The sequence below is a fragment of the Paracoccus sp. KR1-242 genome (genome assembly GCF_049446195.1).
Taxonomy (GTDB): Bacteria; Pseudomonadota; Alphaproteobacteria; order Rhodobacterales; family Rhodobacteraceae; genus Paracoccus; species Paracoccus broussonetiae.
Map to the genome: position 1 here is coordinate 1 of NZ_JBMSED010000015.1, position 53888 is coordinate 53888.

The 53888-nt window shown below is 62.4% G+C and carries 62 protein-coding genes and 2 tRNA genes (1 of these 64 running past the window's edge); 28 read left to right on the plus strand and 36 right to left on the minus strand.

What is annotated here, in order from left to right; all coding sequences use genetic code 11:
- From ACO2Q4_RS20250 to ACO2Q4_RS20275, 6 genes are all read left to right on the plus strand, one after another.
- Positions 1-1571, plus strand: a 1571-nt coding sequence (locus tag ACO2Q4_RS20250) for a sulfatase-like hydrolase/transferase (protein ID WP_423321512.1), incomplete at its 5' end; no start/stop codon positions are given.
- On the plus strand, positions 1568-1747 hold the full coding sequence (locus ACO2Q4_RS20255; protein WP_423321514.1) for a hypothetical protein: 180 nt from the start codon (positions 1568-1570) through the stop codon (positions 1745-1747). The genes ACO2Q4_RS20250 and ACO2Q4_RS20255, both read left to right, overlap by 4 nt.
- Positions 1744-2346 carry a hypothetical protein gene (locus ACO2Q4_RS20260; protein ID WP_423321516.1) on the plus strand — a complete coding sequence of 201 codons (603 nt, stop codon included), beginning with the start codon at positions 1744-1746 and terminating at the stop codon, positions 2344-2346. Before ACO2Q4_RS20255 ends, ACO2Q4_RS20260 begins: the two co-directional genes overlap by 4 nt.
- A 206-nt stretch (positions 2347-2552) precedes the next feature.
- Complete coding sequence (locus ACO2Q4_RS20265) at positions 2553-3371, plus strand: N-acetylmuramidase domain-containing protein (RefSeq protein WP_423321518.1); 819 nt, start codon at positions 2553-2555, stop codon at positions 3369-3371.
- Positions 3372-3476: 105 nt separating this feature from the next.
- Positions 3477-3881 (plus strand): hypothetical protein, encoded by a 405-nt coding sequence (locus ACO2Q4_RS20270; protein WP_423321520.1) that lies wholly within the window; start codon positions 3477-3479, stop codon positions 3879-3881.
- Between the two features lie 155 nt (positions 3882-4036).
- Positions 4037-4171, plus strand: a complete 135-nt coding sequence (locus ACO2Q4_RS20275) for a DNA adenine methylase (protein ID WP_423321522.1) — start codon at positions 4037-4039, stop codon at positions 4169-4171.
- 34 nt (positions 4172-4205) lie between these two features.
- Here ACO2Q4_RS20275 and ACO2Q4_RS20280 read toward each other — a convergent pair whose 3' ends face one another.
- From ACO2Q4_RS20280 to ACO2Q4_RS20295, 4 genes are all read right to left on the minus strand, one after another.
- Complete coding sequence (locus ACO2Q4_RS20280) at positions 4206-4547, minus strand: hypothetical protein (RefSeq protein WP_423321524.1); 342 nt, start codon at positions 4545-4547, stop codon at positions 4206-4208.
- A 180-nt stretch (positions 4548-4727) separates the two neighbouring features.
- Positions 4728-4880, minus strand: a complete 153-nt coding sequence (locus ACO2Q4_RS20285) for a hypothetical protein (RefSeq protein ID WP_423321526.1) — start codon at positions 4878-4880, stop codon at positions 4728-4730.
- 48 nt (positions 4881-4928) lie between these two features.
- Entirely contained in the window at positions 4929-5411 is a 483-nt protein-coding gene (locus tag ACO2Q4_RS20290) for a type II toxin-antitoxin system HicB family antitoxin (protein WP_423321528.1), read from the minus strand.
- Positions 5412-5505: 94 nt separating this feature from the next.
- On the minus strand, positions 5506-5727 hold the full coding sequence (locus tag ACO2Q4_RS20295) for a sigma factor (protein WP_423321530.1): 222 nt from the start codon (positions 5725-5727) through the stop codon (positions 5506-5508).
- A 206-nt stretch (positions 5728-5933) separates the two neighbouring features.
- Between ACO2Q4_RS20295 and ACO2Q4_RS20300 the strand changes: the two genes are divergently transcribed.
- From ACO2Q4_RS20300 to ACO2Q4_RS20315, 4 genes are read left to right on the plus strand one after another with little or no spacing between them, the layout of a single operon-like run.
- A complete protein-coding gene (locus ACO2Q4_RS20300; protein WP_423321532.1) occupies positions 5934-6182 on the plus strand; it encodes a hypothetical protein in 249 nt (82 codons plus the stop codon).
- Positions 6183-6186: 4 nt separating this feature from the next.
- On the plus strand, positions 6187-6807 hold the full coding sequence (locus tag ACO2Q4_RS20305) for an SOS response-associated peptidase (protein ID WP_423321534.1): 621 nt from the start codon (positions 6187-6189) through the stop codon (positions 6805-6807).
- A gap of 44 nt (positions 6808-6851) precedes the next feature.
- Positions 6852-7082 carry a hypothetical protein gene (locus ACO2Q4_RS20310; RefSeq protein WP_423321536.1) on the plus strand — a complete coding sequence of 77 codons (231 nt, stop codon included), beginning with the start codon at positions 6852-6854 and terminating at the stop codon, positions 7080-7082.
- A gap of 47 nt (positions 7083-7129) precedes the next feature.
- A complete protein-coding gene (locus tag ACO2Q4_RS20315) occupies positions 7130-7351 on the plus strand; it encodes a hypothetical protein (protein WP_423321537.1) in 222 nt (73 codons plus the stop codon).
- A gap of 151 nt (positions 7352-7502) precedes the next feature.
- Here the strand turns inward: ACO2Q4_RS20315 and ACO2Q4_RS20320 are convergent, their stop codons facing one another.
- From ACO2Q4_RS20320 to ACO2Q4_RS20335, 4 genes are all read right to left on the minus strand, one after another.
- Positions 7503-7751, minus strand: coding sequence for a hypothetical protein (locus ACO2Q4_RS20320; protein WP_423321539.1), 249 nt, complete (start codon positions 7749-7751; stop codon positions 7503-7505).
- Positions 7752-7827: 76 nt separating this feature from the next.
- Positions 7828-9294, minus strand: a complete 1467-nt coding sequence (locus tag ACO2Q4_RS20325) for a DUF1254 domain-containing protein (RefSeq protein ID WP_423321541.1) — start codon at positions 9292-9294, stop codon at positions 7828-7830.
- Positions 9295-9337: 43 nt separating this feature from the next.
- Positions 9338-10783 carry a DUF1254 domain-containing protein gene (locus ACO2Q4_RS20330; protein ID WP_423321543.1) on the minus strand — a complete coding sequence of 482 codons (1446 nt, stop codon included), beginning with the start codon at positions 10781-10783 and terminating at the stop codon, positions 9338-9340.
- 181 nt (positions 10784-10964) lie between these two features.
- Positions 10965-11936, minus strand: a complete 972-nt coding sequence (locus tag ACO2Q4_RS20335) for a helix-turn-helix domain-containing protein (protein WP_423321545.1) — start codon at positions 11934-11936, stop codon at positions 10965-10967.
- Positions 11937-12172: 236 nt separating this feature from the next.
- Here ACO2Q4_RS20335 and ACO2Q4_RS20340 point away from each other — a divergent pair, with 236 nt between their 5' ends.
- Both ACO2Q4_RS20340 and ACO2Q4_RS20345 read left to right on the plus strand, forming a co-directional pair.
- The gene (locus ACO2Q4_RS20340; RefSeq protein WP_423321547.1) at positions 12173-12880 is read left to right on the plus strand and encodes a type II CAAX prenyl endopeptidase Rce1 family protein; all 708 of its coding nucleotides are present in this window, start codon (positions 12173-12175) and stop codon (positions 12878-12880) included.
- 36 nt (positions 12881-12916) lie between these two features.
- Entirely contained in the window at positions 12917-13459 is a 543-nt protein-coding gene (locus ACO2Q4_RS20345; RefSeq protein ID WP_423321549.1) for a hypothetical protein, read from the plus strand.
- Between the two features lie 508 nt (positions 13460-13967).
- On the opposite strand, the gene ACO2Q4_RS20350 is transcribed toward ACO2Q4_RS20345, so the two are convergent.
- The 9 genes from ACO2Q4_RS20350 to ACO2Q4_RS20390 form a co-directional block, all read right to left on the minus strand.
- A complete protein-coding gene (locus ACO2Q4_RS20350; protein WP_423321551.1) occupies positions 13968-14765 on the minus strand; it encodes a glycosyltransferase in 798 nt (265 codons plus the stop codon).
- A gap of 220 nt (positions 14766-14985) precedes the next feature.
- Entirely contained in the window at positions 14986-15762 is a 777-nt protein-coding gene (locus tag ACO2Q4_RS20355; protein ID WP_423321553.1) for a hypothetical protein, read from the minus strand.
- A 63-nt stretch (positions 15763-15825) separates the two neighbouring features.
- Positions 15826-16380, minus strand: coding sequence for a tyrosine-protein phosphatase (locus ACO2Q4_RS20360; RefSeq protein WP_423321555.1), 555 nt, complete (start codon positions 16378-16380; stop codon positions 15826-15828).
- Between the two features lie 106 nt (positions 16381-16486).
- On the minus strand, positions 16487-17329 hold the full coding sequence (locus ACO2Q4_RS20365; protein ID WP_423321557.1) for a phosphatase PAP2 family protein: 843 nt from the start codon (positions 17327-17329) through the stop codon (positions 16487-16489).
- Complete coding sequence (locus tag ACO2Q4_RS20370; protein WP_423321559.1) at positions 17322-18818, minus strand: ArnT family glycosyltransferase; 1497 nt, start codon at positions 18816-18818, stop codon at positions 17322-17324. The genes ACO2Q4_RS20365 and ACO2Q4_RS20370 overlap by 8 nt, the downstream gene beginning before the upstream one ends.
- Before the next feature lie 41 nt (positions 18819-18859).
- Positions 18860-19690: a glycosyltransferase family 2 protein gene (locus tag ACO2Q4_RS20375; protein WP_423321561.1), complete on the minus strand. Its 831-nt coding sequence runs from the start codon at positions 19688-19690 to the stop codon at positions 18860-18862.
- Entirely contained in the window at positions 19681-21276 is a 1596-nt protein-coding gene (locus ACO2Q4_RS20380; RefSeq protein WP_423321563.1) for an ArnT family glycosyltransferase, read from the minus strand. Before ACO2Q4_RS20380 ends, ACO2Q4_RS20375 begins: the two co-directional genes overlap by 10 nt.
- Positions 21273-21548, minus strand: a complete 276-nt coding sequence (locus ACO2Q4_RS20385) for a lipid-A-disaccharide synthase N-terminal domain-containing protein (RefSeq protein ID WP_311760463.1) — start codon at positions 21546-21548, stop codon at positions 21273-21275. Before ACO2Q4_RS20385 ends, ACO2Q4_RS20380 begins: the two co-directional genes overlap by 4 nt.
- A 147-nt stretch (positions 21549-21695) precedes the next feature.
- Positions 21696-22895, minus strand: a complete 1200-nt coding sequence (locus ACO2Q4_RS20390; protein ID WP_423321565.1) for an NnrS family protein — start codon at positions 22893-22895, stop codon at positions 21696-21698.
- 283 nt (positions 22896-23178) lie between these two features.
- Here ACO2Q4_RS20390 and ACO2Q4_RS20395 point away from each other — a divergent pair, with 283 nt between their 5' ends.
- Both ACO2Q4_RS20395 and ACO2Q4_RS20400 read left to right on the plus strand, forming a co-directional pair.
- Positions 23179-23604: a DUF883 family protein gene (locus ACO2Q4_RS20395; protein WP_311760461.1), complete on the plus strand. Its 426-nt coding sequence runs from the start codon at positions 23179-23181 to the stop codon at positions 23602-23604.
- A 6-nt stretch (positions 23605-23610) separates the two neighbouring features.
- Entirely contained in the window at positions 23611-24261 is a 651-nt protein-coding gene (locus ACO2Q4_RS20400) for a phage holin family protein (protein ID WP_423321568.1), read from the plus strand.
- Positions 24262-24346: 85 nt separating this feature from the next.
- Here ACO2Q4_RS20400 and grxD read toward each other — a convergent pair whose 3' ends face one another.
- The 4 genes from grxD to ACO2Q4_RS20420 form a co-directional block, all read right to left on the minus strand.
- Positions 24347-24709 carry a Grx4 family monothiol glutaredoxin gene (grxD, locus tag ACO2Q4_RS20405; RefSeq protein WP_311760459.1) on the minus strand — a complete coding sequence of 121 codons (363 nt, stop codon included), beginning with the start codon at positions 24707-24709 and terminating at the stop codon, positions 24347-24349.
- A gap of 59 nt (positions 24710-24768) precedes the next feature.
- Positions 24769-25011: a BolA/IbaG family iron-sulfur metabolism protein gene (locus ACO2Q4_RS20410; RefSeq protein WP_311760458.1), complete on the minus strand. Its 243-nt coding sequence runs from the start codon at positions 25009-25011 to the stop codon at positions 24769-24771.
- 89 nt (positions 25012-25100) lie between these two features.
- Positions 25101-26222 (minus strand): glycosyltransferase, encoded by a 1122-nt coding sequence (locus tag ACO2Q4_RS20415; RefSeq protein ID WP_423321570.1) that lies wholly within the window; start codon positions 26220-26222, stop codon positions 25101-25103.
- Between the two features lie 132 nt (positions 26223-26354).
- On the minus strand, positions 26355-26666 hold the full coding sequence (locus tag ACO2Q4_RS20420) for a DUF1127 domain-containing protein (protein ID WP_423321572.1): 312 nt from the start codon (positions 26664-26666) through the stop codon (positions 26355-26357).
- 390 nt (positions 26667-27056) lie between these two features.
- Here ACO2Q4_RS20420 and ACO2Q4_RS20425 point away from each other — a divergent pair, with 390 nt between their 5' ends.
- The 5 genes from ACO2Q4_RS20425 to ACO2Q4_RS20445 all read left to right on the plus strand — a co-directional run bounded on the left by ACO2Q4_RS20425 (position 27057) and on the right by ACO2Q4_RS20445 (position 31460).
- Positions 27057-27608 carry a thioredoxin family protein gene (locus tag ACO2Q4_RS20425; RefSeq protein ID WP_311760455.1) on the plus strand — a complete coding sequence of 184 codons (552 nt, stop codon included), beginning with the start codon at positions 27057-27059 and terminating at the stop codon, positions 27606-27608.
- Positions 27608-28291 carry a phosphoglycolate phosphatase gene (gene gph, locus ACO2Q4_RS20430; RefSeq protein ID WP_311760454.1) on the plus strand — a complete coding sequence of 228 codons (684 nt, stop codon included), beginning with the start codon at positions 27608-27610 and terminating at the stop codon, positions 28289-28291. Before ACO2Q4_RS20425 ends, gph begins: the two co-directional genes overlap by 1 nt.
- 89 nt (positions 28292-28380) lie before the next feature.
- Positions 28381-28809 (plus strand): TIGR01244 family sulfur transferase, encoded by a 429-nt coding sequence (locus ACO2Q4_RS20435; protein WP_311760453.1) that lies wholly within the window; start codon positions 28381-28383, stop codon positions 28807-28809.
- 83 nt (positions 28810-28892) lie between these two features.
- Complete coding sequence (gene typA, locus ACO2Q4_RS20440) at positions 28893-30713, plus strand: translational GTPase TypA (RefSeq protein ID WP_311760452.1); 1821 nt, start codon at positions 28893-28895, stop codon at positions 30711-30713.
- A gap of 123 nt (positions 30714-30836) precedes the next feature.
- Complete coding sequence (locus ACO2Q4_RS20445) at positions 30837-31460, plus strand: TetR/AcrR family transcriptional regulator (RefSeq protein ID WP_311760451.1); 624 nt, start codon at positions 30837-30839, stop codon at positions 31458-31460.
- A gap of 15 nt (positions 31461-31475) precedes the next feature.
- On the opposite strand, the gene ACO2Q4_RS20450 is transcribed toward ACO2Q4_RS20445, so the two are convergent.
- The 6 genes from ACO2Q4_RS20450 to ACO2Q4_RS20475 form a co-directional block, all read right to left on the minus strand.
- Complete coding sequence (locus ACO2Q4_RS20450; protein WP_311760450.1) at positions 31476-31799, minus strand: 2Fe-2S iron-sulfur cluster-binding protein; 324 nt, start codon at positions 31797-31799, stop codon at positions 31476-31478.
- A 66-nt stretch (positions 31800-31865) separates the two neighbouring features.
- Positions 31866-32759, minus strand: coding sequence for a DMT family transporter (locus tag ACO2Q4_RS20455; protein ID WP_423321576.1), 894 nt, complete (start codon positions 32757-32759; stop codon positions 31866-31868).
- 70 nt (positions 32760-32829) lie between these two features.
- Complete coding sequence (locus ACO2Q4_RS20460) at positions 32830-34059, minus strand: beta-ketoacyl-[acyl-carrier-protein] synthase family protein (RefSeq protein ID WP_423321697.1); 1230 nt, start codon at positions 34057-34059, stop codon at positions 32830-32832.
- Positions 34060-34175: 116 nt separating this feature from the next.
- On the minus strand, positions 34176-34436 hold the full coding sequence (locus ACO2Q4_RS20465) for an acyl carrier protein (protein WP_423321578.1): 261 nt from the start codon (positions 34434-34436) through the stop codon (positions 34176-34178).
- Positions 34437-34448: 12 nt separating this feature from the next.
- Complete coding sequence (lpxD, locus tag ACO2Q4_RS20470; protein WP_395133458.1) at positions 34449-35579, minus strand: UDP-3-O-(3-hydroxymyristoyl)glucosamine N-acyltransferase; 1131 nt, start codon at positions 35577-35579, stop codon at positions 34449-34451.
- A gap of 26 nt (positions 35580-35605) precedes the next feature.
- Positions 35606-37201 carry a L,D-transpeptidase family protein gene (locus tag ACO2Q4_RS20475; RefSeq protein WP_423321580.1) on the minus strand — a complete coding sequence of 532 codons (1596 nt, stop codon included), beginning with the start codon at positions 37199-37201 and terminating at the stop codon, positions 35606-35608.
- Positions 37202-37570: 369 nt separating this feature from the next.
- On the opposite strand from ACO2Q4_RS20475, the gene ACO2Q4_RS20480 reads away from it, so the two are divergent.
- Positions 37571-38131, plus strand: a complete 561-nt coding sequence (locus ACO2Q4_RS20480) for a YcbK family protein (RefSeq protein WP_395133454.1) — start codon at positions 37571-37573, stop codon at positions 38129-38131.
- Positions 38132-38209: 78 nt separating this feature from the next.
- Here ACO2Q4_RS20480 and ACO2Q4_RS20485 read toward each other — a convergent pair whose 3' ends face one another.
- The gene (locus ACO2Q4_RS20485) at positions 38210-38962 is read right to left on the minus strand and encodes an SseB family protein (protein ID WP_423321583.1); all 753 of its coding nucleotides are present in this window, start codon (positions 38960-38962) and stop codon (positions 38210-38212) included.
- Positions 38922-39551: a uracil-DNA glycosylase family protein gene (locus tag ACO2Q4_RS20490; protein WP_423321585.1), complete on the minus strand. Its 630-nt coding sequence runs from the start codon at positions 39549-39551 to the stop codon at positions 38922-38924. The genes ACO2Q4_RS20485 and ACO2Q4_RS20490 overlap by 41 nt, the downstream gene beginning before the upstream one ends.
- 208 nt (positions 39552-39759) lie before the next feature.
- On the opposite strand from ACO2Q4_RS20490, the gene ACO2Q4_RS20495 reads away from it, so the two are divergent.
- Genes ACO2Q4_RS20495 through kdsA form a run of 3 tightly spaced genes read left to right on the plus strand, consistent with a single transcriptional unit; the run spans position 39760 to position 42960 of the window.
- Positions 39760-40413: an ABC transporter ATP-binding protein gene (locus ACO2Q4_RS20495; protein WP_311760441.1), complete on the plus strand. Its 654-nt coding sequence runs from the start codon at positions 39760-39762 to the stop codon at positions 40411-40413.
- Entirely contained in the window at positions 40397-42130 is a 1734-nt protein-coding gene (locus ACO2Q4_RS20500; protein WP_423321587.1) for a capsule biosynthesis protein, read from the plus strand. The genes ACO2Q4_RS20495 and ACO2Q4_RS20500 overlap by 17 nt, the downstream gene beginning before the upstream one ends.
- Positions 42127-42960: a 3-deoxy-8-phosphooctulonate synthase gene (kdsA, locus tag ACO2Q4_RS20505; protein WP_395133446.1), complete on the plus strand. Its 834-nt coding sequence runs from the start codon at positions 42127-42129 to the stop codon at positions 42958-42960. The genes ACO2Q4_RS20500 and kdsA overlap by 4 nt, the downstream gene beginning before the upstream one ends.
- Before the next feature lie 4 nt (positions 42961-42964).
- Here kdsA and ACO2Q4_RS20510 read toward each other — a convergent pair whose 3' ends face one another.
- The gene (locus ACO2Q4_RS20510) at positions 42965-44200 is read right to left on the minus strand and encodes an NAD(P)/FAD-dependent oxidoreductase (RefSeq protein ID WP_423321590.1); all 1236 of its coding nucleotides are present in this window, start codon (positions 44198-44200) and stop codon (positions 42965-42967) included.
- Positions 44201-44298: 98 nt separating this feature from the next.
- Here ACO2Q4_RS20510 and ACO2Q4_RS20515 point away from each other — a divergent pair.
- The 3 genes from ACO2Q4_RS20515 to ACO2Q4_RS20525 all read left to right on the plus strand — a co-directional run bounded on the left by ACO2Q4_RS20515 (position 44299) and on the right by ACO2Q4_RS20525 (position 46713).
- Positions 44299-44373: transfer RNA gene (locus ACO2Q4_RS20515), tRNA-Gln, on the plus strand.
- A 308-nt stretch (positions 44374-44681) separates the two neighbouring features.
- Complete coding sequence (locus ACO2Q4_RS20520; protein ID WP_423321592.1) at positions 44682-45611, plus strand: transferrin-binding protein-like solute binding protein; 930 nt, start codon at positions 44682-44684, stop codon at positions 45609-45611.
- A gap of 34 nt (positions 45612-45645) precedes the next feature.
- Positions 45646-46713, plus strand: a complete 1068-nt coding sequence (locus ACO2Q4_RS20525) for a lipocalin (RefSeq protein ID WP_423321594.1) — start codon at positions 45646-45648, stop codon at positions 46711-46713.
- 79 nt (positions 46714-46792) lie between these two features.
- On the opposite strand, the gene ACO2Q4_RS20530 is transcribed toward ACO2Q4_RS20525, so the two are convergent.
- The 6 genes from ACO2Q4_RS20530 to ACO2Q4_RS20555 form a co-directional block, all read right to left on the minus strand.
- Entirely contained in the window at positions 46793-47164 is a 372-nt protein-coding gene (locus ACO2Q4_RS20530; protein WP_423321596.1) for a YgiW/YdeI family stress tolerance OB fold protein, read from the minus strand.
- Between the two features lie 138 nt (positions 47165-47302).
- Entirely contained in the window at positions 47303-47605 is a 303-nt protein-coding gene (locus tag ACO2Q4_RS20535) for a hypothetical protein (protein ID WP_423321598.1), read from the minus strand.
- Positions 47606-47743: 138 nt separating this feature from the next.
- A tRNA-Ile gene (locus ACO2Q4_RS20540) sits at positions 47744-47819 on the minus strand.
- 66 nt (positions 47820-47885) lie between these two features.
- Positions 47886-48863 carry a diguanylate cyclase domain-containing protein gene (locus ACO2Q4_RS20545; protein ID WP_423321600.1) on the minus strand — a complete coding sequence of 326 codons (978 nt, stop codon included), beginning with the start codon at positions 48861-48863 and terminating at the stop codon, positions 47886-47888.
- On the minus strand, positions 48860-49426 hold the full coding sequence (locus ACO2Q4_RS20550; protein WP_423321601.1) for a heme NO-binding domain-containing protein: 567 nt from the start codon (positions 49424-49426) through the stop codon (positions 48860-48862). The genes ACO2Q4_RS20545 and ACO2Q4_RS20550 overlap by 4 nt, the downstream gene beginning before the upstream one ends.
- Before the next feature lie 3 nt (positions 49427-49429).
- Entirely contained in the window at positions 49430-51673 is a 2244-nt protein-coding gene (locus ACO2Q4_RS20555) for a ComEC/Rec2 family competence protein (RefSeq protein WP_423321602.1), read from the minus strand.
- Positions 51674-51740: 67 nt separating this feature from the next.
- Between ACO2Q4_RS20555 and gltX the strand changes: the two genes are divergently transcribed.
- Positions 51741-53147, plus strand: coding sequence for a glutamate--tRNA ligase (gltX, locus tag ACO2Q4_RS20560; protein WP_423321604.1), 1407 nt, complete (start codon positions 51741-51743; stop codon positions 53145-53147).
- Between the two features lie 53 nt (positions 53148-53200).
- Positions 53201-53888, plus strand: the 5' portion of a protein-coding gene (gltA, locus tag ACO2Q4_RS20565; RefSeq protein WP_311760429.1) for a citrate synthase. The gene runs 605 nt beyond the window's last position; 688 of the gene's 1293 nt are visible here — the first part of the coding sequence; it begins with the start codon at positions 53201-53203; the stop codon falls past the right edge of the window.

A 53888-nucleotide genomic window follows, 5' to 3' on the forward strand; every position in this document is an offset into this window, starting at 1 on the left:
CCGACTGGCCGCTGGCCTGGGACCTGCTGCCCTTCCCGCGCGACTTCGTCGGCATGGGCCAGCAGATCGGCACGCCCAGCCCCGGCACCTGGACGTCCGAGGAAATCGACTATTGGCGGCGCTCGGTCCGCAATTACATCGCTGCCGTCGTCTGGGCAGATGAGAAGCTGGGCGTCGTCCTCGATGCGCTGGAGGCCAGCCCCTTCAACGATGACACCCTGATCACCTGCTGGTCGGATCACGGCTATCACCTGGGCGACAAGGACCGCTGGCACAAGTTCACGCTCTGGGAGGAATCCTGCAACGCCCCCTTCATGGTCTCGCTGCCGGGCCAGGCCGTCGCGCGTGAGGTCTGGGACCCGGTGTCGCTGATCGATATCGGCAAGACCGTCTGCGACATCCTCGGCGTCGATCTGCCGTCGCATTACCGCGGCGTCTCCCTGAAGCCCTTCTGCGAGGGCCACCCCATGCCCGAGCGGATGGTGCCGAGCTTCAACTATGGCTCTGCTTCCGGCGCCATCGGGCCGTGGCGGGTCTCGGTCTATCAGGACGAGACCTTCGAGTTCTACAACGTCATGACCGACCCCTGGCTCAAGGACAATATCGCGCTGAGGGAGCCGACCAATCCGCTGTTCCTGCAATATCGCGATATGCTCTATGAGACCTGCCGCGAATGGGGCCTGGACCTGGTGACGGATGGCGCGATCCTGCAGCCGGGAACGCCCTTCACCTCCTTTCTCGGCTGGGAGCCGCCGGCGAAGGCGATCACCAACAGCATCTTCCTGATGGGCGATGTCGAGGAGATGGCGCGGACGCCCAACTACCTGCGCATGTACCAGGCCGCCACGCCCTGGCGCGGGGTGGCACAGCAGCGGATCACCATGCCGACCGGCGTCGGCTTCCTGAACCTCACCGACAATTCCGAGGGCATGTCGATCATCGGCAATGCCGACAGCAATGTCATTGTCCTCAGCGCTGGAAAGAACCGCAGGGTCGAGCTGGGCGACGGCGACGACATCCTGACCGGTGTCGCCAATTCCAGAAGCGCATCGCTGGGCGGCCGGGTTCTGGCCTATGGCGGGCGCGGCAATGACTGGATCGGCGGCAGCGATGGAGCCAACTGGGAGCAACCGCATGACACGCTTTATGGCGGCGCCGGCAACGACACCCTGATGGGCTATGCCGGCAACGATTATCTCGACGGCGGCGCGGGCGATGACTCGCTCGATGGAGGATCCGGCAATGACACCCTGATCGCGGGTGCGGGCAATGACACGCTGCTCGGCGGGACCGGCAACGACACCCTGATCATCACCGGCGGTTCGCATCGCCTGACCGGCGGAAGCGATGCCGATACCTTCCGGATCATGCGCACCGGCCAGCTGCAGACCATCACCGACCTGACCTCGGCCGACACGCTCGACCTCTCGGACTGGGCGGGGATCCAGCCCGTCACCGTCACCCAGGTCGGCGCGACGGTCGAAGTCACCGCCGCGCTGGAGCGGATCGTCTGCCTTGCCGCAACCCGCGCCACCGTCGTGGCCCGCATCACGGGGGCATCGGTCGCATGAGCTATCGCGATGAATCCGGCCGCGAGGTCGCCCCGGGCGAATGGATCGCCATCCAGCACGGCTGCAGCTGCACGGTCCGGGATGGGGAGGCGGTCGACAACGAGCGCTGGCCGGACTGGCTGGTCAGGGGATGCCCGTTGCACGATCCGGGCGGGGAAGGAGACGCCGATCAATGACCCAGACCATCGAGAGCAAGGGACCGCGACTGGTGCCCACTCGGCAATTCTTCCTCGATCGTCTCTGGATCTGGCTGACCGGAATCGCATTCTGGGTCGTTGGAGCCATCCTGCTGGCGATCTTCACGCCGTTCTGGGCGACGATGCAAATGATCTGGGACAGCCCGCGCGTTCTGGCCGCCCTGCAGCAAGAGGTCGCGGCATTGCGCGCGGATCTGACCGACGCCACCGGGGACAATCGCGTCATCCGCCAGACGCCTGGTCTCAGCTATGTCACCGAACCGGTCCATGTCGGCGAGGCCGTGATCCTGAACCTGGTCCTGGAGCGGACCGAGCTCGGCGCGAAATGCGTCCTGATTGGCGGGCAGAGCCTGTTTACCGAGGCAGGTGGCGTTACCACGCCCGGCTCGGCTGTGATGCCGTCCCGCCAGATCGGTGAGGAAACTGCCCGGCTGCGCATCAAACTGGTGCCGCCGGACACATTGCGGCCCGGCAGGATCGAGTTGTTCGTCGCGCTGGAGTACGACTGCGACGACCGACGGGTCTTTGACCGAACCGACGTGGTCACGTATTCGCTGCTGCCGCGGCCGGGTCAATGAAGCTGATCTCGCAAGCGAGATTTTTCAGCGCTTCGACCATGCTGTCGTGGGGCGGCCGGGCGGAGTTCCTACCCTCACGCCCGACCTGACCACGACCAGCATTCGGACACACAGCTCGCGGCTGGCACACAGCCTAAGCGGCTGATCGCACAATTCAACCAAATCCGGCCCGCCATCGCGCGGGCTTTTTTCATTTGGAGAACCGCATGTACCCAGCCGGGTTCAAGGGCGCTGCAAGGCCGCTCACCGATATCGACGTGGCGCGCGTCGGCCGGGTGATCGGTGTCGGCGAAGACGAAATCCGCGCCGTGATCGAGGTCGAGACATCGGGCGGCGGATTCGACAAGCAAGGTCGGCCGAAGATGCTGTTCGAGCCGCATGTTTTCTATCGCGAGCTGGGGGCAGGGCCCAAGCGCGTCACGGCCGAGGCGCAGGGGCTGGCCTATCCGAAATGGCGCGCGGGCGCCTATCCGTCGGACAGCTATCCGCGGCTGGCGACGGCCATCAATATCGATGCCGCCGCGGCACTGCGCTCGGCCAGTTGGGGCCTTGGCCAGATCATGGGCTTCAATCACCGCGCCGCTGGCTACGCCAGCGCCGGGGACATGGTCGAGGCCTTCTGCGAACGCGAGGTCGCGGGCCTGGAGGCGATGGTAAGCTTCATCAGCTCCGAGGCATTGGATGATGATCTGCGCCGCCATGACTGGTCAGGATTCGCGCGCGGCTACAATGGCGCGGGCTATGCCGCCAACGGCTACCACACCCGCCTGGAGGCCGCCTACAAGCGCTGGCAGGCGATCCCGGACACATTGGCACCCGTCTATCCCAAGATCGGTCTGGGCAGCCGCAGCGCGGCCGTGCGCAAAGCACAGGAGCTGCTACTCCTTCTAGGCTTCGATCCCAACGGAATCGACGGGATCTTCGGCCAGGACACCTACAGGGCCGTAATCGCTTTCCAGAAATCCCGTGGGCTCGTCGCCGACGGGATCATCGGCCCCAAGACATGGGCCGCGCTCAACGCCTGATTTTTCCGCCCGTGCTGTCACCGGTCCTGCCGCGCGCGGTCGATGACGAGACGGCGCGACAGCGGGCACGGGCAATCCTTCAGAAATCGAAAGAGGACTTCGAACATGGATTCGATCAAGACCATCGTTCCGATCTGGATCGGAAAGACCCGTAGCTTCTGGCTGGGGATCGTGCCGACGGCGCTGACCACCGTGGATCTGGCTTTCACCCATCTGACCGGAGAAGGCAGTGAGCCGGTTGCCAATGCGGTCGCTGCGATCGCGCAGCAGGTCGGAGTGGATTGGACCGGGGAGCAGATCGCGAGCTTCATGCGGACGCTCTATCCCCTTTATCTGATTATCTTCGCCCAGCAGCGCGGGACCTTCAGCGGTGCAATCCCGCGCCCCTATACCCTCGATCCTAAGAAGGAGGGCCAGATCATCGAGATGGTCGAGAACGGCAAGTCGGCCTTCGATGCGGGCGTGCAGATCGGGGAAGCGCTCAGCCGCAACCTGCCGCTCGATCGCTAGAAAATACGTCCTGCCGCGTGCGGCAGGGGATCGGTCTGTGCCAACAGCTCGATCCAGGCGGCAACCATTGGAGTGAGAGCCGCCCCGACCAAACTGCACTTATGGTCGCCTGCACCCCTCGCGAGGGCAGGGGCCGGGTAAGTGAGAATCATATCTTGGAGCAAGTAAAACCTGCCGCGCCGGTCGCCCCTTGGCTCGGCGGCAAGAAGCAGTTGCATGGCCGCATCATCCAGAGGATCGAGGCCTTGGATCACCGCACCTATGTGGAGCCGTTCGTCGGCATCTGCTGATTAGCAATTTCGAGCAGATCGCTCGCCTCCTCGGCTACCGCGGCAGGTCGAATGCCTGTCCGGCTGCGCGCAGTTCATCCAAACTCTTTTCGCGGCAGGAACCGACCCGGTCACCATCGATATGTTCTGCATGCCCATGGGTCGAAATCACGCCCGCTTGGCGATCCGGCGAAAGGTAGATCGCTTTGCCATCGGGCCCAAGCTGAGAAAAATAATAGGCGCTGGTGATGTTTTCATATTCGCAATAGATAACTACAGGAAAGTCGAGGAATGTGGGCTGGGCTTGGGCCGAACTTCTGCTAATTGCCGGGATCGTCAGATATGACGCGATAGAGATCGCGGCGACGGAACGGAGTGCAAAACTTCTCCAGAGCAATTTCTTCTCCTCTCGGGCAAACGGGACTTCTAACTTGGGATCACATCTTCGAGCCGTGATTCGGGCGGATGTCGCAGGGGCAAGGCACGAGTGTAACTCAACTAGAAAAACTGGACTGGATTAAGTCAGCCGTTGAAGTCTCCCGCCTCTGTCTTCCCGTGGCGGGGGCCTTTTTGCGTTTCAGGTTTCGGACGTCTGTTGCTCTGCGTCGATCTGCGCAACCAGATCTTCGAACACCGCTTCGACCTCCTCGTCGCTGAGGTCGGCTACCGGTGGAGCCTCAATTTGATCCGGCTTTTCGCCCGAGCGGATCGCCTTTTCAGTGCCCGACATGACACCCTCCTTTGAGTTGGACGGTTCCAGCAAGATACCGCAAAACGGTCAGGACTTCGACTGCTGCAGCGATGGGGTCGGCAATAGCTCTTCCGTGGCTTGAGGGCGGAACTGCGGGACAGACTCCAGCCGCAATATTACGGTCTTGTTCAGAGCCGCAAAGGCATCCTCGAAATGCGCAAGCTTGGCCTGGTGGTGAGGATAGAACAGGCGGTCGACCTTCGTGCGCGGCCATCCCGTCAGTCTCGCCAGATCGGCGCGGGTCAGCCCAGCCTGTTTCACCGTCCAAAGAAGTTGAACTTTGATGTCCAGTGCCAAGGGAACAATTACGCAGGGCCCATTCGCCTTCTTGGGCACTGGGATATCCGCGAAGGCCTGAAGCCGTTCGGCTATGATATCCGCGACGGCAAGTTCCACACGCGCCAACGCCTGCTCGAAGGTGTGCGCGGTCGCCCTGATTTCGTCGAAGTCGGGACAGGTTACGGTAATCGTGCCGTCGCCTTCCTCAACGATAGAGAGCGGATATTTCATGGCTGCACCTTTCCACAGCATTGCTTGTCATGCTGCAAATGTGCGCGATGCGCGCCAAAAGTCGAGATATCAGACCAATCACAGGAGCAGCCATTCAGGGAGCAGGCGTCGGTTTGCCCAGAACTTCGCAAGCCAACATGTCAGTGATGAAGACGAGCCAGTTCTCAATGCCGAACCGAGGATCGAACTGATCCACATGATCGATTGCCCAGGTCAAGGTTGTCGCGACGAGGTCCTCGGCCCTTTCCTCGTCAAGCTGAAACCCCCTCGCGTGGTTCAGCAGTCCGGGCACGCATGCCAAAACACTCTCGTCCATCGGGCACCCCTCCATACCATCGACGACCTGACGGCCCGAAAACGCAACATCTTAGTCCCGGTTCCCGTCTCTAGGCAGCATCGACTCTTCTTCCTCGACGGTCTAGTTTGTTCTCGTCTTGTTCTCAACCAACATCTATGCCCCCGAAACGTTTTTCCTCGAACCCCTTCCGTAACCCGATGCTCTATCAGCAGGCGGAGAAAGGGATGTTGCTCACCGTCCGATGCACGATGTGCAAGCGCACGGCGCGGTACTGGGCGACGGACCTGATGAAGGTGGTCGGGCCGTATCATCAGGCCCACCTTCCTCCCTTCAAGTGCGGCCAGTGTAAGACCTCGGAATATCTGGACATCCAATGGAGCTTGCCGAGCGCGCGCGAGCTGGCCGAAGGCTTGACCGTCCGGCGGCCGGTTCGGCAGATTACGAAATGGATCTGGCAAAACGAGAAGACCTGACCGCATGTGCAATCTCTACCACAGCAGCACCCCGCAGGAGCTGATGCGACGACTGTTCTCGCGCCTGTCGGATCGTGCCGTGAACCTGGAGCCGGGGGATATCTATCCTGACCGCCTGGGGCCCATCATCCGGCACGGTGAGGGCGAAGGCTGGGATCTGGTCAAGGCGCGTTGGGGAATGCCCAGTCCGCCGCAATTCCACAGCAAGAGTGGCCGGGACGCGGGCGTAACCAATATCCGCAACGTCGCCAGCACTCACTGGCGCCGCTGGCTGGGGCCAGAGCACCGCTGCCTGGTGCCGGTCGATCGGTTCAGCGAGCCGGGCGCTGACAAGCGGCCAGCCTGGTTTGCACCTGTCGACGGAGCGCCGATGTTTTTCGCGGGTATCGAAACGCGCGGCTGGACCAGCATCCGCAAGGTCAAGGATGGCGAAACCGTCGATAATCTGTTCGGCTTCCTAACCTGCGCTCCCAATGCCGAGGTTGGCGCGGTCCATCCCAAAGCCATGCCGGTGATCCTGCGGACGCCGGGCGAATGGGATGCCTGGATGCATGCGCCCTGGGATATCGCGAAGCACCTCCAGCGCCCTCTTCCAGACGGCGCGCTACAGTTGGTGGACGTGTGATGAGTAATGCTCGGACCATCCGCCCCGTGAGTTATGAGGAGACTGTGGGCAACTTCCGCATCGTCAACGATGCTTTAGGGATGGGGACAGCACTGATGAGGCATTGCCAGCCAGAACAACCCACATTTCAGACCGCCGCCTTGGCAGTGCTGCAGTTGAGCAAGGGTGAAATCGATCCCGAGGAGGCGCGGGATGCCTTCTTCGATGCGCTGGAAGCTGTAGGGGTGTTCGTAAGAGGCGTGGCTCGAAACGGCTTTGGCGGCAGGACCTCATGACCAGACGATCAAGTTCCAGAGCCAAGAGAGACGCAAGGTCCTTTCCCGTGCGCCTTCTCATCTATGTCCCCGGGTCGGGTTTCGGGAAAATGCTGGACGAGATGCATGCCTGGCTGTCGCAGCACGCGGGTCAGGAAGGCTACGCGATCCACGGTGCAGGTATGGCAGCGATCCGGGACGTCATGGCGGTCTACCTCATGCAGCCCAGCCTTGCGGCCGAGTTTTACGAGCAGTTCCCGTCGCTGGAACTTCTCGGAGAACCGTGCTGAGGCAGGTTTGACTGGTCGTTCAGAGCCCTTCTGCGACATTCAGGCGGGCCGCAACAATTCCCGCGCGCTCGCACTTGCAGCATGGAGTGCCACTCAAAAGCAGTCGATCAGCCCGCATCATGCCGAGATGCGGCTTCCTGAAAGCCGCCCTTCAGCCTGTTCTGGAAGCGGTGAGCAAAAGCCTGATTTCGTCTTCGATTTCCATCGCGATACACCAGAATTGATGGGCGACCTCTGGTTTGTCGCACCAGATCTCGCTTGCTTCCAGTGCAGCCGCGTAGTCTTGGCACAGGGATTTGAACTCGGGGCGCGGTGCCAAGGATCGGATGGCCGCTTCATTCTCGGTCAGTCTATTCAGAAACGCCCGAATGGAAGGGTCGAGACTTTCCTCATTGGTCAACGTCGATGTCCTCCTCGACGCCATCTGATTTGGGGGTCCGGAGCGCCGCGAGGAACACCGGACCTTGGTAACGTGTTTACTCGACGACCTTGATCACCGGCGGCTGCCAACTGCCGTCGATGATCGGCTCTTTGCCCCAATAGGCGCGGATATAGAGCGAGAAGGGCTCCGCGGGCGCCGGCAGCCAGTTGCTTTCCTTGTCCGCGCCGGGAGATTTTGATCCCGCATAGATGGTCAGCGAACCGTCCTCGTTGCGCTTGAGCGTCGTGTTCTTGGTCCCCAACGAATAGCGGTTCAGTTCGTTGGCATGAAAGAAATGCTCCTTGTTGTAGAGCGTCATCGACCAGAAACCCTCGACCGGAGGCTCCTGCCCGGCGGCGAAGGTCACGGAATAGGTCTTGCTGCCATCGAGCGCCGCGCCGGATGCTTCATTGTCGGTGTAGAAATACTGCGTTTCATTCGGGCGGTTCTCGAACATGTTCGATCGCGCGGTTGCCGTCCGGTTGAAATAGTCCACCCCGAACTCGGCATTGTTCAGTGACCTGTTCCAGCCGTTCCCGGCCGGCGCGCCATTGTGCTGCCATTGCAGGAAGGGAGAAATGATCTCCTCCTCCGCCTTGGCCGCCTCATCGACGATCGCGGCCTTCAGATCCGGATCCTTGGCGGCCAGATCCATAAGCCAGCGGTATTGGGCATACATGGATTCCTCGCCGGGAAGCGGCGGGACCATGGCAAGGATCTCGGGTAGCTGGTCGAAATATTTCTCGGGCACCACCCAGCGCGTTTCGGCGCCAGAGCCGCTATCGGGCGTCGGAATGTCTTCCGCGGTTGCCCATTCGATGGTCTTCATCTCGCCGGTGAATTCCGACAGCGGATAGGCGACGACCTGATTGATCAGCGGCTGGATCGCGGCGCGGTCCTCGTCGGTATCGTTCTGGAAGATGCGCGGAATGGCATTGGCAAGCGAGGTCGAGGACTGGACCACGCCGGTGATGCCCTTGGGCACCTCTCCGTTCCATTTCGGTCCGGCAAGCAGGTAGAAGCCGGGCTTGGTGCCATAGGGCTTGCCGATCTCGCCGAACTGGTCGGTGCGCTGGTCGTAAAGCGCATAGACGAAGAAGCGATCGCCGAAATCTGGAACTTGGATCACCACCGGCTCGGCATCGAGATCGAAGAAGCCAAGACCGTAGACGACATCCTGGTTCGGGCAGGCGATGAAGCGCTGGCTGGGCTCGATATAGTCATGCAGCATGCCGATCTGTCCGCGCGGGGCCGCTGGCAGCACGCCGCCCAGCAGGCCCGGATGCGGTGCCTGGGTGATCCGCTCGCGGCGGTTTAGCATGTTGGCCATCGGCCAGCCCCAGAGATAGGCGCTGCGGGCGACGGCACGGACATAGGCCTCCTGCGGGGTCACGTCAGCCGATGGCAGGGTCATTTCGGTTGAAGAAGGCGTAGTCGCCGCCTGCTGTGCGTGGGCGAGCGATCCAAAGGACAGGGTCGTGGTCAGCAGGACCGCTGTGAAAGCGGAGATAGGTCTGTTCATCTTACTGCTCCGACATGGGTTTTGTTCGATGAGATTCCCGGCATCATTCGACCTTCACGATGTCATCCGGTTTCCACGTCTGATCGTAGAACTCGGTCTTGGCACCATAAAGGCGCAGCGCGGCGATGAAGTTGCGATCCGGAACGGTCTGGATGAAGGCCGCATCCGCGACACCCTCGGGCTGCGAGGGGCCGAACCAGATGTCGATCGAACCATCGTCATTCTTCGGGATGTCGTAGAAGCCGTTGGTGGAGGGCAGGAGTTGCTCGGTCTCGGGCATGGTCCCGTCGGTGACGTTATAGGCGGTCACCGCCCAGAACAGCGCGGCGGGCGGATTCGCTGGCAGGTGCATCCGGTAAGTGTTCGAGCCGTTCAGGAAATCGCCGTCCGCGTCCCGCGCAGTGAAAGGATATTTCGAGCCTGCGTTGATCGTGTGCATCACCATCGCCGGGGCCGAGGAATAGACATACTGGAAATAGCCGGCGCGCTGGTTGATGTCGGTGTAGCTGTCTTGGGCGAAATCGGCGGTCGCGCCGGCCCAAGCCGTCTCATACTGCCGATCGGCGTAGTAGAGGTTGCGCTTGTCGTCACGGCCCAACTGCCGCAGCGCCAGCGCCATCTTCGGCGCGGTTTCCACGGCCTTCTGCAAAAGCTCCTGCTGCTTCGGCGTCGGCTCGAATGGCTGGCCTTTGATGATGCCGATTCCGGCCAGCACGCCGCGCAACTCCATGTCGATGGCGCCGACGGGCTCGTAATCCACGAATTCCTTGAGCTTGGTGAAATAGCTCGCATCCGTCGGATACATCATGTTGATGCGCTGGCCGCTGGCATTCGGGAACTCCATCGGCTTGGCGTCCTTCTCCATCGCGGAGAGCGGATAGATGCGTGTTTGTTCGGCCAGTGCCACGGCGGGCGCGGGGTCGGGCTTGCCGTCGCCCTGTGCCATCACCGTGCGGAAGAAGAGGAAGACGTTGTAGGTCGGGGATTTCACCGGGAAGTAGCCGCCCGGCACCGGCCCGGTATAGTCCGGCGGCAAGAGCAGATAGAGCCCGCCCCGCGCCCGGTCGGGACCAATCGCGCCCACATCGGTCAGAGTGCGCTGGAAGAAGTCGGTGAACATGCCGATCACATTCGGGGGCGCGGCCACGACCAGCGGACCGGTCTCTTTCAGGTCGAGGTAGTTCATCGAATAGACCACATCGGCATTCGGTGTCGGCACCCAGGTGCGGCTGTCCATCCGGTCCTTCCAGATCGGCAGGATATTGTAGCCCTCGCCGAACAGCGCCTCGGACCCGTCGCGCATGCCGATGACGTTCAGTGCCGGCAGCATGGCCATATAGGCTTGGATCGCCTGCTGGTAGTATAGCTCATCGCGCAGCGCCCGGGCTTCCTCCTGGGGTAGCCAGTTGCCGTTGTTGATCTGCTGGACGAGCGGTGGAGTCGATTGTGCGCCGGCCTCCTGGGCGTAGCTGCTGGCAGGAGCAAGCATCAACAGGCCTAGGGCAGTCGTAGAAAGGACTTTTGTCAACGAGAGGGTCATCTGAGTCTCCCTTTGCGACCGGGACGGATTCCGTCGGGATAAGGTCGCGGTTGCATCTCAGATGGTAGGCAGGGCGATTGCAGTCGGTCTAGGCGGATCGTGCCAAAACGATAGGCGGAAAGTGCCGAAATCACCCGCCGGCAAGCTTTTGCCTTGCCACGGTCTGCGAGGGTAATTCTCCGAAAAGTTCACGATACCAGCTCGCGAGACGGCTTGGTTCCTCGATGCCCCATTGGCTGCCGATGAGGGCGATGGTGCAAAGCGCCTCGCGCTCCGAGGCGAGGTCGTGCCGGATGCGATGCAGGCGCAGCCGCCGGACATAATTCTGCGGCGGCTCTCCTAGGATCTCATCAAAGGCCCGGAACAGCGTCCGGCGGGACGTCAGCGACGCGCGGACCAGATCGTCAATCCTGATCGGGGCCTGAAGGTTGGCGTGGATATAGGCGCGGGCACGGCCGACAATGACGGCATGTTTCTCGGAAGGTCGGCCTCCCGTGACCTGCCGCGCAGCTCGCGCAAAATGCGCAACCAGCGACCGAAGCAGGAGGTCGACCAGAGCCTCTCCGTCTGCTGTCGCAACTCCAGTCTCGTGAATTCGCGCAAAGCGATTGCCAAGAACTCGCAGGGCCGTCGCTTCCATGTAGCGTTCATGCAGCCGGCTTCCTCCGAGCGTCTCATTATCGAGAACCTGCTCCGATTCCGCGGCAAACTCTTCCAGCTTCTCAAGATCGAGCGTCGCCGCCACATAGGTCGATCCCGACCCGTAGAACGAGTCGTGCAGATCGCCCGCGCGAAAGACCCCGACGCTGCCCGTGCGTATTTCCTTCAGCCAATGCCAAGAACCGGGAGCCGCGTTCAGGACCACGCCAACTGTGATCTTGTTTTCCGACAGCGCACCCCGAAGCGAGACCGTGCCTTCGACTCTCCCGCTGCTGAGGACAATGCCGCCGCCTTCGTGGAACACCAGGCTGCCGCGGAACGGGCCGTTGTTCATCTGAACGGCGTCGAGACCCGCACCCTTCACAGCATCGGAGAGTTGGTCAATCCGCTCAATTGCGAGATGCTGCCACTGACCGGCCGCTGCAGGAGCGGCATCGCTCATTCGAGTCGGTGGTAAGACTAAGGGCAACGACGATACTCCGAGCCATTTCGGGGCGTGGATGTCCAGGACGTTACGCATTGGGATCGACTATTCCAATTGATTTGGCGATCAGAGCGGTGCGCGCATGCGGATTTCCAGAGCGACCCTTTGCGTGATCGGAACCACACGCGGTTGACCGTTCCGCGTTCCGGGTTACTGTCGCCGCATGCGTCACCCACTCCAGTGCGTTGGATCCCATGATCGATGTTGATAACCTCCCGCTGCAAAACGACGCAATCGCACCGGCTGGCTGGGGACTGATCCTTGCCGGGCTTGCCTTGGGGCTTGCTTTGTTGATTGGCGGTCCGGTGGCGCTGGGAGTTCCCGCTCTCATAACCGGCATCCTTTTTCCTGCCCTGCCCCTCTTCGCGCTGGCCGTTTCTGCTGGCCGGGGACGAACCGGATTGTTCCGTCCACTTCGATTGAAGGATGCTTTCCTGATCCCGGCTTTTGCCGCGCTGGCAATCATTCTCACGCTGCTGGCCGCCTTAGCTATCAGCGACATTGCTCCGACCGCGACAAATCCCATCTTCGCTCAGATCCAATCCCAAGACGGGTTCGATTTCATTCTCCAACTGCTCTCGACACTCCCGTCGCTGCTTGGCGAGGAGTTGCTGGCCATACTTCCCATGCTCGCGGTGACGTCGTTCCTGCGCAGCCGCACGGGTATGGATGACGGCACGTCGCTTGCGTTCGGCATCTTTACGGGATGGCTGATTTTCTGCCTTGCACATCTGCCCACCTACGATTGGAACGTGGCGCAATGTTTCGGGATAATCGGGACAGCGCGGCTGGTCTTCACGCTTGCGTTTCTTGTTACGCGCAATCTTTGGGTGTCATTTGGGGCGCATGTTGCAACGGATTGGACCGAGCTCATATTCGCGCGACACTTTGACCAGCCATGAACTTGAAAATCAAATACGTTTGCACAGGAGATCAAGATGACGAAACGCTTGATGACGGCAGTTTTGCTCGCGCTTGGGATCGCGACCCCGGCCCTCGCCGACGTTCCCTTTTTCAATGCAACCTGCCCGAGTCACATCGAGGTGCATTCGGACGCGGGCGGTCCCGTGTTCCTGAACGGCAATGAGGCCAAGCTTCACCGGTTCAACGCGAATTACTACGAGGCGGTCAGAGACCACATCACCGTGTCGATCAGCGTGAATCCCGACCACAGCCTTGCCGTCTCATATACCAAGGGCGGCGCAAGCGGCATCTGCCAAGTGAATGCGCATCAGCGGCAGGGCCGCAAGGTGCAGGAGCCTGTGGCGCCCAAGCTCGCCATGACCACGTCGGAAATGTCGCGTTTCTGCAGGGGCGAGGCGGCGTCGCATTTCAACGTCCGGCCGGCCGATCTGACGGTGAACCCGTCCTTCAAGGTGGGCAATCGCTACGTGGCACAGGGTTGGTTCGACGGCGCGCGCGGCTCGACCTTCTTCAATTGCTTCTTCGACGGTCAAGGCCATTTCCAGAGCCTCAACTAAGCCAGTCAGGAGCGCGGTTGCACCAAATTTCTGTCATCGGTTTTACCTCGCCGACGCAGCGAATGACCGGTTTGTCCGCATCGCCGCCGGTTGACCGCGCACCCTGACCATTTGGACAGGTTGGCCAAATTCCGCCTGAAGCGCATGCTGGTCTTGCTGAGGTAGCCCACAATGAAAGCTTGCATCGAGAGGGTCGGTCCTGGAGGGGGCCGACCCTTTTTCGTCAGGGTGCCCCAAGATGACGCAACCGGGTATGAACGCTCTACAAATCACTGATATTGTGGATCTGGGGGTCTCCCGTTCGAACCGGGAAGGCGGTACCATTAAATCAATGACTTGGATGACCGCGCCTCAACCAGCCCCGTGCTGATTGCTTGGCCGCCGATCCGCAGATGTGATCCGACTTTCTGCCAGATACTGCAAACAAAAGTGCACGGCATCTCTGGACTGAGCGGGCAGGGGCGGTGCCCTGGATGGGTCTGTCCCACTACTGCCTGTCGCTTCCGGTTTACGCGTGGCCAAGCAGCCGCAATCCTTCGCCATCAAGGAAGGGGTAATTCTGGTCCAGATACTCTCGCATCTTTTGGACTGTCATCCTGGACCGCGGCGGCGGTCGCTCGACTGTGCTGTCATTCGTGTCGTGTTTCAGGATCAGCGAGTGGCAGGAAGGGACGCTAACGGCCGGAAAGCGCTTTCGCAGACCGAAATGTCCGAAGGCGAAGATCGTCCGGCGATGGTGCAGTACGGCGGTGCCCGCGCTCATGAAGGGAAGATCCTTGGCGAACCCGGTTCCGTCCGCCGTATTTACAAAAGCAACCCGGTGGAAGCTGGCGGAAAACTGCATTCTTGAACGGGCCAAGGGCGTGCAATAAGTCCGCATCTTTCCGACATAGTTCGCGGATAGCGCATCGTCGTCATCCAGCCGGAACTGCAGAGTCTGGCGATAGGACAGCCCCAGACCCGACATCACCTGCATCTGCGCGGCCCCGGCGCCGGTCACCGGAAAGAACCGCAGTGAGACCTGCGGCACACCGGCGCAAATCCTGCTGAGGCGGTCACGGTAGATTTCCGGCATCAACTCTGACGCAAGCACCAGGAAATGGAAGTCCTGATCGCTCTGCGCCTTCATTGAAGCAAGGGTGATATGTTCGAATGTCGCCAGCCGCTGCTCGACCCGCGCCGGCGCGAAAAGCGATGCGACCTGCTTTGCGGCAATGGCTTCATGTTGGTCTTTCGAAGCGCCGCGATAGACCCGCCAATCCCCCGGCCCGACAAGCGAAAATCGACATATTCCTGCGATATGCATAACAACCCACTGATAATCCACCCTCGCGCAAAGATGACAAGTTCTGGCGATCACGGCAACGTGAATTTGGAAATACCTTCAGGCAGAGTGTGCTTTGACGCAGTCAATCGTTGCACGAGGTATCCGACGCGTCATCATCATTTGATGGGCATGGTTAACGGTGATCACCCCGCCATTCAGCGCGGCCAAACACGGATTGGCAAAACAGGAGAAAATAACCCTATCCCTCCCATGCCGTTCGCAGCCAGTCGATCCGGCCGATACGGCGATACCATTTATGCCCGCCGCCGGAAAAGACCTCGGACATCTTGGGGTTGCCCGCGAAAAGGACGATCCCGGCATCCTCGGGCAGGGAGGGATCCCTGAAAAAGCTGCGGAAGTTGCGCGGAACGCAGTCATTCTTGAAACTGACACACCAGCCCTTGGGCCAGTAGTTCAGATCTCCGTGCTTCGCCAGTTGGGCCGACTGGAACTGTTGGCTGATCTCGTAACCTGACGTCGCGGCGACGGGATCCGACAGGTAGGCATCCAGGATATAGTCGTGCGCGCCGATCTCATATCGAAAGACTGACGAATTGCCGACGCTGTGCAGGAAGCGGTCACGGGCGGGATTGATCTTGCGCAACGGCTTGGGGCGGAAAAGATCATCGTCGCGGATGATGAGGAACCTTCCCGGCTGATCGAAAAACCTTGCAAGATCGCCGACAATCACAAGGTCAAGGTCCAGAAACAGCGCCGTGCCCCGCAGGCCGAACAGATCCTTGCGAAACAGCGCCAGCTTCTGCCAGCGGCTGTCCTTGTGCCCCTTGGGCAAACCAAGCGGGGGCAGCGGAAAAGCCTCGACTCCTGGAGCAAGGCCTTTGGCATCATCGGTGAAGCAGATGAAGCGATAGCGCCTGTTCAGGTGATTTCTGACGCCCATCGCCAGCCGATTGACATCATCGGCGCTGTAAAGCGTGCCCCATTTCATGCAGAGGACAAGCAGGGTTTCCGACATGACGTTACCTCGATTGTTTAGGGGAGATTTCATGGGTCTCTGCGCAACGGCGCGGGGCAAGGATCAGGATTCATATCCGAACCTGCCTTCCATCGCTTCCCAGCTTTCGTTCATGGGCCAGGCGTTGGTGTGGGGGATCGAGATATGGCCATAGCGGATGGAAATCTGCGCCTCTGCCAGCCCCTCTCCCTTGCCGAGCTGGGCCAGATACAGTGCCGCCGCAAGGCCTGTCCGATCGGCGCCCGATTTGCAGTGGATCAGCACCGGCTTTGGCGCGTCTCGCAAAAGTGCGATCAGGGTTTCGGCATCCTCATCAGACAACCGGCGGCCAGCGGACATGCCAAAATCGAAATGCGCGATGCCAAGCTTTTGCGAGGCCGCAATCTCGGCGTCATACCAGGGCGTTCCCTGATGTGCGCCGCGCAGGTTGATGACGCTGCGAATGCCCGCCTGGCCCGCCCAGCGTTCAAGATTTTGGGCCGAAGGCTGGGCCGAACGATAGGCCTGTCCCGGCAGGATGGCGTGGAAATTGCCATTCACCTTAAGGCTGACGAGATAGCCGAGCGTCAAGATGACAGTCAGCACGGCGATGGAAAGCAGATGGCGAAAACGCAGCATGAGATGGAACCCGTTCTTTTTCGGGTCTGCTGAACTGCGAAACTGAAAGCTGGCTGAACGCGACGGTCCCAAAGCGCCCTTGCGTGCCCGGTCCGCAGCGTAACGGTCAGTGTTGTTCCACCGTGGCGCTTTCGGACAGGATTTGCGGAGAGCTTTCCTCTGGCAGGATGGGTGCCCGCGAAGGCGCGCGTGCAGCCCGTCCCGTCGCAATGGCAATGAGTGTCCGACAATCGTCGATCAGCGCGCCGGGTGTCAGCCGCATCCGGGCCTGTGCCAGATCGAACACCCGATAGGCCGCCAGCACCACAAGGGCCGAGATCGCCACGGATGACAGTGCGTCCGACATGAAATGCCGACCCAATCCCACCCGCAGAAGGACGCTGAGGCAGATCAGAAGCACACCCGACACGGCCGCGACAGGCTTGCCCCGCCGCCTCAAATGCGGCCATGCCAGCACCAGTATCGCAAAGACGAACGTCGAAACCATCGCCACCTCGCCCGAGGAAAACGAGCAGTTCCGCGCGCATTGATCGCTGATCTGCAGCATCGGCGTGAACAGTTTTTCACCGCCGAATTCGGTGATCTGAACAGGGCGCGCGCGCCCCACCCAGGACTTCAGAAGCCCGTTGACGATCAGGCCCGGGCCCATTAGGAACACGCCCGCCAGAAAACGCCAGTTGTCTGCCCCGGATCTTGCCGTCAGGCGAAGGCCTCGGCCAATCAGAACGATCACGCAGATGGCGATGAAGAAGGCGTTTAGCCCGACCCTCAGGACATCGTTCACCGCAATCGCAAGGGAACTTCCCGCCAGCGCGAACCGTCCCTGCCCATTGGTGAACAGGCCAGAGATCGCAAGATCAAGACCGGGAAACGCCGCGAAGATGCAGGCCACGGCCAGGGCAGAGGTCAGTGCGATGACATGCAGTCGGGAGAACAGCGGATCATTCATGCGAGGCATCCATCAGGCAGGCGGCAGAAGCCATGGCCAGCGTGAACTTTCGGCCTTCGGCAAAGCCGGGTCCGGCGGTCCAGCTTTCACTGGTCGTGGCACAGGCGGGCGGCTCTCCTCGCAGCAGGACCGCGACAAGTCCGGGCTCCTTTGGGTTGAAGGGAAAGGCCAGGTCCCAATGGTGACGCGGGCCACCTGTATGGGGTGCAGCCTCGATCCGCAGGCGCGTTCCCCTGGCCTGCCAGCGCAGATCCGCCAGAAGGCCGCGGTCATGCGCCGTGATCACTGCCGTGTCATGCTGATGGGCATAATCGATCGCGCGCGCGCTGATTTCGGCATGGCCCATGTAGCGAGACAGCAGCAGGCTGCCACCGGGACCGCGCCAGCCCGTGCCGAAGATGGCCAGAAGCGGCAGCAGCAGGGCGACCAAAAGGCCGAAACCGATCGAAATGGCCGCAAGCCGGGGGCGGTCCGCCAGCCAGACCGCCGCCACGATATTCCCCGCGACGGTAAAGCTGACTGCCCAATTGGCCAGCGCGTGTGAACCCAGCGCCTGAAGCGTCACGATGCCCAGGATCACCACGGCCACCGCCAGCGGTCCCTGCACCTCTTGCGGCGGGTTGCGCAGGGACAGAAGGAAGGCCGCGAAAGCCACCGGACCCATGACCGCAAATTGTTCGGCCCAGAAGCGCAGCGTGCCGGAAATGTGCAGGCCGAACCCCTGCGACGATCCGGACTCAGCCAGATGGTGAAAGGTGACAAAGCCGTGGGTCGCGATCCACCACAGGTTCGGCGCAACCAAGGCCAGTGTCACCGCCGCCGCAAGGATCAGGTCACGCCGGGCGATGCGCCAGTCGGCCGAGATCCAGCCGGCAAGCCCCATGCCCAGAACGGCAAAGGCCATCGCCTGTTTCGCCAGCAGCCCAAGGCCGACCGCAAGGCCAAGCAGGATCGCCCCCGACACGCCGGGCGCACGCGCAAGACGATGCTGCACCAGCAGCGCCAGTGCGAGTGCCAGCATCTGCGGTGTGTCGGTCGAAATCAGCATCGAACCCAGCGTTACCGCCGGCATGGTTGCATAACCGACCCCCGCCAGTGCCGCCGCCCGTGGACTGGCAACGCGCGCAGTCAGGGCCAGCACGGTGCAGGCCGCCAGACCGTGGATCAGAGGTGCCGCAAGCCGCACTGCAAAGGTGCTGTTCCCGAAGAGCCCGGTCATGGCCCCGATCAGCCAGCCGATCAGCGGAGGCTTGGAATAGGCGCCGAACGAAAAGGATTGCCCCCACAGCCAGTATTGCGCCTCGTCGACCCAAAGCTCGGTCCGGTTGAAATACAGCGCGACGATCCGCCAAAACGTGATCAGTGCGATCCCTGCCAGTGCCATGCCGGTCCAGTCACGATCCGTGGCAAGGAAGCGGCCCAGGCCACGAAGGGTTGGGCGCGATCCCGCGACGGCAACCGACCCGCTTTCGTGATCGAGCCTTCGCATTCAGGCGCACCCCCTTGCGATTGCTCTGGCGGGATGGTGCTTCATGATGCAGCGCGCTCGGTAGCATCGAGAAGGTCAAGGGGCTGGGCCGTGTGCCGCGCCATCATGCTTTCCGGCGCGGATGCAAGCAGCGGCGCCCCATCAAGCCGCTCGGGCGCCGAAGGCACGCCGGTCCGGCGTATCAGCCACGCGGCACCGACTAGGTCCACGATTCCGACCATGCCGCGCCGCCAGTTCGAATATTTCGAGACACCGGCCACTCTCGGTCGGTGTGTCACCGGCGCGACCAGCACAAGCCAGCCCTCGCGCTGCATCATGGCCGGGGTGAAGCGGTGGATATGGTCGAAGAACGGCAGCGCCAGCCAGGCATCGCGGCGGAAAAGTTTCAGCCCGCACCCAGAATCCGACACGTTGTCGCCAAGGCACAGATTGCGGATACGGTTCGCGACCTGCGAGGCCAGCTTGCGATTGCCCGCATCCTGCCGGTCGCGGCGCTGGCCCTGGACCAGCCCGACCGCGTCGTCATTGCCCTCGGCCAGCCGACGGATCAGCTGAAGGATCTGGTCGGGCGGATTCTGCCCGTCCCCATCCATCGTGGCGATCCAAGTGCCGGTCGCTGCACGCACGCCAGACCTCACCGCCGAGGATTGCCCCCAGCAGCGGCGGTGACGGATCAGGTGAAACCTGGGCTCTGCACCGAACTCGCGAAGCAGGTTTTGCGCGGTGGCGTCGGTCGATCCGTCATCGACCACCAGGACCTCCCCGCAAAGCGGCCCCAGGGTGGCGAAGGTTTCGGCAACCAGCGCGTTAATTGCCCCACCCTCATTGTGGCAGGGGATCACGATCGAGATGCTGTCGATGTTTACCGGCATTTTGCGCCGCCTTTCGAATTGATCTGGTCAGAGGACCGGGGCAGCCATGTGCCCCAGGTCTCGCCCCGGAAATCGACGGTGTCCGAAGGCAGTCCCGGCCCGTTGCCCACCGGGCCGATCAGGATCCTGCCCGGACAGGCTTGCAGCCAGGCCGTACCGTCGGCGGCGGAGTCGAGCAGGGTGAGGGGTTCACGCAGCCGGCCGGCAAAACCGAACTGCCCGTGATACCGTCCATCGACCAGGCCGATGCCATCCTGGTCATGCAGAGCGATGCGGCGGGCCATCGGCGTCGCGTCATAGGCTTCGCCCATCCGGCCCAGGAAAAGGCAGGACAGCGACACGACAACCAGCGGGGCGGCGACACAGACGGGAAGCCCGCCGCGCGCCAGCATCAAGGCCACGACAATCATGGTGCCGGTGACCAGCAGCGCCATCGGCAACGGGTCGGCGGCAATGGCCAATGTGTGCGGTCCGACGCCGGCAACCACGGCAAGCAGCAGCACCGCCGCCGCCGCGGGAACCATGGCCGCCAGCGGAGCCCCGCGCCGGGCACTGGCCAAGGCGGGCGCGAAAGCCAACGCAAAGGCAGGCAAGACCGGCAGCAGGTAATGCGCCTGCTTGCCGCTGATGAGGCTGAAGATGATCAGCGTCGCGCCGATCCAGACGGGCAGGGGTTGGGGAAAGCGTGCCTCGCGCCAGACTGTCGGGGACCAGGCCCAGGGCCACAGAAGCAATGGAAGGGTCGCCAACAGATACCAGACCGGGCGCTGATGGGCGAAGGACTGAACGACACGCCCCGCCGACTGCGTCCAAAGGATCGCCTCGCGGTATTCGCCGCCGCTGCGGGCGAGGGTGGGAACAAGCCACAGGCTGACGATCCCAACCCCGGTCAGCAGGGCAATCGCCACGCCCTTTGCCAGATTGCGCGCAGGTATCCGCTTCCACATCAAGGTCGTCAGCGTGACGGGCATCAGGTGCAAAAGGATGACCGGCCCCTTCGCCAGACCGCCAAAGGCCAGCGCCACGCCAAGAAGCAGCCAGGGCCGCGCCTCATCGCCCCGACCGTCGGAAATCGACGACAGGGCCAGCACGCCAAGAACCGTGGCAAGCGCCAGCATGGAATCGAACATGGTCAGCCCGGCATAAAGGCTGAACCCCAGCGAGCTTGACAAGATCAGCGCGGCGCGGCCGCCGAGTTCGGGTTGGGCCGGGTAAAGCCGCGCGCCCAACTGCGCCGTGGCCAGAATGGTCAGCAGCCCGAATACCGGGGCGACCAGCCGCGCCGCGATCTCGGACGGACCGGTGACCAGCCAGACCAGATTGATCAGCCAGAACAGCAGTGGAGGCTTGTCGCTGTAGGCGTGGCCGTTCAGGTGTGGAACCAGCCAGTCATGGCCGGTCCGCATCTCCCACGCGACGGTCAGGTATCGGGTCTCGTCAATGGGAAGCGCGGGACGCAGCAGGATGCCCAGCACCGCCGTCGCGGCGAACATCGCAAGGGCCAGGTGAAGCTGTGAGTCGCGGAAAATGTCGCCGGGCGCGGCAAGCCGCGAGGGCTGGGTGGACCGGGTTCCCGTCATTGTCATGCAGGGACGTCCTGACGCGCGCTGCGGATCATCCACAGATTGCGCGCATAGACCACAAGCCCCGCGGCCTGGCCCAGCGTGAAGACAAGATCATGCCGTGCCAGCGCATAGGTGAACAGCATGACGCCGCCCGCCAGGCTGAACCACCAGAATGCGATCGGGATCGTGCTGCGCCCATAGCGCTCGCTGACGATCCACTGCACCAGGAACCGTGCGGTGAACATGGCTTGTCCGACAAGCCCGAACACCAGCAAGAACGGCATCGTTTCCATCTGCGCCTCCAACTCCCGACCTTCGGATTCGGCGGGTTTGGATGACTCAGAGCGCCCCGAATCTGAAACGAAGCTGAACGAGAGGATTGCTTTGGCGCGTTTTTTAGGGGGTTGTGCCGTAACGTGGAGGCTATCCCACCGCGGGCATCAGGTCGTTTTCGGCTGGGTACGCCGCGTCATCAGCATCGGGCCATATTCCAGGACGAACAGGCCAAAGGCCAATATCCACAGGCCGCCTGCGGCCTCCATCAGCCAAACCCCTCCGGACAGGTCGGCCAGCGGCCGCGCCAGCGCCGCCGCAAAAAGGCAGAGATAGGCGATCAGGGTCAGGGGCGAAGCCGTCAACGTCCGGCCGGTATGTCCGCGCGTCGCCCGCGTCATTACCGCCAGCATCGTCGCCCCGATCACGCCCACCGTCAGCACATGCAGGGCCGAGACAGGCTGTACCAGTCCCGCGCCAGACGCCGCGATGGTCAGGAAGCCCAGCGGCACGAAGGCATAGGATAGGTGCAGGACCAGCAATATCCCCTCGGCCCGCGTGGCAAGGCCACGCCAGCGCACAAGACGCGCGCCGTTCAGGCCACCAGCCACCACCGCCATCAGGGCTGTCAACAGGGCTTCCGGTGCGATGGTCCAGAAGATCAGCGCCAGCGTGGAAAAGCCAATGACGCCGACATCAAAGCGGTTGAAGGGCACTGGCAACGTCTGCGCATTCTGCCGGCTCAGCCAGTTCCGGGTGAAGCTGGGAATGATCCGACCGCCGATGATCATGACCAGCGCGACATAGCCCGCAATCGCCGCGCGCAGCCAGATGCCCGGATCGCCGCCCAGCAGCACCGTTGCATGAAAGCCCAGATTGCCGACCATGATCGCAGCGACACCGATCAGCACCTTCAGGTTGTTCCATTTCCGACCCGCGACAATCTCGCGCGCTGCAGTGGCCAGCAGGACCGGCAGGAACAACGCGTCAATCAAAGCGGCCGGCCAGACGCCGATCCATTCGGCCCCCGTCATGGCGATGCGCCCCAGCACCCAAAGCGAGAACAGCCCGATCAATGCACGCCCCGACACCGGCAAGGTTCCGGTCCAGTTCGGGATCGCAGTCAGCAGAAAGCCCGCCAGCACGGCGGAAGCAAAACCGAAGACCATTTCATGGGCATGCCAAAGCGCGGCCCCGAAATCACCGCCAAGGGGCAGGCCATGGACCAGCGCCGCGATCCACAGGGCAATGGTCAGCACGGCCCAGATTGCTCCACCCAGGAAAAAGGGTCGAAAACCATAGGACCAAAGCGCGGGCCCTTCGGGATTCATGCCTCGGGGAATGCGGGGGCGTTTGGCGTCGGGCATGGGACAGGCTCCTTCCACGGATCACTTTCCCGACCCATAGGCCGGAAATTCGTCCTGTTCCTTGCGCTGGCGCAAATCAGGGCACGAAAATGCAGATGGCCGATCCTCGTCCCATGGAGGTTGACAGGGACAGTTTCAATCTCGGCCTGGAAGTCATTGGTCCCGATGATGTCCTGTGCCCGATGACAGATCAAGCGGTCGTGCGCCGCTGCCATTGTTGGAACGATTGGCCGGTCGCCGCGTTGAGACCCCGACAGCAATTGGACCATGAAAGGACAGTCTCATGACCAATCAGGACTCGACCGGTGACCTGAAGGCCGAAGCGCGTCGTGCCGCGCAAGATGCCGCTCGCGAAGCGCGCCGCGCCGGAGAAGAGGCCGCCGAGGCTTTGGACACCGCCAAGCAGCGCGGCGCCGAACTTTACGAGAATGTGCGCGATAAAGGTGCCGAGTTCGTCGATACCGCCCGCAAGCGCGGTGCCGAATATGTCGACCAGGCCCGCAACCGCGGCCAGGAATATGCCGGGCAGGCCCGTGACGAGGCGCGTCGGCTTTATCGCGAAGGCGAGCGTCGCGCCGGAGAGGTCGCGGGCTATGCCGAGGACTATTATGACGATCTGTCAGGGATGGTTCGGCGGAACCCCGGCCAGGCCCTTGGCATCGCGGCGGGCGTCGGCTTCCTGCTTGGCCTGATCATCGCGCGCCGCTGATCCCGGATGTTCGCCTATACCAGGAATATGCAACTGGCCCTGTCGGACAAGGTTCGTCGGACAGGGCTGGTGGCGGGGGCAGGGGTTCTTCTGATCCTTGGCGGGGGATTCCTGCTTGCCGCCTTGTGGACCTATCTGGCCCACCACCTGGGCTGGGGATCCATGGCCGCATCCATCGCGATCGGCGGCGTCCTGTTCGCGGTGGGTATTCTGGTCCTGCTGATCGCGCGGGTCGAACGCCATCCGGTGCCAACCACCGACGAGTTGAAAAGCGAGGTCGAGCAGCAGCTTAACCTGCTGGCAAATACCGCGCTTGAAAGGGCTTCGACTGCTGCGGATGAAGCGCTGGACCGCGCTTCGGCCAAGGCGACGGCGGTGTTGGATCTTGCCGAACAAAAGGTTCACTCGGTCACTGACGACCTGGGATACCGGGCGAACCGCGCCGCCGATCAGGCCGAAGCAAGGCTTTACGGCGCGGCCCGCCGCGCGGGCGAAACCACGGCCCGCAGGATGGGTTTCGGCGCGATGAACGGGTCCTCGGATCGTCCCGGATCAAGGGCTGGAACCGTTGCTCCGCTGTTGGGGGCGCTGGCGGTGGGCGTGACCTTGGCCGGCAGGTTTCAGGATTGGCGACATCGCGACGAGGATCCTGATTAAGCCCATTCCGACTACCTGCCGATCACCAAGAAAGCAAAAGCCCCGCAAACCGCGGGGCTTTTTTCGATTGCCTGGATGCAAAGGATCAGGCGTTCGCTTCGCGGATCTTGTTGGCGGCATCCTTGTCATAGGAAACACCCGCCTTGTCGAACAGCTGGTCCAGCTCGCCTGAAAGGGTCATCTCGGTCACAATGTCGCAACCACCGACGAATTCGCCCTTGACGTAAAGCTGCGGAATGGTCGGCCAGTCGGAGAAGTCCTTGATCCCCTGCCGGATATCCGCGTCCTTCAGCACGTCGACATCACGATAGTCGACATTCATATAGTTCAGGACGCCTGCAACGCGGCTGGAAAACCCGCATTGCGGCATTTCCTTGGAGCCTTTCATGAACAGCACGACATCCGTGCCATCAATGGTTTCCTGAATTTTCTGACGTGCATCCGTCATCTGGCACTTCCTTCCGTATCATGGGCGCCGGGCCACGCGGCCAAGGGCGCTGACAAACCTTATTCGGGGGCCTTGGTCGTCAGGGCCAGGGCGTGAAGCTCTCCTTGCGGGCCGTCCATCCGACCCTGAAGCGCGGCGTAGACGGCGCGCTGCTGCTGGACCCGGTTCAGCCCACGGAAGCTTTCGTCGATCACCTCGGCCGAATAATGGTTTCCGTCGCCGGCCAGATCCGTGATCGTGATCCTGGCCTGGGGGAAGGCTGCACGGATCAGCGCTTCGATGTCCTGGGCTTCCATTGCCATAGCAGGTCCTTTCGGTAGTTGATGAAGATGTAGGTGAAGCGTCGGCGCGCCGCAAGATCGGCCAGAGCACGGCAATGCGGATCGTGGGATCAGCGGGCAGGGGGCCGGGCAAGCTCTTGCAGCAGCCTGCTCCAGCCATCGACCATGGTGGAAATATCATAGTCTTGCGCGCGTTCCCCAGAAATGCGGACCAGTTCCTTGCGTCTTTCGGGATCAGCCAGAAGCGCGCCGATCCCGGCCGCCAGTTCCGCTGCGTTCTCGTGTGCGACCAGGATGCCAAAGCGGCCGCCGTCCAGCACCTCGCGCGGACCCGAGGGACAATCGGCCGAGACGACCGGCAGGCCGCAAGCCAGCGCCTCGGCCAGGACAAGGCCAAAGCCTTCGTAGCGCGAGGACAGCGCGAAGACCGTGGCATGGCGCATGTAGCGATAGGGATTGCTTTGGAAGCCCAGGAAATGAACGCTGTCGGCAACGCCAAGCTCGCGCGCCTGATCCTCCAGCGCGCCGCGCAAGGGACCTTCGCCCAGGATCACCAGCCGGTGCCAATGGCCGCCCTCGCGCAGCTGCGCATGGGCCGCGATCAGCAGATCATGGGCCTTGGGGTGATCCAGCCGACCGACAGTGACAACGACCGGATCGGTGAACAGCGCCTGATCTTCGGGTGGCAGGGGTTCTTCGGCCAGCCGCCGAACCTGCGCGACCGGAATGCCATTGGAAATAGTTCGAAGGGGAATTTTGGGAAACATGCCCGCAAAGGAACGCGCCGCCCCATCCGAGCAGGCGACGACGGCACTGGCATGGCGATATAGCCTAAGCGCCAGCCGCTGCCGCCAACTGACACGTTGCGAGAACCGGGCCCAGTCCGTGTGCAGCCACAGCGCCACCGGTTTGCCCAGCAATCGCCCGGCGACCAGCGCCAGCGCCGAAGCACGACCTTCGTTCGCACCGACCACGACATCCGCATCACGGGCCTGATCAAGGCTGCCAAGGAAATTTCCCGGCAGTTGGTTGCGGCGATAGGGCTTGTCGTTCTGAAATGTCACCTGCATTTCGGGCGAAATCATGCCCAGCAGGCTGCCCTGGCGTTCATGGACATAAAGCCGCGCATCGAAATGCTGCGGGTCCAAGCCGCGCGCCAGTTGCAGGGCAACACGCTCGGCACCTCCGCCATGAAGGTTTGGGACGCAAATGACGACCTTGACCTTATCCATGACCGATGAAACCTGGCGACTGAAAGGTGACGATACGCGCCGACGCTAATGCCAGTTGGTGAAATGCGAAAGTTCGACTTTCGGGCAGGGGCCGGAATAATTCCGCCCGACCTGCCAGATGCCTGCGGGCGATCAGCCCGCGAGGTATTTTTCTGCCGCCTGACGGCCGGAAACAGTCGCAATCTGCGAAATGTCGAAGCGGCTCAGGCCCATGTCGGCCAGTTCGCGGTCGGTCGACATGTTCAGCTGGTCAAACACTTGGCGCTGTTCGCGGCGCGCAACGAAGAACGCCTTGACGCGACGGGTAAGGGAGTGGCCGGATTTCGAAGAAACGTGGTTGCGGCCAAGACCGGAAAGAGCTGCGCTATGCATCGTGTTCATCCTTATGTTTGCGCTACCAACATAGATGCCGCATCGCAGCATGTGGAGGCGGATAAAGGTCATTGCAGCTATGCGTCAGGCTGATGGCTTCGGGAATTCCTCCTTAATTGCAAGATATTCCGCGTTGATCCCACAGGATGCGCTTGCAGCGAAAATTCACCAGGCGATCACGAAGGCGCTCATTTTGCGACTTGATAAGGTGTCGAGGTTACTCAGGTGTCGGAAACGGGATGGAAGCAGGATTGATTTTCCCAATCAGGGAGCAGCGCGAGGGGGCAACGTGAATGCTGAATAATTGGTATTATGTTATATTTATAGTGCTGCAACGATCTGAAATCGTGTAAAAATCGCCCTCCGCTTTCATACTTTGGCCGAAAATGTGTATCGAACCTGTCGGCATCGGCTGGCTTTGCATGTTACGGAAGAATTCGGGAAGCCAGCAAAGGTTGTCACATGGCGGTCAGCACACCTGTCTGCGATTTTGGCCTTCGGGCGCCGGACTTCGCTTTGTCGGACCCGGATGGAAAGGTATTCAGCCTGCAGGATGTCGCTGGACCGCGCGGGACGCTCGTGATGTTCATCTGCAACCACTGTCCCTATGTGCAAGCAATCATCGACCGCATCCAGCGCGACGCAGCCGGCTTGCGGGAACTGGGCATCGGGGTCGTCGCGATTTCCGCCAATGACGTCGAGACTTATCCACAGGACGGTCCCGAGCAGATGAAAGAACTGGCGCGAAAGCACGGCTTCACCTTTCCCTATCTCTACGACGAAAGCCAACAGGTTGCCCGCGCCTATGACGCGCAATGCACGCCGGACTTCTTTGGCTACAACGCCGCGCTGGAACTGCAGTATCGCGGGCGGCTGGACAGTTCGGGCCGGAATGCTGGTGATCCGCTGGCCCGGCGCGAGCTTTACGAGGCGATGGCCCAGATCGCTGAAACCGGGCACGGCCCGCAAGAGCAGATCGCCTCGATGGGCTGCTCGATCAAATGGAGAAGCTGATGAATACCTGCCTTGCGCCCTGTCCGGTCGTCTTCGATCTTGACGGCACCCTGATCGACAGCGCCCCCGATATCCACGCCGCCGTGAACGCCGTGTTGCGTGCCCAGCACACGGCGCCGTTGACCTTGGATCAGGTGCGCAGCTTCATCGGCGGCGGCGTTGATCTGCTGTGGCGACGCGTTATCGCCGCTACGGATCTGCCGGTCGAGGCCCATCGCGATCTGGTCGCGTCGTTCATGGTCCGCTATCACGAGGCGACGGCGCTGACCCGGCTTTATCCGAATGTCGCGGAAAGCCTTGGGGTTTTGGCCGATCGGGGTTACCCGCTGGGTCTTTGCACGAACAAGCCGACCGGTCCTACCATGGCAATTCTGGACCATTTCGGACTGACGCGACTATTCGGCGCGATCGTCTGCGGCGATTCCCTGCCTCAGAAGAAGCCCGATCCCGCACCGCTTTGGGCAGCCTTCCGCGGCCTTGGGGCCAGTCCCGACCGCCCCCGCGGCGTCTATGTCGGGGATAGCGAGTTCGACGCCGAATGCGCTGCGAATGCAGGGGTGCCGTTCCTTCTGTTTACGCTGGGATATCGCAAGTCCGGGATCGAGGACATGCAGCACACTGGTCGTTTCGACGATTTCGCGCAACTGCCGTTGCTGGTCGAGGAGAACGTCCCGGTTACCTGATCCCGGATGTGGGAGGCGCTTGACAGACGGGCCAAAGGTGGCGATCCGTCTTCCATCCGATTGCCAAGGCCGAACCTAAGGAGCCCATCATGGACCTGCGCCAACTTACCCCCGAACTTTCGGTCTCGCCCCAGATCCGCCCCGAGGAACTTGCAGCACTGGCGGCCGAGGGTTTTCGCGTCCTGATCAACAACCGGCCCGATGCCGAGGTCGGTCCCGACGAAGACAGCCTGGCGATGAAGGCCGCGGCCGAGGCTGCCGGGATGGAATATCGCGAGATCCCCTTTGTTCCCGGCCAGGTGACCCCCGACATGGTCGATGCCCAGGCCGAGGCACTGGCCCTGCCCGGCCGCAAGATCGCCTATTGCCGCTCTGGTAACCGCTCGACCGTACTTTGGGCACTGACCCGCGCCGGTCATCAACCCACGGCAGAGCTGCTCGAAACTGCGGCACAGGCAGGCTATGACCTGTCGGGCGTGCGCCCCCTGATCGACTCGATCGCCGCGTCGGGGCGCTGATACGCCCCCGGATCCAGATTGAGACTGGTGTTTCGGCCCCCCTTGCGCTAGGGGGGCCGCAACTCATTCAAAGGCCAGCACTCATGGACATCCGCAATATTGCGATCATCGCCCACGTTGACCACGGCAAGACAACCCTTGTCGACCAGCTGCTGAAGCAGTCTGGGTCGTTCCGCGAAAATCAGGCCGTCGCCGAACGCGCGATGGACAGCAACGATATCGAACGCGAGCGCGGCATCACGATCCTTGCCAAGGCGACCTCGGTCGAATGGAAAGGCACCCGCATCAACATCGTCGACACCCCCGGCCACGCCGATTTCGGTGGCGAGGTCGAGCGGATCCTGTCCATGGTCGATGGCGTCTGCCTGCTAGTGGATGCGGCCGAAGGCCCGATGCCCCAGACCAAGTTCGTGACCTCGAAGGCGCTGGCCCTGGGTCTGAAGCCGATCGTCGTGCTGAACAAGGTCGACAAGCCCGCCGCCGAGCCTGACCAGGCGCTTGACCAGGTTTTCGATCTGTTCGCGAACCTTGGCGCGACTGACGAACAGCTTGATTTCCCGCATCTTTACGCCTCGGGTATTGGCGGCTGGGCCGATGAGACGCTGGAGGGCGACCGCAAGGACATGTCGGCGCTGTTCGATCTGGTCCTGCGCCATGTCGAGGCGCCGAAACAGGTCGCCCGTCAGGATGAACCCTTCCAGATGCTGGCCACCACACTGGGTTCGGACCCGTTCATCGGCCGCATCCTGACCGGCCGTGTCGAGGCTGGCCGCGCCAAGGCCGGCGACACCATCAAGGCGCTGTCGCGCGACGGCGAGCGGATCGAACAGTTCCGCATCAGCAAGGTGCTGGCGTTCCGCGGCCTGACGCAGACGCCGATCGACGAGGCCGTCGCAGGCGACATCGTCAGCATCGCCGGCATGTCGAAAGCCACTGTGGCCGACACGCTGGCTGCGCTTGAAGTCGAGGCCGCCCTGCCCGCACAGCCGATCGACCCGCCGACCATCAGCGTCACTTTCGGCATCAACGACAGCCCTCTGGCTGGCCGTGATGGCAACAAGGTTCAGTCGCGCGTCATCCGCGAGCGCCTGATGAAAGAAGCCGAAACCAATGTCGCGATCAAGGTCGAGGACACTCCCGGCGGCGACGCATTCATCGTCTCGGGCCGCGGCGAACTGCAGATGGGCGTGCTGATCGAAAACATGCGCCGCGAAGGGTTCGAACTGTCGATCTCGCGCCCGCGCGTGATCTATCAGGACATCGACGGCGTTCGCCACGAGCCGATCGAAGAAGCCATCATCGACGTGGATGACGAATATACCGGCGCGGTCATCGACAAGCTGACCGGCACCCGCAAGGGCGACCTGGTCGAGATGAAACCCGCCGGCCACGGCAAAACCCGGATCGTCGCTCACGTCCCCTCGCGCGGGCTGATCGGCTATCAGGGCGAGTTCATGACCGACACGCGCGGTAACGGCGTTCTGAACCGCATCTTCCACTCCTGGGCCCCCTACAAAGGCCCGATCCAGGGTCGGCGCCAGGGTGTGCTGATCTCGATGGAGGACGGCGTTTCGGTGGCCTATGCGCTGTGGAACCTGGAAGAACGCGGCAAGATGTTCATTGGCGCGCAGGAGCAGCTGTATCAGGGCATGGTCATCGGCGAGCATTCGCGGGACAATGACCTTGAGGTGAACCCGCTCAAGGGCAAGAAGCTGACCAACGTCCGCGCCTCGGGTACGGACGAGGCGGTTCGCCTGACCCCGCCGGTCCGGATGTCGCTGGAAGAGGCCATCGCCTATATCGACGATGACGAGCTGGTCGAAGTGACGCCCAAGAACATCCGCCTGCGCAAGCGCTACCTTGATCCGCACGAGCGCAAGCGCCAGTCGCGCGCCGAAGCCTGACGACCAAACGTCCTAGGCATCAGAAAAACACAGTTCCGTCAGAACGGAACTGTGTTAGCATTAATGTTGCGTTTTCAGGGGTATCCGATGCCATCCCGGGGCAACATTTACCAAAAGTTGATATTGGCAGCACAGCACAAACTGGGCGTGCAGGGCACCCTGCCCGACTCGCTTGCAGAACTGGCCGAGATGGCGGAGATCGACGAAGCTGAGGTTCTTAACATCTTCAACTCGATCGACGATCTGCGCGAAGGGCTGATCTATCAAGGTGTGGTGCTGCTGAATGACGAGTTGCGGCACGGTGTCCTTGATTCCGGGATCGAGAAACCGGATGCGCAGCTTCGCTCGCTTGGGCACAGCTATACGGAATGGGCCATCGGAAACCCGGCGCTTTTCGGGCTGATAGTCGAAGGTCTGAACCGCCCGATGGCGCCCGACAGCACACTGCATCGTTATACGACATCTATGCGGGATCTTTTCCACCGCAAGCTTGTCGAAATGCGCGATTTGGGACTTTTGCGCCCGGACAGCGACATCGACGCAATCCTGATTCTGCTGCACTGCCTGATCAAAGGTGCGAACACCGTCTTCGTATCGCGTGCCTCGGACCCCTGGATCAAGGACGATCCCCGGCCGACGCAGCGGATCGCAACGGACATGTTTAACCACTTCCTTGACATGGTCATGGCGGCAAACGCGCCCCCTGCAAACAAGGTCAGAAGTCCTGCTGACCTTGTCCGCAGCTAAGCTATTTTACGCGGATCAGATCTGCCGTTCGGGCAGGTTGACGACCAGGCCGTCCAATTCCTCGGTCACCTTGATCTGGCAGGTCAGGCGCGAGCGGACGGGATCCGGTTCAAAGGCGAAATCCAGCATATCCTCTTCCATCGGGTCCTTGGCCGGAAGGCGGTCGACCCATTCCTGAGCGACATAGACGTGGCAGGTCGAACAGGCACATGCGCCGCCGCAATCCGCATCAATGCCGGGAACGCCATTGTCGCGCGCACCCTCCATCACCGTCATGCCGGGTTTCACGTCGATCTCGTGGGGGGTGCCGTTATGCTCGATATAGGTAATCTTGGCCATGGGTGCCTTCCTTCGCTTGCCCCCTGCAGATAGGCGATTGTGGTCAGGGAGAAAAGCCCTGCCGCCCTAGGCGGGCGCGCGCCTGCGCTCGGCCCGGACGGCATGAAGGTTCGAAAGCAGGATGATGGCCGCACCCATGAAAACCCAAAGATCGATCATCTCTGCATAGAGCAGGTAGCCCACGATCGCTGCCAGGGGCACGCGGAGGAAGTCGACAGGCATGACGATCGAGGCATCCAGTCGCCTCAGCGCCTGTGCCATGCAGAAATGCGCGCTGAGCGCCCCTGCCCCGGCGACCACCATCCAGGGCAGGTCCGTCCAGGCCACGGGCCGCCAGTCTGTCAGCGCCGCGGCAAATCCCAGCGGCAATTGGATCAGGATCATCCAGGCGACGATGACTCCGGGCGAATTCGTTCGCGTCAGCCGTTTGACCAAAACGAGAGACAGTCCGTAGCCCATCGCCGCCAACAGGACCAAGCCCGCAGCAGGATCGACAATGCCGAACCCCGGCCGGACGATTACCAGGACACCGATGAAGCCGCCAATGTTCGCGAGCAGCCTCGCCCGTGTCAGCTTCTCACCCAGCAAAGCCCAGGCGAAGAAGGCCACCCAGATCGGCATGGTGAATTCCAGCGCGAAGACCGAGGCCAAGGGCAGCAGGACGACACCGATCGTCCAGAAATACTGCGCCGTGAAATGGACCACATTCCGCGTCAGATGCAGACGCATCTGGCGCATCTGGCTGAGTTCGAGCCAAAGCCGCGGCAGGAACAGCGCAATGACGAAAAGCCCGACCAGCGCGCGGAAGAACAGGACCTGCCGGATCGACAACGTCGCCGCCAGCTCTCGCGAGCCGACGGACATGCCGATGAACGAACTCATGCTGAGACCCATCCAGCCCAGTCCCAGCCAGAATTCCCGCCGCAGCGCCGAGTCCCGCAGGACGGATTGGTCAGACATCACGCACCCTTGCCCAAAATCGGGCAGATCCTAGACGAAGCGGTCCGGGGTGCAACCCATCAGGAGGGCTTCACGCCTTGCGCAGCGCGATCACCGCATTCAGGCCACCAAAGGCGAAGGCGTTAGACAGGACCGCGCCGACCTTCGCCTCACGCGCTTCATTCGGCACCACGTCCAGCGCGCATTCCGGGTCCGGCTCTTCATAGCCGATCGTGGGTGCGATGATGCCGTCCCGCAGCGCCATGATGCAGGCCAGAAGCTCGACCGCGCCGGTGCCCCCGATCAGATGCCCGTGCATGGATTTGGTCGACGAGATCATCAGCCTGTCGGCATGGTGCCCGAAAGCATGGGCGACGGCGGCGCATTCGGTCTTGTCATTCGCGGCCGTGCCGGTGCCGTGGGCGTTGATATAGCCGAATTCCTCGGGTCGCATATGCGCGTCAAGCATCGCGCCGGTTATGGTACGCTCTGCCCCGATGGCCGAGGGCATGACGATGTCTTGCGCATCCGCCGACATCGAGAAGCCAACGACCTCGGCAAGGATATCGGCACCGCGGGCCACCGCATGTTCCCAATCCTCAAAGACAAAGACACCCGCGCCCTCGCCTTGCACCATCCCATTGCGGGTCGCCGAGAACGGGCGGCAGGCGTCCTTGGACATGACGCGCAGCCCTTCCCAGGCCTTGACGCCGCCAAAGCACAGCATTGCCTCGGAGCCACCGGTCAGCATGACGGTGGCCGCACCCGAGCGCACCATGTTGAAAGCCATGCCCATGGCGTGGTTCGAACTGGCGCACGCCGTGGCGACCGTGAAGCTGGGCCCCATCAGCCCGTACTCCATACTGAGATGCGAGGCCGCGGCATTGTTCATCAGCTTCGGAACGACAAAGGGATGAACGCGGTTCTTCCCTTCCTCATAAACCGTGCGGTAATTCTCGTCCCAGGTGTTCATGCCACCCGCGGCAGTGCCAAGCACGACGCCGGCGCGCAGCCCAAGCTCTCCGTCGAAAACCAGGCCGGACTGGCCCACAGCCTCGCGCGCGGCAAGCAGGGTGAATTGCGTGAACTTGTCGTAAAGGACGATCTGCTGCCGGTTGAAGTAAGTCTCCGGCTCCCAGTCGCGGACCTGCCCACCGATCCTGACGGCAAGGCGATCGACGTCACGGAAATCAAGCGGCCCGATGCCGCAGCGCCCCTCGCGCATCGCCTCGAAGGTCGAGGGTACGTCCCGCCCCAGCGCGTTCACCGTGCCCATGCCGGTGATCGCGACGCGACGAAGCCCGTTGGCGTGGCGCCCCATGATGACGCGACCCAGCATGGCGCGGGCGCGGGTGGTGGCGGACTTCACCTTTCCCTTGACCTTCACCGTCTTGCCATCTGATTTCGCGGGCTTTTCGCCCTTGCTTTTCTTGGCGTTCATGCCTTTTCAGCGACCAGCTTTTCCACCGCCGCGATGATCGAGCCAAGGGTGGAGATATCGAAGTCGGATTTCTCGGGCTCGTTGGCGTTGAACGGAACCGAGATGTCGAATTCTTCTTCAAGCGCGAAAATCGACTCTACCAGTCCCATGCTGTCGATCCCGATATCCTGCGGCGACATCTCGGGCTTCAGCTCGGCAGGGTCCAGCATGGCCTGATCGGCGATGATCTGGATGATACGGTCACGGACTTCAGTCATCTCGGCCTCCATTCAGCCCTTGTCTTCTGTGCGACTTTCCTGCGCGGTGCCGTCGTCAGATCGCTTTTCCATCAGTTTCTTAACAGTTTCGCGAAGCTCTGCCACCTGCGCGTAAAGCCGCGGCAGCCGACGGATGTTCTTTTGCGCCTCGACCTGGGTTTCCATCTTCACGGCCGGGCTGCCCAGCAGCACGCGTCCCGCCGGGGCATTGGTGAAGATCTTGGTCGAGCCGCCCGCAATGACGTCATCGCCGACGAAGATGTTGTCGGACACGCCGACCTGTCCACCCAGAACCACGCGGTTCCCGATCCGGGCCGAGCCTGCGACCCCGACCTGACCGCACAGCATGCAATCCTCGCCCACGATGCAGTTGTGGCCCACCTGCACGAGGTTGTCGATCTTGGTGCCGCGTCCGATACGCGTGGCGCGGATCGTGCCCCGGTCGATGGTGGCATTCGCCCCAAGCTCGACATCGTCACCCAGTTCGACCCAGCCCAACGAATGGATGCGCGTCCAGTGCTGTTCGCGGATTTCGTGCCGTTCGCCCAGCGTGTGACGGATCTCTTCGACCCCGGATTTCTCGGGGGTGACGAACGAAAAGCCGTCAGCGCCGACCGAAGAACCGGGGTGCAGAATCACGCGGTCGCCGATGATGACCTCATGCGCGACCCGCGCGCCCGGATGCAGCGTCGCGTCCCGCCCGATGACCGTGTCCCGGCCGATGCTGACATGGGACGAGATGCGTGCATTGGGCCCGATCCTGACACGGGCGCCGATCACAACATAGGGACCGATCGCCGCGCCTTCGCCGATTTCGGCGCTGGGATCAATGATGGCGCTGGGGTGGATCCCCGGCGCCAGTTCCGGCCCGCGGTCGAAGGTCCGGGTCAAGCCGGCCATGGCAAGGCGCGGACGCCCGACGAGGATCGCGGCCTTCAGCCCAAGCGCCTCGGGATCCATGTCCTCGGCCAGCATGGCCATGCCACCGGGTTTGAGCCGCTCGGCGAATTTCGGGTTGGTCGCCAGCGAGATCTGGCCTTCCTCGGCCTCTCCCGCCTCGGCTGCCCCCCGCACGACAAGGGTGCCGTCTCCCCAAAGCCGGGCGTCCAGCGCCCGGGCCAGTTCGGCGATGGTCAAAGTCATAGCGCTCCCCTTTTCCTGGGGATGATCTAGTTGGAGCGCGCTCCAGAATCCAGACTGCTGTCGAGTCCCGCCTTCGCAAGCGCCGCCTGAACCTCGGCATCGCGGCCATAGATGTCGGGATAACGGCGGATATCGCCGTTCTCATCCGGGAACGCGGTGAAATAGACCAGATGAACCGGCAGGTGCCCGTTCAGCGTCAAATAGGATTCGCGGCCCGAGTTCAGCGCCTTCGAGAAGGTCGCCTCGGGGTTCGAGAATTCGCCTTTCAGCAACTCATGCGCCAGTTCGACCGGTCGGGCGACACGAATGCAGCCATGCGAATAGGCGCGGCTCGACTGGTTGAACAGGTGCTTGGTTGGGGTGTCGTGCAGATAGATGTTCCAGGGATTGGGGAACATGAACTTCACGATCCCCAAGGCATTGTCATCGCTGGGCTTCTGACGCATCCGATAGGGAAAGTTGGCGGCCGTATAGCGGCTGAAATCGATGCGGTCGCGCGGGATCACGTTCCCCGCACGGTCAACCACGTCCAAATGGCTGACCGCGTTCCTGTTCGCCTTGAGCCGCGGCAGGTACTCCTTGATCGTGATCGAACGCGGCACGTTCCAGCGCGGGTTCACCACGACATACTTCATGTCCTCGGTGAATTCCGGGGTCTCCAGCGTATCATCCGCTTTGCCGATCACGACCCGCGTCGAAAAGACCGGCTCGCCATTTTCGACGATCGCCGCGTTGAATGTGGGCAGGTTCACCCAGACATGGCGGATGGACAAATCCTGATCCTGCATCCAGCGCATCCGTTCCAGCGCGACCAGAATGGCCGTCGCCTCGGGACCGACGCCGCGGTTGAGGCGGGCAATCGTGCGCGGCCCGGCAATGCCGTCCGCGGGCAGCCCCGCCTCGGCCTGGAAGGCTGCAACGGCGCTGGCCAAGGGCGCATCGAACTGCTCCTGTGCCCCTTCGGGCGCCGCGGCGAACCCGATCGCGGCCAACCGGTTGCGCAGCAAGGGCACCGTGGGGTCGACCTCGCCCGGACGCAGCATCGCTTCGGGGACGCGGGGCGTGCCGGGTGGAGCCGAAAGCTTTGACATGCGCGCCAGCGCGGCCTGAAGCGCAAGATAGGGGCGATTCTGGGGCGCGAGGCCCGCCAGATAGGCGGCAGGATCGGCGCTGGCGGCGAATTGCCGCATCAACTCACCGGTTGGGGGCCGCTTGACGCTGCGCTTGATCGCCGGGTCGACTTTGGTCGGCTCCAGCAACCCGCCGGTCATGTCATGCGTCCAGCGTGCAAAGGCGCGGGCAAAGGCAAGTTCCCCCTCAAGTCCCTGACCGCCCTTCGCGTCGATCTCGGCCAGCGCGGCGGGGTTGTACCGTTGCGCGGGCAGACCATGCGCGCCCGCCTGCCCCACCGCGGCGATCAGGGCGTGGCGGCGAATGGCTCCAGCCTCTCCCTGGAAGATCGGCTTCAGGCTGTTCGAGCCATAGAAATCGGCCAGTCCCGGATTCCCCGAGACCGCATCCGCAAGCGCCATTTCATCGTCCGAAAAGACCAGCCGGGGTGCAGGCAGCGCGGCAATCGCAGCCGCTTCAAGCCCTTGCGCCAGAACCGGCGCTGTCTGCATCGCCCCGGCGAACGCCAGAAGGACGATTGCAACCTTAGAACGAATCAACCGCGAGGCCATGGCCTTGAACTTATCCCCAGTTTCCTTCCTGTTCTCCTGCCACCGGCCGAGGATGGGGTCCAGCGCCTGTGGCCGATTTGTCTCGGGCTGATGCGGCCGGAACACGCCCGTCAGATAAGTTACGGAACGGGTTCCGATTTAACTTTGACGTAGGCGGAATCTTGCCGAAAATGGCGGATGTCCGCTGGCTGCGGAATCAAATGCTTCCCTCGGCTCGCGGGCTGGTGACATATTGTTAATCAGTTCCGACTAGATCGGGATAGCCGGGAAAGCCCGGTAAAACAAACGAAGCAGGACAGGCGATCTGACATGACGTTTGAAACTATCTCGCGTCGCGGCATCCTTGGTGTGTTCGCGGCGACGACGGTGGCAGCAGCGCCGGTTATGGCCAATGCCTTCGGTCTCATGAGGGGCGCCGGCGATGTTCGTCGCGTCCGCATGTATTCGGGACGCACCGGGGAAAGCATCGACACGGTCTACTGGGTCGATGGAAAGTACATCCGCGACGCCTTGAATGAAATCAACGTGTTCATGCGCGATTGGCGCACGGGCCAGGTGATCGGGATCGACCCGCGCACCGTCGATATTGCCGCAGCCTCGCACCGGCTGCTGCAGACCAACGAACCCTACATGATGCTGTCGGGCTATCGCTCGCCCCAGACCAATGCGATGCTCCGTTCGCGGTCGTCGGGGGTGGCGCGCAACTCGCTGCACATGGTGGGCAAGGCTGCTGACCTGCGCCTGAAATCGCGTTCGGTCTCGCAGATGTACAAGGCTGCTTCTGCCTGCCAGGCAGGTGGCGTCGGCAAATACTCGCGCTCTAATTTCGTGCACATGGACTGTGGTCCGCTGCGGCACTGGGGCGCCTGATCACAAACGGACACGTTTGTGCGATCACGCTAAGACCCGCCCTTTGGGGCGGGTTTTTGCGTTTCAGGACGGCCCGACTCAGCGAAGCCTGGGCGGGGCGTTCGGATCGCGCTTGGGCGCGGGCTGCGGTTCCTCGGGAGCCGGAGGAACCAGAACCAGCGCGTCCCGCGAATGCTCGGCGTCCGAAAATGCCAGATCAATCCCACCGTCGACCTCGGGCAGAAAGGCGAACAACTCGGCAAAGGCCTTGGCAACGGCGGGGCGGCGCGAATCATCAACACCCTTCAGAATCAGGGTGTGATTGCCGCGGCCATCCGCCCACTCCGCTTGAACAAGCGCCGCGGACTCAACCAACCCGACCATATCCCCCAGCCGAAGCGAGATCGGCTCGGCCAGCGCCTGGACGACGGCAGTCCGCGGCGGCTGGATGCGACGCGGCGCCTCGTCCGGGGCCAGGCTTGGTTCAGCCAGCAATGCCCGACCCAGCCAAGCCAGTGCGTCCGCATCCAGCAGCATTTGCGACGGCTGTCCGGGATTGACCAGAAGACCGCGATTTTCCGTCACCAGCGCTGCCGCGAGGACACGCCCCGGCAATGCAACATAGGCGACGGGTCCGCCGATGAAATCCGCCAGGCGGTCTTCTGCATCGCAAGCCAGCGCCGCGGGACCATCCTCAAGCGGAAATATCCGAAGCTCGGCGCGGTCATCCGCGGGCTCCTCGATCAAGGCCGCGAAAAGCTCGGTATCGGCCAGCCGCGACAGGATGCGCGCGCGCCGGGCCGGATCGGCCTCATGGAAGGGGATCGGGCAAAGCAGGTCCAGAGGTGTCATCGGTCTCTCTCAGGATTTGGTCTACGGCGTGGCGCAGCTCTGGCAGCAGCTCGGCCTCGAACCAGGGATTGCGTTTCAGCCAGCCGGTATTTCGCCACGACGGATGAGGCAAGGGAAAGATCACCGGTGCATGGTCCCGCCAACGCCGCACCGTTTCGGTCACGCCGCCCTTTGCGGCGGAGCCAAGGTGCCAGCGCTGCGCATGGCCCCCGACCAGAATCAGAAGCCTTGGGGAAAGCTGTTCCATGACCCGTTCGTGCCATGTGGCCGAACAAATCGGCGGTGGCGGCAGATCCGCGCCCCTGGCGTCATATCCGGGAAAGCAAAACGCCATCGGCACGACCGCGACCCGTGAACGGTCATAGAAGATGTCTTCATTGATGCCGGTCCAGTCCCGCAGCCGATCCCCGGAACGGTCGGCGAATGGCTTGCCCGCAAGATGAACCCGCATTCCCGGCGCCTGCCCCGCAATCAGGATCGGAGCACCCGGCCGGAACCACACCACCGGGCGGGGCGCGTGCCGCGTCGCGGTCGCAGCAAAGCGGGGCGCACAAAGCCGACAGTTCCGGATCTGGTTAATCAGTGTCATGTCCCGGAAAATATGCCGTGAAAGTGATGTTGGAAGGGCCTTGGCGATCACGAAGGGGCCAGCGACTTGCCCCAGACTGTGGACAGCCGCATCACGCGCGCCTATTGTCCCGCTTGTTGCTGCGGCCGCACGGTCGCCGGCACGATCAATGATGCAAACGCCCTGCCCTGCGGCCCGCAACGTCGCAGACTGGCATTCTGGACACCAGATGATCGAATTCGACAATGTCTCCAAATCGTTCTGGACCGGCAAGCAGCGCAAGGTGATCCTCGATCAGGCGTCTTTCCGGGTCGAGCTTGGCAGGTCCGTGGGCATCCTTGCCCCGAACGGAACGGGCAAGACCACCCTGATCAACATGATGTGCGGGCTGGAAAAGCCCGATGAGGGCACGATCCGCACGACCTGCCGCGTCTCGTTCCCGCTGGGTTTCATGGGTGGCGTCACCAGTTCGCTCAGCGCGAATGAAAATGCCCGCTACATCGCCCGTATCTATGGGCTGGATCCCGACTATGTCGAGGCGTTCTGCCGCTGGCTGACCGATATCAAGGAATATTTCGACATGCCGGTCGGGACCTACAGCTCGGGCATGAAGTCGCGCTTCACCTTTTCGCTGATGCTGGCATTGGAGTTCGACATTTACCTGATCGACGAAGGGATGCCCGCCACGACGGACGTGGAATTCAACCGCAAGGCGGGTTCGGTCCTGTTTGACCGGCTGAAGTCCTCGACCGTCGTTGTCGTGTCGCACCAGGCCCGGACCATCGAGAAGTTCTGCAGCTCAGCCGCGGTTCTGCGCGACGGGAAGCTTTATCAGTTTGAAACCCTCGAAGAGGCAAAGCAATATTATGACTACACCGCCTAAGGCGCGCGTTTATCGCGTCAGCCGCGAGGAATCCATTCTGGCGGTCACCCGTGGTTCCGGATCGGTCGAGACCGCCCGCAAGGTGCAGGTCGAGGTCCGGAGTCGCGAGGACGCAAAGCAGCAGGTTGCCGCTGATCCCTCGCGTCTTTTTGCACCGGATGAGGAAGACGACGGCTTTGGCGACATGCGTTTCCCCGGCGCGAGTCCCCGGGCCGAGGCAGCCCCTGCTTCGGGGATCGAGGATCGCATCGCCGCCGTCCAGGCCGAGAATTTGACCGCGCGGCAATTGCGCATGGCGCGCCGCATCGCCGCCATGCATGAAATCGACGTGGCTTCCGATCAGGAAGCCGTGGTGGTCCTGCGCGAACGGGGCATCGACCCATTCCACCGCGCGGCCGTGGGACAGATCCTGTCCGGCCAGCCGCAGGCGCAACCTCAGGGAAAGGCGGGCATGCCGGTTCCCGCGCAGAAACCCGGCGCGCTGAAGCGCCGCGGGACCGAGATCGTGCCTCTTCCCCCCGGCGGCGGCAGTCCCAAACTGCCCTCGCGTGAAGCGCTGACCGAAGACAAGCGCGCCGCCGAGATCATGCGCATCCAGAAGGACATCGCGCGTCGCAGGCGGCGCAAGCTGACCATGCTGGCGGCCCGGCTTTTCGCCTTCGTGCTGATCCCGACGATTTGCGCGGGTATCTATTACTTCAATTTCGCCACGCCGCTTTACGCCACCAATTCGCAATTCCAGATTCAGCAAGCCGACCAAAGCAATGCGGGCAGCCTTGGCAGCCTGTTCAGCGGAACGCAGCTTGCGACCAACACGGATTCTGTTTCGGTGCAAAGCTATCTGACATCGCGCGACGCAATGATGCGTCTCGATAGGGAGCAGGGCTTCCGCCAGGCGTTCCAGAGCACGTCGATCGATCCGTTGCTGCGGCTTGCGCAGGATGCCAGCTATGAACAGACCTACAAGCTGTACAAGAACTCGGTGAAAATCGGCTACGACCCGACCGAAGGCGTCATCAACATGGAGGTGGTCGCGCCCGATCCGAAACTCAGCCAGGACTTCTCGGTCGCACTCATCAAATATGCCGAAGGCCAGGTCGACCAGATGACTGCCCGCCTGCGCGAAGACCAGATGAAGGGCGCAATAGAAAGCTATGCCACCGCGGAAGCCAAGGTAAAGGAAGCGCAGACCCAGGTGCAGCAACTGCAAGAGCGTCTTGGCGTCCTTGACCCCGTGGCGGAAGGTAGCGTCATCATGGGTCACGTCACCGAGCTTGAGCGTCAGCTTGCCCAGAAGAAACTGGAACTGGGGCAGCTTCAGGCCAACGCACGTCCCAATCGCAGCCGCGTCAACGGTGTGCAGGGCGATATCGAGCGGCTTGAACAGATGCTGACCGAAACCCGCAGCCAGCTGACTGAGGGCAACAACACCCGCGGCTCTCTGGCGACGATCTCGGGGCAGATCCGGATCGCGGAATCCGATCTCGTGACGCGCCAGCAGCTTCTGGCCGCGGCCGCCGCGCAGATGGAAACCGCACGGATCGAGGCGAACAAGCAGGTCCGTTATCTTTCGCTGTCCGTGGCCCCCGTCGCCCCGGATGAGGCGACCTATCCCAAGGCCTTCCAGAACACGATCGTGGCCTTTCTGATTTTCTCCGGCATCTACCTGATGCTGTCCCTCACTGCATCGATCCTGCGTGAACAGGTGTCCACATGAACCATGTCAAAATCCGCAATGTCACTTTCGGCAACGATCTGCCCCTTGGGCTGATCGCCGGTCCCTGCCAGCTTGAAACGCTGGACCACGCGCTGATGATCGCGGAGACGGTCGCAAAGGCCGCTGCCAAGGCCGGTGCCGGCTTTGTCTTCAAGGCCAGCTACGACAAGGCAAACCGTACCTCGCTGTCCGGCAGGCGCGGTGTCGGGATGGAGGAAGGACTGCGGATGCTGGAAGAGGTCCGCAACCGCATCGGTTGCCCGGTGCTGACCGACATCCACGACATCCCTCAGGCCCGTGCGGCCGGGGCGGTCGTGGATGTGGTCCAGATCCCGGCCTTCCTGTGCCGCCAGACCGACCTTCTGCTGGCCGCGGGTGAAAGCGGGGCGGCTGTGAACATCAAGAAGGGGCAGTTCCTAGCCCCCTGGGACATGCCGAACGTCGCGGACAAGGTTGCCTCGACCGGCAATGACCGGATCATGCTGACCGAGCGCGGCGCAAGCTTTGGCTACAACACCCTTGTGGCCGACATGCGCAGCCTTCCTATCATGGCGCGGACGGGCTGGCCGGTCATCATGGACGCCACCCATTCCGTCCAGCAGCCGGGCGGACAGGGCGGATCATCCGGCGGACAGCGCGAATTCGCACCCGTGATGGCACGTGCCGCAGTCTCGCTGGGGGTCGCGGGCGTCTTTATCGAGACGCACCAGGACCCCGACCACGCGCCCTCGGACGGTCCGAACATGATCCATCTGGACCGGATGCCCGCGCTGATCGAATCCCTGATGCGGTTCGATGCGCTGGCCAAATCCGATCCGGTGATGGGCTGAGGCGTCAGTCCGCAGCAGCACTCGATACCGCGGCCGAGACGATCCCCTTGGCCGCGGCATGGGCCGATGCCCAGGCCCATTGGAAATTGTATCCGCCAAGCCAGCCGGTGACGTCCACGACCTCACCGATGAAATACAGCCCCGGCTGGCTGCGGGCCTGCATGTCCCGCGCGTCCAGATCGCGGCAATCGACCCCGCCCAATGTGACTTCTGCCGTGCGCCACCCCTCGGAGCCGACCGGCCGCAGGCGCCAGCGGTGAACACGCTGGGACAGGCTTTCGATCCTCGGATTGGGCTGGTCTGCCAATCTCGCACCATCAAGACGCAATTCTGTCGTGATCGCATCGGCCAGCCTTGCGGGCAGGATCCGGGCCAATGCGGTCCCAACCGCAATACGCCCGCCCTGACCGCGCTGTGTCTTCAGCTCTTCGGCCGTGTTTCGCCCTGGGGCAAGATCAACCAGTATGTCGTCGCCCGGCTTCCAGAAGCTTGAGATCTGCAGGATAGCCGGCCCGGAAAGGCCCCGATGCGTGAAAAGCAGCCCGTCACGGAACCGGGTCGCCGAGCGTCCCTCGCCATGGCTGACCTCGGCTTCAACCGAGACACCAGCCAATGGACGGCACAGGTCGAGGTCCTGCTCGGCAAAGGTCAACGGGACCAGCGCCGCGCGCGGTTCGATCAGGCGCAAACCGAACTGGCGCGCCAGGTCATAGCCGAATCCGGTCGCACCCATCTTTGGAATGGACTTTCCCCCCGTTGCCACGACGACGTTGCGGACCTGGACGGGACCGCGACTGGTCGCGACCAGATAGCCACCGTTGCGCGGCTCGACAGCGTTGATCGCAGTCTCCAGCCACAATTGGGCGCCCCGCATCCGGTTCAGCAGCATGTCGATGATCTGGCGCGCAGATTCGTCACAGAAAAGCTGACCCAAAGTCTTCTCGTGCCACGCGATTCCGTGCCGATCGACCATCGCGACGAATTCCGACGCCGGATATCCGGCAAGTGCCGAGGCGCAGAACCGCGGATTTTGGGAAAGGAACCGGTCCCGCCCGGTCGCAAGGTTGGTAAAATTGCACCGCCCACCGCCCGAGATCCTGATCTTCTCGCCCGGCGCGCGCGCGTGATCGATGACCAGCACACGCGGCTTTTCGGGGCTCTTCGCCAGTTCCAGAATCGATCCGGCACAGAAAAGTCCGGCTGCGCCAGCGCCAAGGATAAGGGTGTCGACATGTTCCATGATGGGGCGATTAAACGTCCTCAAACTTGCCCACAAGAAATTTCGAAAAAGGCTCTTGCACCCCCCCGCCGCCTTGGATAGATACCCCTCCACAGAGTTGGGGCGTGGCCAAGTGGTAAGGCAACGGTTTTTGGTACCGTGTACCGTAGGTTCGAATCCTACCGCCCCAGCCAACTTTCCTAAGATGATGATCTGACAGGATTAACCGGCGCGAGATCGCTGGACAGATGCCGGTATTGCGGCCCCTCCGAGCATGTTTCCGCATTTTTTCCGCACTTGCCGCGTTACTGTAGGAATGCCGCGAAACACATTGGATTCGCTTTGCTATTCCAGGCGTTCATCGCACTGCCGAGCGAACGCACAGGAAGCGCAAAAAATCCCCCAAGCATACCGTCACATCCGCGCGTGCTTGAAGGCTCGGATACCCAAGTCTCGCCCCGGAAGGGTCCGCAAGTCGGCCAGAGCCGCGCAGGAAAATGCGTTGGAGCATTCTCTGCGGTGCGAATTTTTTCAGCAGATTTCATCCTTCGCCGGGCTGCTATCCGTTGTGCATGCCGGGATTCTTTTGCAGATGTCGCATCGCTATTTTTCAGGGACGAAACTTATGATCGACAGGCGCTGCGCCGTTCTATTTTCCTGCTTTGCCTTGGCCGCGTGCGGCGGCGGTGGCGGCGGTTCGTCGTCTGGCGGGGGCACATCCGCCGGGTTCGAAGGAACGAAACCCGCAAACCTGACATTTGCGGCGGTTGCCGCCACGTCGCAGGGGTCGGTTTCAACCTCGTCCAGCAACGCCAGCTATGATCCGAAATCCGGCAATATCTCCACTGGATTCCAGGGCTATTCGGGGACTGTGGCAGAAGGCCAGTGGCGGACGGATGCGAAGGGCAACCGCCTGCGCATGACCAATCCGGCAGGCACCAAGTTCGTGCGCCAGGTCGACATGGTCGAAGCACGCGGCAACCAGAACTGGCACCGGGGCGTCATCGGATTTGAAACCCAGAGCATGCCCAAATCCGGCAAGATGACCTACGCTGGCACCACAAGCGGCCAAGCAATGAAGTTCGGAGTGGAAGGCCCCACCCTTACTGATTTCGATGGAAAGGTTCGGGTCCAGGCGGATATTGCAAGCGGCAAGGGGAACTACCGCATCAGCGACGTTCGGGCGACCGATGGGACCAGCCCGGCGCCGTTTCGCAGCCTGAGCAGCGATTTCTCGATCAGCGGCAACCGAATTTCGTCGGACCAGTCTAGCACAAGGATGGATTCCGGACCGGGCCAGCCAATGGGTCGGCCTTGGCACAGCGTCACGAATGGCGCCTTCTATGGCCCCAATGCGGCGGAAGTCGGGGCGGGCTACCAGGTCATGTCCACCGAAAGCCGCATCAACGGCGCATTTGTGGCGAAGCGCTGAGCGCATATTCCGGACCAGCCTACGAATTCCTAGAATGACCAGTATTTTCCGGCTGCTCGGTGGGCTTGCCACCCGGGCCGTAACCGCCGGCCTGATTCTTGCCTTTTCGGTGGGGGTCGGGCTTGCTGCATCCGACGAAGCACTGCTTTCCGGTTCGGACCGTTTGCTGTTTGCAACTCTCGGGCGCGATCGGCCAGACGGGGGCGCAGACCTTTACCGACAGATTGGCTTTGGCTTTGGGCTTGGCTATCAGGATCACGCAGAGCCGCTGATGACGGCACTGTGGCTTAGCCCCGTTCTGTACTGGGATCCGAACGTCAATAACGGCCTGTCGCGAGACAGACTGGTAATCTCGGAGATGGAATTCCTTCTGCCCTCCGAAATGGTCGCCCGTGACGGCATCGTCTATGGGTTCGAAGCGGGGGCCAACCAACGGTGGGCCGTCGCGCCAGGCCTGACGCTGCAGCCTGAAATCGGCTTGTCGCTCACCAATGCGGACGCGTGGGACGAACCTGCGAAGGCCGCGCGCGCTTCGCTTTGCGCTGTTCGGACCATCGAAGCAGGACGGTGGACGACGCTTTGCCTTCAACAATCGCATTACAGCGGTGGCGCAAGCCAGACGATCAACCAAACCGACCTGCTCCTCGGGCAGGACGTTTTCCTTGGGGGAACTGCGGGTGGGACCGCACATTTGCTGGGCGTAACTGCCTGGCGCAGTTTCCTGCCCGAAGGGCACCGCGACTCGGTCGGCCTGCACCTTGTTTCGGCTTGGCCCGGTTTTGGCAGTACAGATCTGAATGTCGAGGTGGGAAGCCGTCTTCCGGAGGTAGAGAGCCGGACAAGATATGTCGGTGCATCCGTCACGAAAATACTTCTCGGCCGACCGACCGAGTTCACGGCCTATGCCGACAAGCGCGAAGGCGGCCACTTTCTGGGGGAAATCGTGGTTGAACACGGTGTCGGCATAGGGTTCGCCCGCCCCGTCAACGACCGGCTCAAGATCGAGGTCATGGCCGAAAAGTCGAGGTCGAATGCAGATGCTTACAACAGCTCCGGCATCTCGGTCCGTTTCATGTTGCCGTCCCTGAGCTTCTATCGCTAGCGGTGATCCGGGGCGTCCCAACCGCCTCGGGGACCGATCATGAACCGCTAGTGAAAGGAGTTCGCCTCTTCCTGCCTGATCATTTCGTAATGGTGACGTGATCGACATCAATGTCGGCTTCCTTCCGAAGATGGGTATCGACCTCACCCTGGATGCGGAGGACGGTATTCTCGTCGATGTCACCTATCGGAAAATCGTCCTGGTCAATTTCCACCCGGATCTCTCCGGTGCCGTCACTGAAGGTATAGGCTTCCTTCTCGATCTGGCGGATCAGCTTCCCTTCAAGTTGTACGCCCACGTCGTCCTTGGGATCGTCAAGGATCTCCTTCACCGTGGTCGCGGCATATGTTCCATCCTGGCCCTGCTTCAGGTCCGAGGGACCGCTGTACTGGGCAAATGCCGCCGCACCGGAAGCAAAAATGATGGCGGTTGCCAGCAAGATGTTCTTCATCGCATTTCTCCTTGTCTGTCAGCCGAACGCACTCGCATCGCGAAAGGTTCGCGGCGCAATCGCACCCCCGCTACAGAAGCTGCCACGCCCCTCCGTGCGCCTGCCGATGGCAGACGCAATCGTCGCTGTCGGACTGCTTCAGCGTCCGAGCAGGATCACGGACATGTGGATGTCGATTTCGTCAGGCGACAGGTCTTTCGCCATCGGATGGGTTCCTGCAAGCGCAGATCGCACGGAATGCGCAGTGCGTCCCATACCTTGCTCGTCAATGTCCCTGATGGTGTCCGTGGTGATGACTGCACCATCCACCTTCCGTCTGGCCGTGTAGCGGTAGCATCGTGCCATGTCGCGACTCCTCTCCGGCTGAACTTGAGAGAAACTATCGGTCGTTTTGGGCAGGTCCGTCCAACCTTTTTTGAGAGCGTCAAGGACGAGCGCCATGCAACTCGTGCCCCGACTGCCTTGTTGCTACCATGATCACGGGCCCGAAATCATCGTTTCAGAAGCGCGAATAGTCCCTTACGTGCGGCGAGAACGACCGGTGTAAGACGATTCTGTCAGTAAAAAAGATGGATGGGGTGGTAGGCGCGGAGGGATTTGAACCCCCAACCAAGGCGTTATGAGCGCCCTGCTCTAACCGTTGAGCTACACGCCCGAACCGAGATGTGACCTAGGACGCCAGGGCGGCCGTCGTCAAGGCACAAGCATGTCCGCCCCGCAACTAATCCGTTTGCCTTCGCCGCTGCGGTTGTTGGCCACGGCGGCGGGCCTTGTCCTGATAAAGGGCCGAATCCGCTTCGGCCATCATTGCGGCCAGATCCCAGCGATCATGATCTTGCGAGCGGCTGAACCCGATGCTGGCCGAAACTTCAAGCGCAAGCCCCTTGAACGCGACGGGTTCACGGATGCGCGCGATGATCCTGCGACCGATCGCGCCAATCTCGGCGGCAGATACGGGTCCGGCCAGGATCATCATGAACTCATCGCCGCCCATGCGGCCAAGGCGGTCGGTCGCCCGCGTTTCGGATTCCAGGGCGCGCGCCACGCTTTGCAGCACCACGTCGCCCGCCGCATGGCCAAAGCGGTCGTTGACCTGCTTGAAGTCGTCAAGGTCCAACTGGGCCAGCGCAAAGGGCTGGACGCGCAGGCTGCGCATCGCCTGTTCCAGCTCGGTCTGAAAGCCGCGCCGATTGAGAAGCCCGGTCAGCGCATCGGTGACGGCAAGCTTGGCCTCGGCAGCGCGAGCCTCCTCCAGCCGACGGTTGGTGCGTGCCAGTTCGGCCATCACTGCCCGGTTTGCCTCATGGAGGAACAGCAATTCAAGCGCCAGATCCGAGGGGGTGAAGTCCGCCCCGTTCAGGTCGAAGGCACGAACCGCCTGGACCAGGGACATGCCGAGCCCCAGATCCAGCAGATAGCCGCCGGCCAGTCGCCCGCCTCGGCCCCGCAGGGTGATGCCTGCATGATGACGCAGGCGCATCTGGACAGGCTCACCCGATGCGATGGCCGAACACAGGCCAGCGGGATCGGCAATTGCGGTGGGTGGACGCTCGACCTCCAGGCAGTCCTGCAGGCGGGTGGTGCTGCCTATAAGCTTGCGCAGCGTCGGACCGGCGCGCCCGATCCTGTCCCCGTCCAGCAGAAGCAGGTGCATGGGCAACAGCGCATCCAGATCCAGCACGCCAGCAGGGACGCTCACTGGGCTTCTCCGATGGACAGTGCAAAGGGCCGGCTGGCGGCATGCCCTTCAAGCGCGATGCTGAGCAGGATGGCCTCGCCATTGACCGAGATCAGCGCAAGCGTGCCATAATCATCGGCCATTCCCCGCAGCGCACCCGCCAGCACGTTCAGCCAGCCCGGCGGCAGGCGACGCGACAGGATGGCGAAGCCGCCCTGTCCCTTCTGGACCACGGCAAGTCCGAATTCCGGCATGTCGGCCAGGATCATGCCCGCCCGCGCGGGAAGCTCGCCCAGGGACAGCACAAAATCGCCATAGCTCGTGCCGCTGAAGCGTAGAAGGCGACGGATCGGTTCGATCTGCACCAGCCAGGCGCCAAGATCCTCGAGAATATCCTCGGGCGCCTTGCCGAGCCTGCGGGCGGCGATCAGCACGATGCGGCGGATGCGGGACCGGCCAGTGAATGCCGAGGACAGGAACTCCTCGGGGCGGATATTCGCGGCGGCAAGGATATCGCGCCAGGCCTCGTCACCGTGGCAGTCACGCAGAAACGCCTCCAGCGAGCGATCGAGCATCCCAAGCATGGCCTAGCGCCTCGTCCCCGGGCGTGTCCAGACGCGGTCGCCCACGGTATCGTGGACCGAGACAAGATGCAACCTTCCCCCGCGTTCGATCACGGCTATCGCACCGGAACGCCGCAGCGAGTCCGGATCAAGCACGAGGCAATCCCGCCGCGGCTTGCGCGGCAGATCCAGCCGGACATTCGACACGATCATCGCGCCGTCATGGCAAAGGCCGGCTGCAAGCCCCGCCGACCGCTTGCCGGTCAGGTGAACCAACTCGACCACGCCGCCTGACAGGGAAAGTTGCGCGTGGCGCGCCCCTTTCTCGCCCTGCCAGGGGCCGGTCGCTGCGGCCGTGGCCTGATCGCGGTCGTCGCCATCTGCCTCAAGCCATCCCGACACCGCAAAGGTGCCTCCCTTGGGCTTCGACGTCGCGCGGACCGACGGCGTCATGATCCCGACAGCATCGCCTTCGGCCGAGATCAGGACCAGCGGGCGCTGGGCGGTCAGCCAGATCCCGAATGCCGCGACCAGCATCATCCCACCCACCCATCTGCGCGGCCTGCTGTTTCCAAGCAAACCGTGACGGGCGCCAACAGGGGCCAGCAGCGCAAGGCTGGCACCAATGGCGATCAGGGGCAGAACAACGCGCGGCGGCGCCGGGACAAGCATTGTCGTTCCGTCGAGATCCGCAATCCAGCGCGCCACCAGCAACATCCATTTCGTACCGATCCCCATGACCCAAAGCGGGATGTCCTGCAGCCCCAGCGGGGCCACCAGCGCGGCGATGACACCTGCAGGCATCACCAATACCCCCGCGACAGGCACGACCAGCAGGTTCGCAAGGGTGCCATACTGGGACAGACGCCCGAAATGCGCGGCCGCAATCGGCGCCGTCGCCATTCCCGCGACCAGCGAAGAAATCAGCAGGGCAAGGACCGGTCGCAACCACCACGGCAAAAGCGGCGCAACGCGCAGCCAGGGTTCGTGGGCAAGGATCAGCGCCACGGTAGCGACGAAGCTCATCTGGAATCCGGGTGCCAACAGTGCGTCCGGGGTCGTCAGCAGGATGGCGATGGCCGCGACCGAGACCGTCCGCAGTGAGATTGCACGCCGATCCGCGACAATTGCCAGCAGCATGACCGCGACCATGACGAAGGATCGCTCGGTCGCGACGTCGCCCCCCGACAGCCAAAGATAGGCTGCGGCGGCCCCCAACGCTCCTACCGCCGCCCATTTATGGACATGTGCGCCCGAACGGCTGCGGGCGCGCTGCAAGATTGCCCCGATGATGCGCAGCGAAGCATAGACGAAACCGGCCAGCATGCTCATGTGCAGGCCCGAGATCGAGACGATGTGGTAAAGATTGGCGGCCCGCATGATCTCGTTCGTCTCTTCCGCGATGCCCGAACGGTCTCCCGTCATGAGCGCCGATGAGACTGCCCCGGCCTGCCCGCCGATGCTGGTCTGAATCGCCGCCGACAGGCGCATCCGCAGTCGATGCAGGGCCAGCGCGCCGCCCGGCTGCGGCGGTTCCACCGTCAGGACCGGGCTGCGCGAATATCCGATGGCGCCAAGCCCGTCGAACCATGCCATGCGGCGGAAATCGAAGCCTCCCGGTTCGGACGGGCTGCCGGGCGGACCAAGATTTGCGGTCAGCATTACCCTTTGTCCCGGTACCGGAATCGCCTGCCCGGTCCCGATCAACGAGATGCGGACGCGCCTCGGCACCCGCTCGGGCGCGATGTCGTCCATTGCCAGCTGGTCCAGCGTCAGCCGCAACCTGTCGCGAGAGGAGCGGTCGATCCCGACGACGCGCCCCTCGACCCCGCCATAATAGCGAAACTCCAACACCGGGGCAGCGACAAGTTCCGTGCGCAACCCGCTGAGCAAAGCGCCAAGCGCGATGAAGAAAAGCGCAAGCCCGGCAAAGCGTAGCTGGTCGAACCAGCTGACGGCGCCCGTGGCATTCGGCGGCCAACGCCAGATCGCCAGCCCCCCAAGTCCCAAAGCCCCGCAGCCAAGATAGAAGCCCAGACCGGGTTCGTGCCTCAGGCTGAACCATCCGCCGATGCCAAGGGAAAGCCAGAACGGCACCCATGAGATCAGTCCCGCGCGCTCGGCCACCGAGGCCCTGGATTTCTGCTGCCCAAGGGACTTCAGGAAGCCGGCTCGGGCCGTCGTGCCCCCTTGGTCGATCACGCCCACCGCCACGAAAACTTGTCCTTGTCCGATGCCTTGCGTATTGCTGTCGCCAAGCTTTGGCATGCGCGCCCTTACAAAAGGATTAACGACGCAGGCCTGATCATCGGTTTCTTGAACGATTGGCAGCACAATGACTGATTCCCGCCCCGTGGTGACGCGCTTCGCTCCGTCGCCGACCGGCTATCTGCATATCGGGGGCGCACGGACGGCGCTTTTCAACTGGCTTTATGCCCGCGGGCGTGGCGGCAAGTTCCTGCTGCGGATCGAGGATACGGACCGCGCCCGCTCGACCCCCGAAGCAACCGAGGCGATCCTGAAGGGCCTGACCTGGCTGGGACTTGATTGGGATGGCGAGCCGGTCAGCCAGTTCGAGGGTCGCGAGCGCCATGCCGAGGTCGCGCGCGAGATGCTGGCGAATGGCAGCGCCTATAAATGCTTCTCGACCCCCGAGGAAATCGAGGCCTTCCGCGAAGCTGCCCGGGCCGAGGGGCGTTCGACCCTGTTCCTGTCGCCCTGGCGCGATGCCGATCCCGCGACCCATCCCGATGCGCCCTATGTCATCCGCCTGCGCGCGCCGCGCGAAGGCCAGACGGTGGTGCGCGACGCGGTGCAGGGCGACGTGACCTTCGGTAACGACCAGCTTGACGACATGATCCTGCTGCGCTCGGACGGGACGCCGACCTATATGCACGCGGTGGTCGTCGACGATCACGACATGGGCGTCACGCATATCATTCGCGGCGACGATCACCTGACCAATGCCGCGCGCCAGCAGCAGGTCTATCAGGGCATGGGCTGGGACATCCCCGTCTTTGCCCATATCCCGCTGATCCACGGCCAGGACGGCAAGAAACTGTCCAAGCGCCACGGGGCGGTGGGCTTGCACGAATTCGCAGCCATGGGCTATCCCGCCGCGGCGATGCGCAACTATCTTGCGCGGCTGGGCTGGAGCCACGGGGACGACGAGCTGTTCGACGACGCGCAGGCCAAGGAATGGTTCGATCTGCCCGGCATTGGCAAGGCCCCTGCCCGGCTGGACGACAAGAAGCTTGAACATGTCAGCGGCTATCACATCTCGCGCATGGCCGATGATGAGCTGATGGGCGAACTTGCCGCCTATCTGGCGGAAACCGGTGCCCCGGCGCTGACCGAGTTGCAGAAATCGCGCCTGCTTCCGATTCTGCCCGTTCTGAAGGCAAAGGCAAAGACTTTGCCTGCTTTGCTGGACCAGGCGCGCTTTGCCATGATCCAGCGTCCCGTCGAAATCGACGAAAAGGCCGGGGCTGCGCTCGATTCGGTATCCCGTGGTATACTAGCCGAATTGACGACCGCATTGCGGGGTGTTAGCTGGGACCGCGACGACCTCGAGGCGGCCACCAAACAGATTGGCGAGTCGCGTGGGCTCGGCCTTGGCAAGATTGCGGCGCCGCTGCGCGCCGTCCTGGCAGGCCGCAGTTCGACCCCGAGCGTATTCGATATGATGTTAGCCCTCGGCCAGGACGAAACCCTGGCCAGGATGCAGGATCACGCGGGCTGATTGCCCGTGCCCATTATCCGGCATGCGCCGGAGACAGGTGAAAGGAGATAAGAATGGCAGAAAGCAAATCTGCGAAGCTGCTGGTCGAAGGGAAAGAGATCGAACTTCCGATTCTCAGCCCCACCGCTGGACCGGATGTCCTGGACATCCGAAAGCTCTATGGTCAGGCGGATGTCTTCACCTATGACCCCGGCTTCACCTCGACCGCGTCCTGCGATTCGACGATCACCTTTATCGATGGCGACAAGGGTGAGCTGTGGTATCGCGGCTACCCGATCGAGCAGCTTGCCGACAAATCGAACTATCTCGAAGTCTGCTACCTTCTGCTTTACGGGGAACTGCCCAGTGCCGAGCAGATGAAGGACTTCGAACTCCGCGTCACGCGCCACACGATGGTGCATGAGCAGATGCACAACTTCTTCCGCGGCTTCCGCCGGGACGCGCATCCGATGGCGACCCTGGTTGGCGTGGTCGGGGCAATGTCGGCCTTCTATCACGACTCGACCGACGTCGCCGACCCCGAGCAGCGCGAGATCGCCTCGATCCGCCTGATCGCGAAACTGCCGACGATCGCGGCAATGGCCTACAAGTATTCGATCGGCCAGCCCTTCGTCTATCCGCGCAACGACCTGGATTACGCGGCGAACTTCCTGCACATGTGCTTTGCCGTCCCGGCCGAGCCCTACAAGGTCGACCCCGCGCTGGCCCGTGCGATGGACCGCATCTTCACGCTGCATGCGG

Excerpts from the sequence above, each read along its gene's own strand:
- ACO2Q4_RS20375 (WP_423321561.1), bottom strand. The coding sequence starts at position 19,690 with ATGCCGGTAAACATCGACAGCATCTCGATCGTGATCCCCTGCCACAAT.
- ACO2Q4_RS20475 (WP_423321580.1), bottom strand. The coding sequence starts at position 37,201 with ATGCAGACAGCGCCGGTTCTGGCGCAAGGGCTTGAAGCGGCTGCGATT.
- ACO2Q4_RS20270 (WP_423321520.1), top strand. The coding sequence starts at position 3,477 with ATGGATTCGATCAAGACCATCGTTCCGATCTGGATCGGAAAGACCCGT.
- ACO2Q4_RS20530 (WP_423321596.1), bottom strand. The coding sequence starts at position 47,164 with ATGAAGAACATCTTGCTGGCAACCGCCATCATTTTTGCTTCCGGTGCG.
- ACO2Q4_RS20535 (WP_423321598.1), bottom strand. The coding sequence starts at position 47,605 with ATGGCGCTCGTCCTTGACGCTCTCAAAAAAGGTTGGACGGACCTGCCC.
- ACO2Q4_RS20350 (WP_423321551.1), bottom strand. The coding sequence starts at position 14,765 with ATGCATATCGCAGGAATATGTCGATTTTCGCTTGTCGGGCCGGGGGAT.
- grxD (WP_311760459.1), bottom strand. The coding sequence starts at position 24,709 with ATGACGGATGCACGTCAGAAAATTCAGGAAACCATTGATGGCACGGAT.
- ACO2Q4_RS20455 (WP_423321576.1), bottom strand. The coding sequence starts at position 32,759 with ATGTCTGACCAATCCGTCCTGCGGGACTCGGCGCTGCGGCGGGAATTC.
- ACO2Q4_RS20460 (WP_423321697.1), bottom strand. The coding sequence starts at position 34,059 with ATGGGGCGCCACGCCAACGGGCTTCGTCGCGTCGCGATCACCGGCATG.
- ACO2Q4_RS20555 (WP_423321602.1), bottom strand. The coding sequence starts at position 51,673 with ATGCCAAAGCTTGGCGACAGCAATACGCAAGGCATCGGACAAGGACAA.
- ACO2Q4_RS20255 (WP_423321514.1), top strand. The coding sequence starts at position 1,568 with ATGAGCTATCGCGATGAATCCGGCCGCGAGGTCGCCCCGGGCGAATGG.
- ACO2Q4_RS20335 (WP_423321545.1), bottom strand. The coding sequence starts at position 11,936 with ATGAGCGATGCCGCTCCTGCAGCGGCCGGTCAGTGGCAGCATCTCGCA.
- ACO2Q4_RS20265 (WP_423321518.1), top strand. The coding sequence starts at position 2,553 with ATGTACCCAGCCGGGTTCAAGGGCGCTGCAAGGCCGCTCACCGATATC.
- ACO2Q4_RS20360 (WP_423321555.1), bottom strand. The coding sequence starts at position 16,380 with ATGCTGCGTTTTCGCCATCTGCTTTCCATCGCCGTGCTGACTGTCATC.
- ACO2Q4_RS20495 (WP_311760441.1), top strand. The coding sequence starts at position 39,760 with ATGATCGAATTCGACAATGTCTCCAAATCGTTCTGGACCGGCAAGCAG.
- typA (WP_311760452.1), top strand. The coding sequence starts at position 28,893 with ATGGACATCCGCAATATTGCGATCATCGCCCACGTTGACCACGGCAAG.
- ACO2Q4_RS20550 (WP_423321601.1), bottom strand. The coding sequence starts at position 49,426 with ATGCTTGGGATGCTCGATCGCTCGCTGGAGGCGTTTCTGCGTGACTGC.
- ACO2Q4_RS20510 (WP_423321590.1), bottom strand. The coding sequence starts at position 44,200 with ATGGAACATGTCGACACCCTTATCCTTGGCGCTGGCGCAGCCGGACTT.
- ACO2Q4_RS20525 (WP_423321594.1), top strand. The coding sequence starts at position 45,646 with ATGACCAGTATTTTCCGGCTGCTCGGTGGGCTTGCCACCCGGGCCGTA.
- ACO2Q4_RS20300 (WP_423321532.1), top strand. The coding sequence starts at position 5,934 with ATGTTGCTCACCGTCCGATGCACGATGTGCAAGCGCACGGCGCGGTAC.
- ACO2Q4_RS20425 (WP_311760455.1), top strand. The coding sequence starts at position 27,057 with ATGGCGGTCAGCACACCTGTCTGCGATTTTGGCCTTCGGGCGCCGGAC.
- ACO2Q4_RS20490 (WP_423321585.1), bottom strand. The coding sequence starts at position 39,551 with ATGACACTGATTAACCAGATCCGGAACTGTCGGCTTTGTGCGCCCCGC.
- ACO2Q4_RS20450 (WP_311760450.1), bottom strand. The coding sequence starts at position 31,799 with ATGGCCAAGATTACCTATATCGAGCATAACGGCACCCCCCACGAGATC.
- ACO2Q4_RS20410 (WP_311760458.1), bottom strand. The coding sequence starts at position 25,011 with ATGGCAATGGAAGCCCAGGACATCGAAGCGCTGATCCGTGCAGCCTTC.
- ACO2Q4_RS20295 (WP_423321530.1), bottom strand. The coding sequence starts at position 5,727 with ATGGACGAGAGTGTTTTGGCATGCGTGCCCGGACTGCTGAACCACGCG.
- gph (WP_311760454.1), top strand. The coding sequence starts at position 27,608 with ATGAATACCTGCCTTGCGCCCTGTCCGGTCGTCTTCGATCTTGACGGC.
- ACO2Q4_RS20305 (WP_423321534.1), top strand. The coding sequence starts at position 6,187 with ATGTGCAATCTCTACCACAGCAGCACCCCGCAGGAGCTGATGCGACGA.
- ACO2Q4_RS20325 (WP_423321541.1), bottom strand. The coding sequence starts at position 9,294 with ATGAACAGACCTATCTCCGCTTTCACAGCGGTCCTGCTGACCACGACC.
- ACO2Q4_RS20500 (WP_423321587.1), top strand. The coding sequence starts at position 40,397 with ATGACTACACCGCCTAAGGCGCGCGTTTATCGCGTCAGCCGCGAGGAA.
- ACO2Q4_RS20345 (WP_423321549.1), top strand. The coding sequence starts at position 12,917 with ATGACGAAACGCTTGATGACGGCAGTTTTGCTCGCGCTTGGGATCGCG.
- ACO2Q4_RS20435 (WP_311760453.1), top strand. The coding sequence starts at position 28,381 with ATGGACCTGCGCCAACTTACCCCCGAACTTTCGGTCTCGCCCCAGATC.
- ACO2Q4_RS20370 (WP_423321559.1), bottom strand. The coding sequence starts at position 18,818 with ATGCGAAGGCTCGATCACGAAAGCGGGTCGGTTGCCGTCGCGGGATCG.
- ACO2Q4_RS20485 (WP_423321583.1), bottom strand. The coding sequence starts at position 38,962 with ATGACACCTCTGGACCTGCTTTGCCCGATCCCCTTCCATGAGGCCGAT.
- ACO2Q4_RS20285 (WP_423321526.1), bottom strand. The coding sequence starts at position 4,880 with ATGTCGGGCACTGAAAAGGCGATCCGCTCGGGCGAAAAGCCGGATCAA.
- ACO2Q4_RS20420 (WP_423321572.1), bottom strand. The coding sequence starts at position 26,666 with ATGACCTTTATCCGCCTCCACATGCTGCGATGCGGCATCTATGTTGGT.
- ACO2Q4_RS20365 (WP_423321557.1), bottom strand. The coding sequence starts at position 17,329 with ATGAATGATCCGCTGTTCTCCCGACTGCATGTCATCGCACTGACCTCT.
- lpxD (WP_395133458.1), bottom strand. The coding sequence starts at position 35,579 with ATGACTTTGACCATCGCCGAACTGGCCCGGGCGCTGGACGCCCGGCTT.
- ACO2Q4_RS20355 (WP_423321553.1), bottom strand. The coding sequence starts at position 15,762 with ATGTCGGAAACCCTGCTTGTCCTCTGCATGAAATGGGGCACGCTTTAC.
- ACO2Q4_RS20380 (WP_423321563.1), bottom strand. The coding sequence starts at position 21,276 with ATGACAATGACGGGAACCCGGTCCACCCAGCCCTCGCGGCTTGCCGCG.
- ACO2Q4_RS20385 (WP_311760463.1), bottom strand. The coding sequence starts at position 21,548 with ATGGAAACGATGCCGTTCTTGCTGGTGTTCGGGCTTGTCGGACAAGCC.
- kdsA (WP_395133446.1), top strand. The coding sequence starts at position 42,127 with ATGAACCATGTCAAAATCCGCAATGTCACTTTCGGCAACGATCTGCCC.
- ACO2Q4_RS20400 (WP_423321568.1), top strand. The coding sequence starts at position 23,611 with ATGTTCGCCTATACCAGGAATATGCAACTGGCCCTGTCGGACAAGGTT.
- ACO2Q4_RS20330 (WP_423321543.1), bottom strand. The coding sequence starts at position 10,783 with ATGCTTGCTCCTGCCAGCAGCTACGCCCAGGAGGCCGGCGCACAATCG.
- ACO2Q4_RS20465 (WP_423321578.1), bottom strand. The coding sequence starts at position 34,436 with ATGACTGAAGTCCGTGACCGTATCATCCAGATCATCGCCGATCAGGCC.
- ACO2Q4_RS20480 (WP_395133454.1), top strand. The coding sequence starts at position 37,571 with ATGACGTTTGAAACTATCTCGCGTCGCGGCATCCTTGGTGTGTTCGCG.
- ACO2Q4_RS20290 (WP_423321528.1), bottom strand. The coding sequence starts at position 5,411 with ATGAAATATCCGCTCTCTATCGTTGAGGAAGGCGACGGCACGATTACC.
- ACO2Q4_RS20260 (WP_423321516.1), top strand. The coding sequence starts at position 1,744 with ATGACCCAGACCATCGAGAGCAAGGGACCGCGACTGGTGCCCACTCGG.
- gltX (WP_423321604.1), top strand. The coding sequence starts at position 51,741 with ATGACTGATTCCCGCCCCGTGGTGACGCGCTTCGCTCCGTCGCCGACC.
- ACO2Q4_RS20395 (WP_311760461.1), top strand. The coding sequence starts at position 23,179 with ATGACCAATCAGGACTCGACCGGTGACCTGAAGGCCGAAGCGCGTCGT.
- ACO2Q4_RS20340 (WP_423321547.1), top strand. The coding sequence starts at position 12,173 with ATGATCGATGTTGATAACCTCCCGCTGCAAAACGACGCAATCGCACCG.
- ACO2Q4_RS20415 (WP_423321570.1), bottom strand. The coding sequence starts at position 26,222 with ATGGATAAGGTCAAGGTCGTCATTTGCGTCCCAAACCTTCATGGCGGA.
- ACO2Q4_RS20390 (WP_423321565.1), bottom strand. The coding sequence starts at position 22,895 with ATGCCCGACGCCAAACGCCCCCGCATTCCCCGAGGCATGAATCCCGAA.